This window comes from Stomatobaculum longum (genome assembly GCA_000242235.1).
In the GTDB taxonomy this organism is placed as follows: Bacteria; Bacillota; Clostridia; order Lachnospirales; family Lachnospiraceae; genus Moryella; species Moryella longum.
This window is the reverse complement of the sequence record JH590861.1, coordinates 372,381-430,051: the sequence shown is the minus strand read 5'-3', so window position 1 is coordinate 430,051 and position 57,671 is coordinate 372,381. Positions and strand designations below refer to the sequence as shown.

At 58.1% G+C, this 57,671-nt stretch carries 46 protein-coding genes and 1 pseudogene (2 of these 47 cut by a window edge); 44 read left to right on the top strand and 3 right to left on the bottom strand.

Annotated features, from left to right (window positions below; translation table 11 throughout):
- The 5 genes in view from HMPREF9623_RS01890 to HMPREF9623_RS01870 are tightly spaced (at most 3 nt apart) and all read left to right on the top strand, a layout consistent with a single transcriptional unit that may run on beyond the window.
- Nucleotides 1-9, top strand: the end of a protein-coding gene (locus HMPREF9623_RS01890) for an ABC transporter permease (RefSeq protein ID WP_009532198.1). Its footprint begins 960 nt before the window's first position; the window shows 9 of its 969 coding nt (coding positions 961-969); the start codon falls outside the window, past its left edge; the stop codon is at nt 7-9.
- A 3-nt stretch (nt 10-12) separates the two neighbouring features.
- Nucleotides 13-903, top strand: a complete 891-nt coding sequence (gene cdaA, locus HMPREF9623_RS01885) for a diadenylate cyclase CdaA (RefSeq protein ID WP_009532197.1) — start codon at nt 13-15, stop codon at nt 901-903.
- Nucleotides 881-2,317 carry a CdaR family protein gene (locus tag HMPREF9623_RS01880; protein ID WP_009532196.1) on the top strand — a complete coding sequence of 479 codons (1,437 nt, stop codon included), beginning with the start codon at nt 881-883 and terminating at the stop codon, nt 2,315-2,317. The genes cdaA and HMPREF9623_RS01880 overlap by 23 nt, the downstream gene beginning before the upstream one ends.
- Nucleotides 2,314-3,597, top strand: a complete 1,284-nt coding sequence (locus HMPREF9623_RS01875; RefSeq protein WP_009532195.1) for an O-antigen polymerase — start codon at nt 2,314-2,316, stop codon at nt 3,595-3,597. Before HMPREF9623_RS01880 ends, HMPREF9623_RS01875 begins: the two co-directional genes overlap by 4 nt.
- On the top strand, nt 3,594-4,793 hold the full coding sequence (locus tag HMPREF9623_RS01870) for a pyridoxal phosphate-dependent aminotransferase (protein WP_040799354.1): 1,200 nt from the start codon (nt 3,594-3,596) through the stop codon (nt 4,791-4,793). The genes HMPREF9623_RS01875 and HMPREF9623_RS01870 overlap by 4 nt, the downstream gene beginning before the upstream one ends.
- A 5-nt stretch (nt 4,794-4,798) precedes the next feature.
- On the opposite strand, the gene HMPREF9623_RS01865 is transcribed toward HMPREF9623_RS01870, so the two are convergent.
- Nucleotides 4,799-5,854, bottom strand: a complete 1,056-nt coding sequence (locus HMPREF9623_RS01865) for a DUF4349 domain-containing protein (RefSeq protein ID WP_009532193.1) — start codon at nt 5,852-5,854, stop codon at nt 4,799-4,801.
- A gap of 110 nt (nt 5,855-5,964) precedes the next feature.
- Here HMPREF9623_RS01865 and dapF point away from each other — a divergent pair, with 110 nt between their 5' ends.
- The 7 genes from dapF (at nt 5,965) to HMPREF9623_RS01830 (ending at nt 15,846) form a co-directional block, all read left to right on the top strand.
- The gene (dapF, locus tag HMPREF9623_RS01860) at nt 5,965-6,759 is read left to right on the top strand and encodes a diaminopimelate epimerase (RefSeq protein WP_009532192.1); all 795 of its coding nucleotides are present in this window, start codon (nt 5,965-5,967) and stop codon (nt 6,757-6,759) included.
- Between the two features lie 75 nt (nt 6,760-6,834).
- A complete protein-coding gene (locus HMPREF9623_RS01855; protein ID WP_009532191.1) occupies nt 6,835-7,911 on the top strand; it encodes a carbamoyl phosphate synthase small subunit in 1,077 nt (358 codons plus the stop codon).
- A complete protein-coding gene (gene carB / locus HMPREF9623_RS01850; protein WP_009532190.1) occupies nt 7,904-11,098 on the top strand; it encodes a carbamoyl-phosphate synthase large subunit in 3,195 nt (1,064 codons plus the stop codon). The genes HMPREF9623_RS01855 and carB overlap by 8 nt, the downstream gene beginning before the upstream one ends.
- Before the next feature lie 53 nt (nt 11,099-11,151).
- Nucleotides 11,152-11,853 (top strand): metallophosphoesterase, encoded by a 702-nt coding sequence (locus HMPREF9623_RS01845; RefSeq protein ID WP_009532189.1) that lies wholly within the window; start codon nt 11,152-11,154, stop codon nt 11,851-11,853.
- 51 nt (nt 11,854-11,904) lie between these two features.
- Nucleotides 11,905-13,131, top strand: coding sequence for a tyrosine--tRNA ligase (gene tyrS, locus HMPREF9623_RS01840; protein WP_009532188.1), 1,227 nt, complete (start codon nt 11,905-11,907; stop codon nt 13,129-13,131).
- A 113-nt stretch (nt 13,132-13,244) separates the two neighbouring features.
- Nucleotides 13,245-14,444 carry an iron-containing alcohol dehydrogenase gene (locus HMPREF9623_RS01835; protein ID WP_009532187.1) on the top strand — a complete coding sequence of 400 codons (1,200 nt, stop codon included), beginning with the start codon at nt 13,245-13,247 and terminating at the stop codon, nt 14,442-14,444.
- 76 nt (nt 14,445-14,520) lie between these two features.
- Nucleotides 14,521-15,846: a PLP-dependent aminotransferase family protein gene (locus tag HMPREF9623_RS01830; RefSeq protein ID WP_009532186.1), complete on the top strand. Its 1,326-nt coding sequence runs from the start codon at nt 14,521-14,523 to the stop codon at nt 15,844-15,846.
- Between the two features lie 129 nt (nt 15,847-15,975).
- Here HMPREF9623_RS01830 and HMPREF9623_RS01825 read toward each other — a convergent pair whose 3' ends face one another.
- Nucleotides 15,976-16,446 carry an RrF2 family transcriptional regulator gene (locus HMPREF9623_RS01825; RefSeq protein ID WP_009532185.1) on the bottom strand — a complete coding sequence of 157 codons (471 nt, stop codon included), beginning with the start codon at nt 16,444-16,446 and terminating at the stop codon, nt 15,976-15,978.
- A gap of 156 nt (nt 16,447-16,602) precedes the next feature.
- On the opposite strand from HMPREF9623_RS01825, the gene HMPREF9623_RS01820 reads away from it, so the two are divergent.
- The 7 genes from HMPREF9623_RS01820 to HMPREF9623_RS01790 all read left to right on the top strand — a co-directional run bounded on the left by HMPREF9623_RS01820 (nt 16,603) and on the right by HMPREF9623_RS01790 (nt 23,521).
- On the top strand, nt 16,603-17,556 hold the full coding sequence (locus HMPREF9623_RS01820) for an SPFH domain-containing protein (RefSeq protein WP_009532184.1): 954 nt from the start codon (nt 16,603-16,605) through the stop codon (nt 17,554-17,556).
- Nucleotides 17,553-19,466 (top strand): NAD(+) synthase, encoded by a 1,914-nt coding sequence (locus HMPREF9623_RS01815; RefSeq protein ID WP_009532183.1) that lies wholly within the window; start codon nt 17,553-17,555, stop codon nt 19,464-19,466. The genes HMPREF9623_RS01820 and HMPREF9623_RS01815 overlap by 4 nt, the downstream gene beginning before the upstream one ends.
- A complete protein-coding gene (locus HMPREF9623_RS01810; RefSeq protein WP_009532182.1) occupies nt 19,463-20,254 on the top strand; it encodes a TrmH family RNA methyltransferase in 792 nt (263 codons plus the stop codon). The genes HMPREF9623_RS01815 and HMPREF9623_RS01810 overlap by 4 nt, the downstream gene beginning before the upstream one ends.
- Nucleotides 20,251-20,541: a DUF6637 family protein gene (locus tag HMPREF9623_RS01805; protein ID WP_009532181.1), complete on the top strand. Its 291-nt coding sequence runs from the start codon at nt 20,251-20,253 to the stop codon at nt 20,539-20,541. Before HMPREF9623_RS01810 ends, HMPREF9623_RS01805 begins: the two co-directional genes overlap by 4 nt.
- A 13-nt stretch (nt 20,542-20,554) precedes the next feature.
- Entirely contained in the window at nt 20,555-21,535 is a 981-nt protein-coding gene (locus HMPREF9623_RS01800) for a biotin--[acetyl-CoA-carboxylase] ligase (RefSeq protein WP_040799343.1), read from the top strand.
- A 145-nt stretch (nt 21,536-21,680) separates the two neighbouring features.
- A complete protein-coding gene (gene rpoD, locus HMPREF9623_RS01795) occupies nt 21,681-22,820 on the top strand; it encodes an RNA polymerase sigma factor RpoD (RefSeq protein WP_408640633.1) in 1,140 nt (379 codons plus the stop codon).
- The gene (locus tag HMPREF9623_RS01790; RefSeq protein ID WP_009532178.1) at nt 22,817-23,521 is read left to right on the top strand and encodes an epoxyqueuosine reductase QueH; all 705 of its coding nucleotides are present in this window, start codon (nt 22,817-22,819) and stop codon (nt 23,519-23,521) included. The genes rpoD and HMPREF9623_RS01790 overlap by 4 nt, the downstream gene beginning before the upstream one ends.
- On the opposite strand, the gene HMPREF9623_RS01785 is transcribed toward HMPREF9623_RS01790, so the two are convergent.
- A complete protein-coding gene (locus HMPREF9623_RS01785) occupies nt 23,443-24,669 on the bottom strand; it encodes an FprA family A-type flavoprotein (protein WP_009532177.1) in 1,227 nt (408 codons plus the stop codon). The two genes, HMPREF9623_RS01790 and HMPREF9623_RS01785, sit on opposite strands and share 79 nt — an antisense overlap.
- A gap of 194 nt (nt 24,670-24,863) precedes the next feature.
- On the opposite strand from HMPREF9623_RS01785, the gene HMPREF9623_RS01780 reads away from it, so the two are divergent.
- The 25 genes and pseudogenes from HMPREF9623_RS01780 to HMPREF9623_RS01660 all read left to right on the top strand — a co-directional run.
- Nucleotides 24,864-25,691, top strand: a complete 828-nt coding sequence (locus HMPREF9623_RS01780; RefSeq protein ID WP_009532176.1) for an Mrp/NBP35 family ATP-binding protein — start codon at nt 24,864-24,866, stop codon at nt 25,689-25,691.
- Complete coding sequence (locus HMPREF9623_RS01775) at nt 25,688-26,392, top strand: GTP pyrophosphokinase (protein WP_009532175.1); 705 nt, start codon at nt 25,688-25,690, stop codon at nt 26,390-26,392. Before HMPREF9623_RS01780 ends, HMPREF9623_RS01775 begins: the two co-directional genes overlap by 4 nt.
- Nucleotides 26,393-26,640: 248 nt before the next feature.
- Nucleotides 26,641-32,706, top strand: coding sequence for an InlB B-repeat-containing protein (locus tag HMPREF9623_RS01770; protein ID WP_009532174.1), 6,066 nt, complete (start codon nt 26,641-26,643; stop codon nt 32,704-32,706).
- A 414-nt stretch (nt 32,707-33,120) separates the two neighbouring features.
- Nucleotides 33,121-34,803 (top strand): sensor histidine kinase, encoded by a 1,683-nt coding sequence (locus HMPREF9623_RS01765; RefSeq protein ID WP_195891202.1) that lies wholly within the window; start codon nt 33,121-33,123, stop codon nt 34,801-34,803.
- Nucleotides 34,784-35,413: a LuxR C-terminal-related transcriptional regulator gene (locus HMPREF9623_RS01760; protein WP_009532172.1), complete on the top strand. Its 630-nt coding sequence runs from the start codon at nt 34,784-34,786 to the stop codon at nt 35,411-35,413. Before HMPREF9623_RS01765 ends, HMPREF9623_RS01760 begins: the two co-directional genes overlap by 20 nt.
- A 25-nt stretch (nt 35,414-35,438) precedes the next feature.
- Nucleotides 35,439-36,356 carry a hypothetical protein gene (locus tag HMPREF9623_RS01755; protein WP_009532171.1) on the top strand — a complete coding sequence of 306 codons (918 nt, stop codon included), beginning with the start codon at nt 35,439-35,441 and terminating at the stop codon, nt 36,354-36,356.
- Nucleotides 36,353-37,612 carry a signal peptidase I gene (locus HMPREF9623_RS01750; protein ID WP_009532170.1) on the top strand — a complete coding sequence of 420 codons (1,260 nt, stop codon included), beginning with the start codon at nt 36,353-36,355 and terminating at the stop codon, nt 37,610-37,612. The genes HMPREF9623_RS01755 and HMPREF9623_RS01750 overlap by 4 nt, the downstream gene beginning before the upstream one ends.
- On the top strand, nt 37,575-38,675 hold the full coding sequence (locus HMPREF9623_RS01745) for a DUF5305 family protein (RefSeq protein ID WP_009532169.1): 1,101 nt from the start codon (nt 37,575-37,577) through the stop codon (nt 38,673-38,675). Before HMPREF9623_RS01750 ends, HMPREF9623_RS01745 begins: the two co-directional genes overlap by 38 nt.
- 132 nt (nt 38,676-38,807) lie before the next feature.
- The gene (locus HMPREF9623_RS01740; protein WP_009532168.1) at nt 38,808-39,812 is read left to right on the top strand and encodes a protein kinase family protein; all 1,005 of its coding nucleotides are present in this window, start codon (nt 38,808-38,810) and stop codon (nt 39,810-39,812) included.
- Nucleotides 39,813-40,006: 194 nt separating this feature from the next.
- A complete protein-coding gene (rpsU, locus tag HMPREF9623_RS01735; RefSeq protein WP_005539624.1) occupies nt 40,007-40,183 on the top strand; it encodes a 30S ribosomal protein S21 in 177 nt (58 codons plus the stop codon).
- A gap of 60 nt (nt 40,184-40,243) precedes the next feature.
- The gene (locus HMPREF9623_RS01730) at nt 40,244-41,275 is read left to right on the top strand and encodes a PhoH family protein (protein WP_009532167.1); all 1,032 of its coding nucleotides are present in this window, start codon (nt 40,244-40,246) and stop codon (nt 41,273-41,275) included.
- Complete coding sequence (gene ybeY, locus HMPREF9623_RS01725) at nt 41,272-41,760, top strand: rRNA maturation RNase YbeY (RefSeq protein ID WP_009532166.1); 489 nt, start codon at nt 41,272-41,274, stop codon at nt 41,758-41,760. Before HMPREF9623_RS01730 ends, ybeY begins: the two co-directional genes overlap by 4 nt.
- Before the next feature lie 8 nt (nt 41,761-41,768).
- Nucleotides 41,769-43,433, top strand: coding sequence for a putative polysaccharide biosynthesis protein (locus tag HMPREF9623_RS01720; RefSeq protein ID WP_009532165.1), 1,665 nt, complete (start codon nt 41,769-41,771; stop codon nt 43,431-43,433).
- Nucleotides 43,434-43,451: 18 nt separating this feature from the next.
- Nucleotides 43,452-44,690 carry a BaiN/RdsA family NAD(P)/FAD-dependent oxidoreductase gene (locus tag HMPREF9623_RS01715; RefSeq protein WP_009532164.1) on the top strand — a complete coding sequence of 413 codons (1,239 nt, stop codon included), beginning with the start codon at nt 43,452-43,454 and terminating at the stop codon, nt 44,688-44,690.
- Nucleotides 44,687-45,112, top strand: coding sequence for a DUF3783 domain-containing protein (locus HMPREF9623_RS01710; protein ID WP_009532163.1), 426 nt, complete (start codon nt 44,687-44,689; stop codon nt 45,110-45,112). The genes HMPREF9623_RS01715 and HMPREF9623_RS01710 overlap by 4 nt, the downstream gene beginning before the upstream one ends.
- Complete coding sequence (locus HMPREF9623_RS01705; protein WP_009532162.1) at nt 45,112-46,716, top strand: NAD(P)/FAD-dependent oxidoreductase; 1,605 nt, start codon at nt 45,112-45,114, stop codon at nt 46,714-46,716. Before HMPREF9623_RS01710 ends, HMPREF9623_RS01705 begins: the two co-directional genes overlap by 1 nt.
- A 72-nt stretch (nt 46,717-46,788) precedes the next feature.
- A complete protein-coding gene (miaB, locus tag HMPREF9623_RS01700) occupies nt 46,789-48,186 on the top strand; it encodes a tRNA (N6-isopentenyl adenosine(37)-C2)-methylthiotransferase MiaB (RefSeq protein ID WP_009532161.1) in 1,398 nt (465 codons plus the stop codon).
- A gap of 16 nt (nt 48,187-48,202) precedes the next feature.
- Nucleotides 48,203-50,791, top strand: a complete 2,589-nt coding sequence (mutS, locus tag HMPREF9623_RS01695) for a DNA mismatch repair protein MutS (RefSeq protein WP_040799333.1) — start codon at nt 48,203-48,205, stop codon at nt 50,789-50,791.
- Nucleotides 50,788-52,743, top strand: coding sequence for a DNA mismatch repair endonuclease MutL (mutL, locus tag HMPREF9623_RS01690; protein WP_009532159.1), 1,956 nt, complete (start codon nt 50,788-50,790; stop codon nt 52,741-52,743). Before mutS ends, mutL begins: the two co-directional genes overlap by 4 nt.
- The gene (miaA, locus tag HMPREF9623_RS01685) at nt 52,736-53,689 is read left to right on the top strand and encodes a tRNA (adenosine(37)-N6)-dimethylallyltransferase MiaA (protein WP_009532158.1); all 954 of its coding nucleotides are present in this window, start codon (nt 52,736-52,738) and stop codon (nt 53,687-53,689) included. The genes mutL and miaA overlap by 8 nt, the downstream gene beginning before the upstream one ends.
- Nucleotides 53,686-54,978: a methionine gamma-lyase family protein gene (locus HMPREF9623_RS01680; protein WP_009532157.1), complete on the top strand. Its 1,293-nt coding sequence runs from the start codon at nt 53,686-53,688 to the stop codon at nt 54,976-54,978. Before miaA ends, HMPREF9623_RS01680 begins: the two co-directional genes overlap by 4 nt.
- A 60-nt stretch (nt 54,979-55,038) precedes the next feature.
- The gene (gene radC / locus HMPREF9623_RS01675; RefSeq protein WP_009532156.1) at nt 55,039-55,731 is read left to right on the top strand and encodes a RadC family protein; all 693 of its coding nucleotides are present in this window, start codon (nt 55,039-55,041) and stop codon (nt 55,729-55,731) included.
- Nucleotides 55,728-56,546 (top strand): annotated as a pseudogene (mreC, locus tag HMPREF9623_RS12135) (rod shape-determining protein MreC); the annotation flags it as partial. The gene radC and the pseudogene mreC, both read left to right, overlap by 4 nt.
- A gap of 499 nt (nt 56,547-57,045) precedes the next feature.
- Nucleotides 57,046-57,558 carry a rod shape-determining protein MreD gene (mreD, locus tag HMPREF9623_RS01665; RefSeq protein WP_009532154.1) on the top strand — a complete coding sequence of 171 codons (513 nt, stop codon included), beginning with the start codon at nt 57,046-57,048 and terminating at the stop codon, nt 57,556-57,558.
- Between the two features lie 10 nt (nt 57,559-57,568).
- A protein-coding gene (locus HMPREF9623_RS01660) for a penicillin-binding transpeptidase domain-containing protein (protein ID WP_009532153.1) crosses the window boundary here: on the top strand, nt 57,569-57,671 show its 5' portion. Its footprint extends 2,789 nt past the window's final position; the window shows 103 of its 2,892 coding nt (coding positions 1-103); it begins with the start codon at nt 57,569-57,571; the stop codon falls past the right edge of the window.

Below are 57,671 nucleotides of genomic sequence, written 5' to 3'. Positions count from 1 at the left end.
AAGAGGTAAGCCATGCAGCTCTTCTTTCACAATCTGGGAGCCGGAATGGAATTTATTCCGCGGCTCACGCTCACCGGCATCATCGAGATTCTGATTATTTCCTGGATGACCTATGCTTTTCTCACCTGGGTCATGGACACTAAGGCGTGGATTCTGCTGCGCGGTCTGTTGTTGATTGTCGCCTTTGTGGGCTTCTGCACTCTGTTCCACCTGAACACGATACTCTGGCTCATGGGGCAGGTCGCAACCATTGCGGTGACGGCGCTGATTATCATTTTTCAGCCGGAGCTCCGCTCGGCGCTCGAGCAGCTGGGCAACCGGAACTTCCTGGTCTTTTTAAACAGTCTGCTCGGCGACACGAAGCAGGAGAGCCTGTTTAGCGCGCACACGGTCAATGAGCTGGTCAAGGCCTCGTTTGAGATGGGCAAGGTGAAGACCGGCGCGCTGATGGTCATTGAGCAGAAGATTTCGCTGAATGATATAGTCCGCACCGGCATCGACATCGACGGCATTGTCTCGAACCAGTTGCTCATCAACATCTTTGAGCACAATACGCCGCTGCACGACGGCGCTGTCGTGATTCGCGGCAATACGATTGTCTCGGCGACCTGCTATTTGCCGCTCTCCGAGAGTATGCGGATTTCGAAGGATCTCGGTACCAGACACCGCGCAGCCATCGGCGTCAGCGAGGCTACCGATGCCGTGACCATTGTGGTTTCCGAGGAGACCGGGCGTGTCAGTGTCGCGCGGAGCGGTCAGCTCCGCGTCATGCAGACGCCGGAAGAACTGCGCGCGCTGCTCTTGTCGCTCAGTGACGCAGAAGTGCCGACGAAGCATTTTACGTTTAACGGCTGGGATTTCCTGAAGGGAAAAGAGAAGCATGAAAGAGAAAATACTCAGTAATTGGCGCTTTAAGCTGATTTCCTTGCTGGTGGGCTATGTGGTCTGGATGTTGCTGGTCAATATCTCGAACCCCGAGGTGATACGGACCAAGACAGTGCCGCTCAATGTACTGAACGGCAGCGTGCTGACCCGCGCCGGCAAGACCTACAGCCTGCAGAATGCGGAGACCGTCACAATCAGCTATCAGGTCCGGACACGGGATGCCTATAAAATTCAGGCGGATGATTTTCATGCGAGCGTGGATCTCGAGAACCTCTACGATATTACGGGCGCCGTGCCGGTCACGGTCGAAGTGGTGGGCAATCGCGATCTGATCAGCGGTACGCCGACGGCGCGCCCGGGCGTGGTGCGCGTTGCGACCGAGAATGTGCAGAATAAGACATTTGCGCTCGACACGCACGAGGACGGCGAGCCGCGCGAAGGCTACGAAGTCGGGTCAATTACCCTGAGCGCCGACGCGGTCAAGGTAAGCGGTCCCGAGTCCGAAGTGGGCCGCATCTCTTCGGTCGGCATCAGCATTCCGACTTCGGACGCGACCGAGAGCTTCTCGGGCAAGGCTTCCGTGATGTATTACGATGCGAACGGCAATGCGATTTCTCTGAGCGACGAGCGGCTGACCGTCGAGCCGAAGGAAGTGAATTACGAAGTCGAAATGCTGCGGGGCAAGAGCCTGACGCTTCGCTTTCAGACTTCCGGCGAGCCGGCGTCCGGCTTCAATCTGACGGGAATCGAGAGCACAGTGCGCGCGATTCCGGTGACTTCTTCCGACAGCGCACTGCTCAACAAGACGACCGAACTCAGTATCCCGGCCTCCGCGCTGAACATTGAGGGCGCGAAAGAGGATAAGACTTTCCAGCTGGATCTCTCGAGTTATCTGCCGAGCGGTATCTCGGCGACCGGCAACACCAATATCAGCGTGACGGTCAAAATTACGGCGACGACAGAGCGAAACTTCCCGCTCAGCGCGAACAACGGCATTGCGCTCCGGGGGGCGAAGGCGCAGTACCGCTACACGCTGACACCGGAGACGGTCGCTGTCGCCGTGCGGGGGCTCTCGACGGATTTACAGACTATGAATGCAGCGTCCCTCGGCGCGTATCTCGAGGTCGGAAGCCTCGGCGAAGGCGCGCATCTGGTACCGCTCCATCTGACATTGCCGAAGGGCATCACAGCGACCGCCGTGCCGGAAGTTACGGTGACGGTGAGTCTGCCGGAAGCGGAGACCAAGCAGAGCAGCGAGAGCAGCAGCGAGAGTGCGACGGCGGGGACTACGGTCGAGAGTAGCAGCGCAGAGCCTCGGAGCACGGAGCGACAGAGCGGCGAGAGCGGCAGTACGGCGGCGACGACCGCAGCCGCGACCGAGCGAAGCACCGGCGAGAGCAGCAGTAACAGCACGGAGGAAGCAAACCCGTGATCGTATACCTTCTCTGCTATCTTGCGGCAGTGCTCTTTGCGAGAACACAATATTATTTGCTCTCCGGAACAGCGCTGCTCTTTGCAGCGCTTGTTCTCTTTTGGCGGGAAAAGCGGCGAAACGGCGGGAGAGTCAACCTCCTCGCGCTTCTCTCGCTGTTCTTTGTCGGTGGCGAGGGAATTTCCTGTCTGAAACTTTCGCGCCTGCAGGGTCCCTGGGAGTTGCAGACATTTGCAGCCTTTTTCCTCGCCTACGGCGCGTTTCGCCTAGCCTTCCTCTTTAGCGGCGGCAGAGAGCAGGACAGTCGGAGAGTGCGGGAGGGGCGCCTCACCGAAATTCGCGCGGGACGACTCTTTGTCGCCGTCGCCGGTCTCACGGCTCTCTCGGCCGCGGCTTTTCTGGCGGAAGTGCGCATCCTCGGCTTTGTGCCCTTTCTGGTCCGGCACATGCCGCATGCCTACTCCTACTTTCATGTGAGCGGTCTGCACTATCTCACGGTTTCCTGCGTGCTGGTGCCTTCGCTCGCACTTCTGTATGTCAATGTCGTGCACCACAGGAGCACAGTTACAAATCTCGGCCTTCTGGCTGCGGTCGCGGTATCGTTGCTGATTCCGGTGCTCTGTGTGTCCCGCTTTCAGCTACTCCTCGCAGTGCTGATGGCGGCCTTTACCTGGCTTAACTTCCGGCGGGAGCCCATACCGGCGCCGCTTGCCGGGCTTGGGCTTGTCTGTCTGCTCGGCGTCTACGGCATTCTCAGCATGGCGCGGGGGCACAGCGTCTCTTACTTAAACGGCATTTTCGAGATGAAGCGGAATTTCCCGATTTTTGTGAGTCAACCCTACATTTACATTGCGAATAACTATGACAATGTGAACTGTCTGATTCGCGAGCTTCCGTCGCACAGCTTCGGGCTCAAAATGCTCTTCCCGTTCTTTGCGCTGACCGGACTCAAATTCCTGCGGCCGGAGCTTGTGAATTTCCCGATCTATGTGACCAAGACCGAGCTCACGACCGTCACCTTGATTTACGACGCCTGGTATGATTTCGGTATCCTCGGCGTGGTCCTCTTTATGGCACTGCTGGGCTTTATCGCCGCGCGCTTTGAGAAAAAACTGCGCTCGGTGCACAGTCCGGTCTTCTGTATGCTCTATGCGCAGCTCGCCATTTATCTCATGTTATCGTTTTTCACGACCTGGTTCTCGAATCCCGCGACCTGGGTGTACTTCGGGGAGACAGCGTTCGTGCTTTGGTTTGTCGGAGGAAAACAACAATGGAAATGATTTCAAAGTCGATGCAGGCACTGCTCTCGCAAAATTCCGTGATTCGTGCAATGTTTGAGGAGGGGGAGCGCCTCAGGGGAGAGTACGGCAGCGATAAGGTCTATGACTTCAGTCTCGGCAATCCGAATGTGCCGGCACCGGCGGAAGTGGAGCAGGCCATTCGCGAGGTGCTCGCGGAGGAGCCGAGCGTCTCTGTCCACGGCTACATGAACAATGCGGGTTTTGCGGATCTCCGCACGGCGATTGCGGACTCCCTGCAAGAGCGCTTTGGCTTAGCCTATCGCGCGGATCAGCTGATTATGACGACCGGCGCGGCGGCGGCGCTGAACATTCTCCTTAAGACGGTGCTGAATCCGGGAGATGAAGTTCTGACCTTTGCGCCCTACTTTTCGGAGTACAAAAACTATGTGCAGAATTACGGCGGTGTGCTCCGTCTTGTCGCGACCGATCCCGAGACATTTTTGCCGGATCTCGATGCGCTCCGCAAAGCAATAGGTGAAAAGACGCGCGCGCTCATTCTGAATACGCCGAACAATCCGAGCGGAGTGGTCTATTCGGAGGAAGTGCTCCGCGGCATTCAGGGGGTGCTTGCGGAAAAGGAGCGGGAATTCGGAAGCTGTATTCTCGTCATTTCGGATGAGCCCTACCGCGAGCTCGTCTACGACGGCGCGATGGTCCCGTGGATTCCGGCGCTGATGCCGCACGCGGCGGTGGTCTATTCCTATTCCAAGACACTGTCACTTCCGGGCGAGCGCATCGGCTGGCTGCTCCTGCCGGACAGCATTCCGGAGGCGCGCGAGCTGTATGCCGCAGCGGTCATTGCGAATCGAATCTCCGGTTTTGTCAATGCACCTTCGCTGATACAGCGCGTGCTGAAGCGGACGCTCGGTTGCCGCGCGGACTTCTCGGTCTACGAGCATAATCGGGCCCTGCTGCTTCGGGAGCTCCCTAAGATGGGGTATCGGCTGGTAAAGCCGGAGGGCGCTTTTTATCTTTTGATTCAGGCGCCGGAGGGCGATGACGCCGCCTTTGCCGCGACATTAAAAGAGGAGCGCATCCTCACCGTGCCCTGCAAGAGCTTTGCCTGCCCGGGCTATGTGCGTCTCGCGTACTGTGTCGCAGAGACGACGGTTCGGAATGCGCTCCCCGGTTTCCGGAGAACGGCGGAATCTTATAAGGCGAAAGGTTTACTGTAAGGCACTCACTTTGCGTCGGCATCCGGCGTGTCGCCCGATGCGGCGGACTCGGTTGCGGCAGTGCTCTTAGCGGCTTCGGCGTCACGCTTTGCGCGGCGTTCCGCCTCGCGCGCGTCTGCCGCCGCCTGTCGCGCTGCCTCTGCCTTGGCGCGGTGCTTTTTCCGGAAGTGAAGCAGCACGAGAATCAGGATGAGCACCGGAATCCAGATCGGCGAGAGGCCGAGCAGCAGAACCAGGAGCGTGGTGCAGACGGAAAAGCCGAAATAGAGACTGTTCTTAAAGCCGGTTTTGACGCGCGACAGGAAGCTGTCGGTTTCGGCGACGCGGTACTCGCGCACTTCGCTGAGCGAGAGATTCACAGTCGCATAGCTGACAGAATTGTCATAGCGGCGCAGCTGGGACTCATAGGAGTCAAGCTGGGAGTCAATTTCGCCGATGCGCTGCTGAATCGAGATGATGGCGTCGGTGGAGTTTGCCTGTGCGAGCAGTTCATAGAGACGATCTCGCTCGGCGGTCAGCGCATGTTTCCGGCTCTCGGTATCGGTGTAGTCGAGTGTCACATCCTGAACATAACTATTTTCTGAGAGCACGTTGGAATTTTTCTTGAGGCGCTCTACATAGGCGGAGAGCTTGTCCTCAGGAATGCGGGCGGTGAAATTCGCCGAGCGGGCGGTATCAATGGAATCATAGGAAGAACCATTGATCGAAGAATTCTCAAAATAGCCGCCAGCGTCTGCAGTCGCCGCATTCAGCTCCTTGAGAAAGCTGTCTAGGTCGCGGGTCTCCAGGTCAAGGCTCTCCGTTGTGATGAGCTTCTGCCCCTCTTTTGCGCTTTGTGCAAGTGCCGCGAGAGAGTCACTGGATGAGGATTCACTGGCATTGCCCGCTTCAGCGGCAGCATTTGTTTCAGCGGCAATATCTGCAGCGTAGGATTTCTGTGCAGAAGCACTGCTTTTTGCGCGATAGGATGAATCCTCATCAACGGAACTCTGCTGCATTCCACAGGAAGCGAGAGAAAGTGAAAGAAGTGTGAGAGGAAGAAGCAGAAAATGTCGTTTCATAGTCTGTCCTTTCTGCCTGCCGCGACAGGCATCTTATAGGGTAAGGCTCACCAGATAATGTCATTGTACTGAAAACAGCGCAAAAATGCCATATGAGAGGAAATATTCACATGAAATTCACAAAAATGCAGGGACTTGGCAACGACTATGTCTATATCGACTGCTTTTCGGAGCAGGTTGCGAAGCCCGAAGAACTTGCAATCCGCATTGCCGACCGTCACTTTGGCGTGGGCGGTGACGGCCTCATCTTAATCTGCCCCTCGGAGATTGCGCCGGTCCGCATGCGCATGTTCAACGCGGACGGCTCCGAGGGAAAAATGTGCGGTAACGGCGCGCGCTGTGTGGCGCGCTATGCCTATGATCACGGCCTTGTCACGAGCAGAAGCTTTGACATCGAGACGGGGGCCGGGATTCGCCACGCGGAAGTCGGTGAATCGCTGGTGACCATTGACATGGGAGAAGCGGTGCTGGACGGCGAACTCGAAGAAGCCATTACGGTGGACGGCAAGGCGACCCGTATGACACCGGTCAATGTGGGTAATCCGCACGCCGTATATCTGGTCGACAGTCTTGAAACCCTGCGGGGACTCGACCTCGACAAAATCGGTCCGGCCTATGAGCACCACCCGCGCTTTCCGGAGGGCGTGAATTCGGAATTTCTCTATATCGAGAGTCCGACCGAACTCCACATGCGGGTCTATGAGCGCGGCAGCGGAGAGACTCTCGCCTGCGGTACCGGCGCGACTGCGGTCGCCTTTGCAGCGATGCGGCTCGGGCGCGCAAACGAGAAAGTCACGGTACACCTTCTCGGCGGCGATCTGATGCTAGAGCAACTTTCCGACGGACATTTCCGGATGACGGGGCCGGCGGTCGAAGTCTTTTCGGGGAGCTATTTCTCAGAGTGACAGCGGGCTCCTTTTTTGCTATAGTAGGTCGGAAGAAAATGGTGTGATAGGCGCAGTATAAAGAAAGGAATGCAGATGAAAGCGTATCTCTTACTGGAAGACGGCACTCTGTTTACCGGGAGAAGCATAGGCGCAGTCAAGGAAGTGGTGAGCGAAATCGTATTCAACACTTCGATGACGGGCTACCTCGAAGTGCTGACAGACCCGAGTTATGCGGGACAGGCGGTCGTGATGACATATCCGCTGATCGGTAATTACGGCATATGCCGCGAGGACATGGAGTCGGGACGCGCGTGGCCGGATGCCTTTATTGTCCGCGAACTCGCAGAGCTCGCATCGAATTTCCGTAGCCGCGAGACCCTGCAGCAGTTTTTGCTGGAGGAGGATGTGCCCGGCATCGAGGGCATTGATACGCGGGCGCTGACCAAGATACTCCGGGAGCGCGGCACCATGAACGGCTTTTTGACCACGAATCCGGACTTTGACCGCGAAGAGGCAATGCGGCGGATGAAGGCGTATCAGGTGCTCGGCGCCGTGGCCCGTGTGAGCTGCAAGGAAAAGTATGTGATTCCGGGCAAGGGCAAGAAGGTCTCGATTATCGACTGCGGCATTAAGCGCAACATGCTCCGGGAGCTCAGTAAGCGCGGTCTGGAACTCACGGTCTGGCCGCAGGATGCGCGCGCGGAGGATATCCTCGCGGAGAAGCCGGACGGCATTTTCCTGACGAACGGCCCCGGCGATCCCGCGGAAAATGTGGGACTGATTCGGGAAATCAAGAAGCTCTACGACTCGGAAGTGCCGATTTTTGCAATCTGTCTCGGGCATCAGCTCATGGCGCTCGCGACCGGCGGCAAGACCTATAAGATGAAGTACGGCCACCGCGGCGGCAACCATCCGGTGCGGGATCTGGAGAGCGGAAGAGCGTATATTTCCGCGCAGAACCACGGCTACGCGGTCGATGATAAGAGCCTTGACCCGAAGGTCGCGGAGACGCGCTTTGTGAACGTCAACGACGGCACGAACGAGGGCCTCGCTTACTGCGGCAAGAACATTCTGACCGTGCAGTTCCACCCCGAGGCCTGCCCCGGACCGCACGACACTTCGTATCTCTTTGATCACTTTCTCGACATGATGGAGGTGCAGCATGCCTAAGAATCCGGAAATCAAAAAAGTACTGGTGATCGGCTCCGGCCCCATCATCATCGGACAGGCGGCGGAGTTTGACTATGCGGGCACCCAGGCCTGCCGTGCGCTCCGCGAAGAGGGCATCGAGGTCGTGCTCTTAAACTCGAACCCGGCGACCATCATGACAGACAAGGACATTGCGGACCATGTCTACATCGAGCCGCTGACCGTCGAGGTGTTGGAGCGCTTAATTCTGAAGGAAAAGCCGGACTCCGTGCTCCCGACCCTCGGCGGTCAGGCGGGCCTCAATCTCGCGATGGAGCTCGAGGAGAGAGGCTTTTTTGCGGAGCACAACGTACGCCTGATCGGCACCACGGCGCTGACCATCAAGAAGGCGGAGGACAGAGAGCTCTTTAAGGAGACCATGGAGAAGATCGGCGAGCCGGTCGCGGCATCTAAGGTCGTCGAGAATGTCGAGGACGGCATCGCGTTTGCAGAGGAGATCGGCTATCCGGTCGTGCTGCGCCCGGCGTACACGCTCGGCGGCAGCGGCGGCGGCATCGCGGAAGACCGCCGTGCCCTCGTCGAGATTCTGCAGAACGGTCTTCGCCTCTCCCGCGTGGGACAGGTGCTCGTGGAGCGCTGCATTGCGGGCTGGAAGGAGATTGAGTACGAGGTCATGCGCGACGGCGCGGGTAATGTGATCACGGTCTGCAACATGGAGAACCTGGATCCGGTCGGCGTGCACACGGGCGACTCGATCGTGGTTGCGCCCTCCCAGACCCTCGGCGACAAGGAGTACCAGATGCTCCGCAGCTCCGCGCTCAACATTATCACCGAGCTCGGCATCACCGGCGGCTGCAACGTGCAGTACGCGCTGAATCCGAACAGCTTTGAGTACTGTGTCATTGAGGTGAACCCGCGCGTCAGCCGTTCCTCTGCGCTCGCTTCGAAGGCGACCGGTTATCCGATCGCAAAGGTTGCGGCGAAGATTGCGCTCGGCTACACCCTGGATGAGATTAAGAACGCGGTGACCAAGAAGACCTACGCGTCGTTTGAGCCCATGCTCGACTACTGCGTGGTCAAGATGCCGCGCCTGCCCTTCGATAAATTCATCACGGCAAAGCACACGCTCGGCACGCAGATGAAGGCGACCGGTGAGGTCATGGCCATCTGCACGAACTTTGAGGGCGCGCTCATGAAGGCGATTCGCTCGCTCGAGCAGCATGTGGACAGCCTGATGAGCTATGATTACACCGCGCTTGACGATGACGAGCTCCAGAGAGAGCTTCACGTGGTCGACGATCGCCGCATCTGGGTCATCGCCGAGGCGCTGCGCCGCGGCTTCTCCTACGACGAAATTTTTGCCGAGACAAAGATTGACCGCTGGTTTATCCATAAGCTGGACCGCCTCGTCCACATGGAGGCAGAACTCCGCAGAAGACCGCTGACCGAGGAACTGCTCCGCGAGGCGAAGCGCTTTGAGTTCCCGGATCATGTGATTGCGGCGCTCAGCGGCAAGACCGAGGCCGAGGTCAAGGAAAAGCGCGATGAATTCGGCGTTCACCCCGGCTTTAAGATGGTCGATACCTGCGCCGCGGAGTTTGCGGCGGAGACCCCGTACTACTACAGCGTCTACGACGGCGAGAACGAGGCGGAGGAGACGAAGCCGAAGAAGAAGGTACTCGTGCTCGGCTCGGGCCCGATTCGTATCGGCCAGGGCATCGAGTTCGACTTCTGCTCGGTGCACTGCACCTTTACCTTCCGGAAGGAAGGCTACGAGACCATCATCATCAACAACAACCCGGAGACGGTTTCGACCGACTTTGACATTGCGGATAAGCTCTACTTTGAGCCGCTGACCCCGGAGGATGTCGAAGCGATTGTGAACTTTGAGAAACCGGACGGCGCGGTTGTGCAGTTCGGTGGCCAGACTGCCATCAAGCTGACCGAAGCACTCATGAAGATGGGCGTTCCGATTCTCGGCACGGCGGCCGCCGATGTCGACGCGGCGGAGGACAGAGAGCTCTTCGACGAGATCTTACAGCAGACCGGCATTCCGCGCGCGGCGGGCGGCACGGTCTTTACGGCGGAGGAGGCAAAGGAGATTGCCCACCGCCTCGGCTACCCGGTGCTGGTGCGCCCCTCCTATGTGCTCGGCGGCGCAGGTATGCGCATCGCGATTTCGGACCACGATATCGACGAGTACATCGGCGTCATCAACCGCTATGCGCAGGAGCACCCGATTCTGGTCGACAAGTACATTCAGGGTATCGAGGTTGAGGTCGATGCGGTCTGCGACGGCAAGGATATCCTGATTCCGGGCATTATGCAGCACATCGAGCGCACCGGCATTCACTCCGGCGACTCGATTTCGGTCTACCCGGCGCAGTCGCTTTCTAAGACCGTGAAAGAGAAGATTGTCGACTACTCCGAGAAGCTCGCGCGCGCGCTGCACGTGAAGGGCATGATTAACATTCAGTTCATCGCGAAGGGCGATGATGTCTATGTGATCGAGGTGAACCCCCGCTCGTCCCGGACTGTCCCGTATATCTCCAAGGTCACGGGTATCCCGATTATTCCGCTTGCGACCCGCGTGATCTGCGGTCACACAATCCGCGAGCTCGGTTACGAGCCCGGTCTCCAGAAGGAGGCGGATTATATTGCGGTCAAGATGCCTGTCTTCTCGTTTGAGAAGATTCGCGGCGCCGACATCAGCCTCGGACCGGAGATGAAGTCGACCGGCGAGTGCCTCGGCATTGCGAAGACCTTTAACGAAGCGCTCTACAAGGCTTTCCAGGGCGCAGGTGTAAAGCTTCCGAAGTACAAGAATATGATTATTACCGTCCGCGATGAGGACAAGGCGGAGATTGCGCCGATCGCAAAGCGTTTTGAGGCGCTCGGCTACCGCATCTTCTCGACCCGCGGCACGGCGAAGGTCTTAAAGGAGGCCGGCATCAAGACGCTCGAAGTCAGAAAGCTCGAGCAGGAGCATCCGAATATTCTGGATCTCATCCTCGGCCATGAGATGGACCTCGTGATTGACACGCCGCCGGAAGGCGCAGACCACGAGAAGGACGGCTTCGAGATTCGCAGAAACGCAGTCGAGACCGGCGTCAATGTGCTGACGGCGCTCGACACGGCGGAGGCTCTCGCAACTGCACTCGAGCAGAAGGCAGAGGAGCTCACGCTGATTGATATCGCGACACTTTGACGTATGAACTTGCCCCGCCGCTTGGCGGGGCAAGTTGTCTATGAGGAGAAAGCATGCGAACAGTCATACTATCGGATTTGCACGGCGAGGCGGAGACGCTCGGCTGTATGCTGGAGGAATTAAACTTTGACCCGGCGACGGAAGAACTGGTGGTGCTCGGTGATGCCCTGAACTACGGAACTTCCCCGGCGGAGACCTACATCGCCCTCCGGAATCTCGCGGAGCAGATGGAAAAACGCTTTGTCTACATCCGCGGTGAGCACGAGCAGATGCTCCTCGACGCCCTGCTCTTAACAAGGGGGCAGATTGCAAACGGTCTCCTTTGGAAGCAGAACGGTGGCAAGGAGACTCTCGCGTCGTTGCAGGAGAGAAGACTTCCGCCCGGCAAGACAGCGCTCTGGCTAAAGGATCACACCCGGACCTGGTACGAGTGCCAGGATTTCATTGCCGTGCACGCGGACATTGCGGATGAGGTCATCTGGAACAACGAGCCCGAGACCTTTCTCTGGGGCAATCGCTGCATCGAAGAGAACAACTACGCGGGCAAGCTCACGGTTTTCGGGCATCACCGCGTCGAGTTTCCGACCTATTTGGACGGGAGCGGCGTCGAGAGCCGTTTTCACCCGAATTACGGCACCTGGTTTCAGCTGCCGCGCACGGGCGCGATTGCGTTGGACACAGGTTGCGGCGAGGAAAACGGCTACCTCACGGCAATGATTGTTGAAAACGGCATGATGCGCTTTGAGAGAATTTAAGTGCCGTGGTATACTGAAAAAAATCAGATTTCGGAAAGAGGAGAAGAAGAGATGAATTGCTACGATGAGCTCAAGGCCCGCGGGCTGATTGCACAGGTGACCAACGAGGAAGAGGTGAGCCGCCTCGTGAACGAGGGCAAGGCGACCTTCTATATCGGCTTCGACCCGACCGCGGACAGTCTGCATGTGGGGCACTTTATGGCGCTCTGCCTGATGAAGCGCCTGCAGGACGCGGGCAACAAGCCGATTGCCCTGGTTGGCGGCGGCACGGGTATGATCGGAGACCCCTCCGGCAGAACCGATATGCGCAGCATGATGACGGTCGATCAGATTGACAAGAACTGCGAGAGCTTTAAGCGCCAGATGTCCCGTTTCATCGAGTTCGGCGAGGGCAAGGCGAGAATGGTGAACAATGCCGACTGGCTCCGGAACTTGAATTACATTGAGTTTATCCGCGACATCGGCCCCCACTTCTCGGTCAACAACATGCTCCGCGCGGAGTGCTATAAGAACCGCATGGAGAAGGGACTCTCTTTCCTCGAGTTTAACTACATGCTCATGCAGGCCTTTGACTTCTATGAGCTCTTCCAGCGCTACGACTGCAACATGCAGTTCGGCGGCGACGACCAGTGGTCCAACATGCTCGCGGGCACGGAGCTCATCCGCCGCAAGCTCGGTGAGGACGCGCACGCGATGACCATCACCCTCCTCTTAAACTCCGAGGGCAAGAAGATGGGTAAGACCGTCGGCGGAGCGGTCTGGTTGGATCCGAACAAGACTTCGCCCTTTGCCTTCTACCAGTACTGGAGAAATGTCGGCGATCAGGATGTCTTAAAGTGCCTCCGCATGCTGACCTTCCTGCCGCTCTTGCAGATTGACGAGATGGATCGCTGGGAGGGCGCTAAGCTGAACGAAGCAAAGGATATTCTCGCTTATGAGCTCACGACGCTTGTGCACGGCGAAGAGGAAGCGAAGAAGGCACGCGAGGGCGCACAGGCACTCTTTGCGGGCGGCGGTGCCTCGGCACACGTCCCGACCGCGGAACTCACGGATGAGGACTTTAGCGAGGGCAAGGCGGACATTTTGACTCTGCTCGTGAAGTCAGGGCTTGCGGCCTCCCGCTCCGAGGCGAGACGCAATGTCCAGCAGGGCGGTGTCAGCCTGGACGGCGAGAGCGTAAAGGATATCGCGGCGAGCTATGACGCGGACTTCTTTGTCGGCGAGGGCAAGCTCTTAAAGCGCGGCAAGAAGAATTTCGTGAAGCTCGTCAAGGCATAAGACGAATCAAGACAGAAAACGGTCCGGACAGGACAAACGGATTGCGGTCTTCGAAGCGGAGATGTGAAAACCGTCAAACATCAGAGACGAGATCACGGAAAAGGAGGATTCTTATGCAGAAATTTGTATATTATGCGCCGACGGAAATTGTGTTCGGCCGCGGCGAAGAGGCGAGAGCGGCGGAACTCGTGAAACATTACGGCGGAAGTCGTGTATTCGTTGTCTACGGCGGCGGCTCTGCGGCCAAGAGCGGTTTACTCGGCCGCGTGGAGGAGATACTTCGCGCGGCGGGGATTGCCTTTTCGGCGAGCGGCGGCGTGGTGCCGAACCCGCTGGTCTCGACCGCGCGCCGTATGGTCGAGGAGGCGAGAGCCTTCCGTGCGGACTTTATTCTGGCCATCGGCGGCGGCTCGGTGATTGACACGGCCAAGGCGGTCGCCGACACCGTAGCTGCGCCGGGGAGCGATGTCTGGGAGTTCTGGACCGGGCGAAAGGTCGAGACAGCGCTGCCGATCGGTGTGATTCTCACGATTTCGGCGGCGGGCTCCGAGACCAGCAATTCCGCGGTGCTCACAAACGACACCCTGCCGCAGCACACCAAGCGCGGTATCAATACCGACCTGAACCGCCCGAAGTTTGCGATTCTGAACCCGGAACTCACCATGACCTTGCCGAAGTGGCAGATTGGCGCGGGTGCCGCGGATATTTTCATGCACACGGCAGAGCGCTACTTTGCGCCGATTCTCGGCAACCACCTGACCGATGAGATTGCGGAGGGCTTGTTCCGGGATGTCATTCACTTCGGGCCGCTCGCGGTGCAGAATCCGAAGGACTATGAGGCGATGAGCGAGCTCATGTGGTGCGGCTCCGTGTCCCATGTCGGTCTGACCGGCGTCGGTGCCAAGGGGGATACGGCGCGCGAGGGCGACTGGGCCTGCCACCAGCTCGGCATGGCGCTCTCGGCCATCGGCGACTATACGCACGGCGCAACGCTGACTGCTGTGTTCCCGGCCTGGGCGCGCTATGTAAAGGACGCGAATCCGTCCCGTTTTGTCCGCTTTGCGGAGAAGGTATACGGCATCAAAGAGGGCACGGAGGAAGTGCGCATCGAAGCCGGGATTCAGGCGACGGAGCACTACTTTCGGTCGCTCGGTATGCCGATCACGCTGACGGAACTGCTCGGTCATACGCCGGAGAAGAAAGAACTCGAAGCCTTTGCTTTGGAGTGCAGCTATCAGAAGACTCGCAGCATCGGCGGCTTCAAGGTGCTCGGGTATGAGGATATTCTGAATATTTATGAGAATGCAATCTGAGAACGGTCTTGCGAAGCAGCGGAAACAGTGCTAGAATTCTGTGAATTCATTCACCAGGTCCTGAAAGGAGTAGCTAATGAAACCATACGCAGAGATGACGCGGGAAGAGCTTTTGGAATTGAAGAAGGAGTTGAAGGGCAAGTATAAGGATATGCAGGCACTTGCATTAAAACTCGACATGAGCCGCGGTAAGCCCTGCACAGCCCAGCTCGACCTCTCGATGGGGATGATGGCGGTGCTGAACGAGGACACCGAGCTCCGCTCCGAAGACGGCACGGACTGCCGCAACTACGGCGTGCTGACCGGCATCCCGGAGGCGCTCGAGCTCATGGGCGATATGATGGAAGTGCCTTACGACCACATCATCCTCTACGGAAACTCGAGTTTGAATGTCATGTACGATACCATTTCGAGATCCTACACGCATGGCGTCATGGGCTCGACGCCCTGGTGTAAGCTCGACAAGGTGAAGTTCCTCTGCGTCGTGCCGGGCTACGACCGCCACTTTGCAATCACCGAGTACTTCGGCATCGAGAACATCCCGGTGCCGATGCTGCCGACCGGTCCGGACATGAACATTGTCGAAAAGCTGGTCGCGGAAGATGAGGCCATCAAGGGCATCTGGTGCGTCCCGAAGTACTCGAACCCGACCGGCAACTCCTATTCGGACGAGACCGTGCGCCGCATGGCGCGCTTAAAGCCGGCGGCCAAGGATTTCCGCATTTACTGGGACAATGCGTATACGATTCATCATCTCTATGACCACGACCAGGATACGATTATCGAGATTCTTGCGGAGTGCAAGCGCGCGGGCAATCCGGATCTTGTCTACAAGTTCGCTTCGACCTCGAAGGTCAGCTTCCCGGGCTCCGGCATTGCGGCGCTCGCCTCGTCCCTCAATAACCTCGAGGACATCAAGAAGCAGCTGAAAGTCCAGACCATCGGCCACGACAAGGTGAACCAGCTGCGCCATGTCCGTTTCTTTGAGGACATCCACGGCATGGTCGAGCACATGAGAAAGCACGCGGACATCCTGCGCCCGAAGTTTGAGATGGTCGAGGAAATTCTGGACAGAGAACTCGGCGGCCTCGGCATCGGTACCTGGACCAAGCCGAAGGGCGGCTACTTTATCTCTTTCGATACCCTCGAGGGTTGCGCGAAGAAAGTTGTGTCCCGCTGCGCGAAGGCCGGTGTGATTATGACGAGCGCCGGTGCGACCTGGCCGGGCGGCAAGGATCCGCACGACTCGAACATCCGCATTGCACCCTCCTTCCCGCCCCTGAACGATTTGCGCATCGCGGCGGAACTCTTTACGCTCTGCGTGAAGTATGTGAGCGTCGAGAAGCTGCTCGCGAATATGGACGCGGCAGAGGGAAAGGCTGCGGAAAAGGCAGAGGCATAAAATAACGGCAGCAAATCCGTCCTGTCGCAGCGAAAAGCGAGGGAAAGGCAGTTCGGCCGAATAAGAAAAGAGGCTGTGCAAAAGCACAACCTCTTTTTTGGCGTCTTATCCTGCCGCCTGCGGACGCTGTCAGTGTCCGCCCTGACAGCGGCGGTGGGCATCCTCGGGGATGGGGGCTGCCGTAGTGGCGAGCGTCTGTTCCTCCTGCAGTAAGTCCGCGAGTGTGATATGGTCAATGACTTCGTTGACCGCCGATTCAATGCGCGAAAAGACGGAGCGGGACACGCAGCGCTCCGCGAGGTCGCAGGCGACGGAATCCTGTCCGAGACAGACCACAGGTGCCATATTGCCCTCGGTCAGACGGAGAATATCGCCGACCGAGTAGTCCTTCGGCGCGCGGGTCAGGAGATAGCCGCCCTGGGCGCCGCGTATGCTCTTCACAAAGCCGGCCTTACTCAGCACGGCCACAATTTGCTCGAGGTATTTCTCGGAGAGTTCCTGCTTTGCAGCGGCATCCTTCAGACGTGTGACTTGCTCCGGCTGTCTCGCAAATTCCATCATCAGGCGAAGTGCGTAGCGCCCTTTTGTGGATATTTTCATGACAACTCCTTCCAGTTTTTCTTTGCCAGTATTTCCTAGCAATTCACTCGGGATTTAGGATAACAGGAAAAAAGCGCTTTGGCAAGCCAAACCTTGCGAAGTATGCTATACTGAAATGAAAACAATTGGAGTATTGTCGCCAAAAAGGAGGAAGCCATGCAGTTTATTCCGGGAGTTATTTTGTTTGTCATAGTCGTCGGCATTCTTGCGAACGGTATCAGCATTGTGCCGCAGGCACAGGCTCTCATCATCGAGCGTCTGGGCCGCTACCATGCGACCTGGGATGCGGGCGTGCATCTCATGATTCCGTTTGTGGATCGCATCGCAAAGCGCGTCAACCTGAAGGAACAGGTCGCGGATTTCCCGCCGCAGCCCGTGATCACGAAGGACAATGTCACGATGCGCATTGACTCGGTTGTCTTCTTCGTGATTACCGAGCCGAAGCTCTATGCGTACGGTGTCGAGAACCCGATTTCCGCAATCGAGAACCTGACGGCAACCACACTCCGCAACATCATCGGTTCCATGGATCTCGACACGACGCTGACTTCCCGCGAGACCATCAACACCGAGATGCGCTCGCAGCTGGATGTCGCGACCGACCCCTGGGGTATCAAGGTAAACCGCGTCGAGTTAAAGAACATTCTCCCGCCGGACGCGATTCGCGAGGCCATGGAGAAGCAGATGAAGGCAGAGCGAGAGAAGCGTGAGCTCATCACCCTGGCACAGGGTAAAAAAGAGTCCGCGGTCCTGAACGCACAGGGTAATAAGGAAGCGGCTATCCTGAATGCGGAGGCGGAAAAGCAGACTGCGATTCTCCGCGCGGAGGCAGAGAAGGAGAGAAAGATTCAGGAGGCGGAAGGTCAGGCAAAGGCAATCCGCGCCGTCAAAGAAGCGGAGGCCGATGGTATTCGCCTGATTCGCGAGGCGGGTGCCGATGAGGCGGTTCTGAAGCTGCGCAGTCTCGATGCATTGACTCGCGTCGCGGACGGCAGAGCCACCAAGATTGTGATTCCGTCCGACATTCAGAATATGGCGGGACTGGTGACCGCATTAAAGGAGACCGCTTCGGTGGCAACGCCGGGCGACGGGAGTGAGAAGAAGGCATGAGAGACGGATTTATCCGCGTCGCCGCCGCGACGCCGGAGGTGAGGGTCGCGGACCCCGCTTATAACCGGGAGCGGATGGCGGAGATAATCCGCGGGGAAGCAGAGCAGGGAACCAAATTACTTGTCTTTCCGGAACTCGCGCTGAGCGCCTATACCTGCGGCGATCTTTTTTTACAGGATACGTTGCAGGAGGCGGTGCGCCGGGAACTGAAAAATCTGCTGGATCAGACAGCGGACACCGAAGTGCTCTGCTTTGTCGGTTTGCCCTTTGCCTTTGAGAACCAGCTCTACAATGCGGTCGCGGTCTTTCAAAAGGGGCAGCTGCTCGGCCTCGTGCCGAAGCTGCACATTCCGAATTACGGCGAGTTCTACGAGCGCCGTTACTTTGCGCCGGGCTTCCGGGCTCCGGTTCTCGTGCCGCTCTTCGGCGAGCAGGTGCCTTTCGGCGCGAGACTGCTCTTTTCCTGCGGGAGCTTGCCGGAACTCAAAATCGGCGTCGAAATTTGTGAGGATCTCTGGGTGCCGAATGCACCTTCGATCGATCTCTGCGCGGCAGGGGCTACGCTCATCGTGAACTGCTCGGCTTCGAATGCGCTCGCCGGAAAACGGAAGGCGCGGCGGGAGCTTGTCAAGGCGCAGAGCAGCAAGCTCCTCGCAGGCTATATCTATGCGAGTGCGGGCGAAGGCGAGTCGACGCAGGACCTTGTGTTCAGCGCCCACAACCTGATTGCGGAGGCGGGAGAGGTACTCGCCGAGTCTCCGCTACTCACGAACGCGGTCATCGCATCGGAGCTGGATTTGAAAAAGCTGCTCTTCTTAAGAAGACGGCAGAACAGCTATCCGCAGAGAGACAGCGAGTCGAATCTGTACTGCGGCGTCGATTTTGACCTTCGTCTCACGGAGACCGAGCTCACGCGGACGGTCAATCCGGCACCTTTTGTGCCGGCGGATGCGGCAGCGCGCCGCGAGAGATGCGAGGAAGTGCTGCAGATTCAGGCGCTCGGTTTAAAGAAGCGCCTCGCCCATATCAACGGCAAGCGGGCGGTGCTCGGCCTTTCGGGCGGACTTGATTCGACGCTTGCGCTTCTGGTCGCGGTCCGGAGTTTTGATGCGCTCGGCCTTCCGCGGAGCGGTATTGAGGCGATAACCATGCCGGCCTTCGGCACGACGGACAGAACCTACCGGAATGCCTGTGCGCTCGCCGAAGCCATCGGCGCTTCGCTCGAGGAAATCTCGATTCGCGAAGCGGTGTTGCAGCACTTTCGGGACATCAAGCAGGATCCCGAGAAGCACGATATCACCTATGAGAATTCACAGGCGCGCGAGCGCACGCAGGTACTCATGGACATCGCAAACCGGGACAATGCGCTTGTCATCGGAACCGGTGACCTCTCGGAACTCGCGCTCGGCTGGGCCACCTATAACGGCGACCACATGTCGATGTATGCGGTCAATGTCTCGGTGCCGAAGACCCTGGTGCGCGTCCTTGTCGAGCATGAGGCGAGCCTTGCGGGCGGAAAACTCCGCGAAGTCTTGCTCGATATTCTCGACACGCCGGTGAGCCCCGAACTCCTGCCGCCGAAGGACGGTGTGATCAGCCAGAAGACCGAAGATCTCGTGGGACCCTACGAGCTCCATGATTTCTTTTTGTTTCAGATGCTCCGCTACGGCAGCAGCCCGCGGAAGATTTATCGCCTTGCGTTGCGTGCCTTTGTGGGTGTCTATGACGGAGCGACTGTCAAAAAGTGGCTGATCACCTTCCTCCGCCGTTTCTTCACGCAACAGTTCAAGCGCTCCTGTCTGCCGGACGGCCCGAAGACCGGAAGTGTGGCAGTGTCGCCGCGCGGCGATCTCCGCATGCCTTCGGACGCGGTGAGCCGTATCTGGTTTGAGGAGGCAGAGTCGCTATGATTACATCGCCCGCGAACAAAAAAGTAAAAGAAGTGCGCGCACTCTTTGAGAAAGCGTCTCTTCGCGCGGAGCGGGGATTATTTCCGGTCGAGGGCGTCCGCATGTTTCTGGAAGCACCCGCGGCGGAAATCGAGGAGCTCTATGTGAGCGAGAGTTTTGCGGCGCGCGCCGAGGGAGAAGTTCGGGAAAAGATAGAGGCACTCGGGGCAGAGACAGTCGCCGACAATATTTTTGCAAAGATGTCGGACACAAAGACGCCGCAGGGCGTGCTCGCGCTGCTTCGCATGCAGAGAAAGAGTCTTGCCGAAGTATTGGCGAAAGGCGCAAGCTGCTTCCTCGCGGTCGAAAGCCTGCAGGATCCCGGAAACCTCGGGACCATGCTCCGGGCGGGTGAGGGAGCCGGTCTCTCGGCCATCCTCGCAAACCGCGGCACCGTGGACATTTATAATCCCAAGGTGATACGCGCGACGATGGGCAGCATTTTCCGCATTCCGGTGGTCTATGCGGACGACTGGCTTGCGGCACTGCGAGAGCTCTCCGCAAATCATTTTTCACTCTATGCGGCGGCTCTTCAGGCCTCCGTGCCCTATGACAGCATAGATTACCCGGAGAAGACTGCCTTTTTGATCGGCAATGAGGCAGCCGGCCTCACGACTGAGACAATAACTATGGCGGATCAAAGCATCCATATTCCCATGCTCGGGCAGGTGGAATCGCTGAATGCGGCTGTTGCGGCGTCCGTTCTGCTCTATGAGCGCGCAAGACAGCGGAGAAGGGGGACAAGATGAAGGGAAGTCTGATCAGTCAGAATCATTTCTGGCTCGATGTCCTGCATGTCTTTGTGGGCATTGCGGTCACCGTGCTTGCGGTCTTTGCCTTTTTGTCACCGGAAGAGTATCCGTTCTTTTTCTCTCTGATTTTCGGCCTGGCGGGGCTTCTGACCCTGGTCAACGGTCAGGTCCGTTTTACCGCTCTTCGGCGCGCACACCGGAAAAAGGGCAGTGCCGTCGTTGTGATGCTGCTCGGCGCGATACTCTTAGGTCTCTGCGCGGTCAGCGCAGTCGTGATGCTCTGAGGGGGTTCCTTTGCTGAAGGATGATATTTTAAAAGCGCTGCTCGAAGCGGGTGATTACTGTTCCGGGCAGGCGCTCTGCGAGCGCTTTCACGTGACCAGAACAGCGGTCTGGAAAGCGGTTGCCAGGTTGCGTGACGAGGGCTATACCATAGAAGCGAGACAGAATCGAGGCTATCGTTTGCAGAACACAGAATATTTACTGAGTCAGGCGTCACTCGACGAGGCATTCGCGGCGCAAAATTTCTTGAAACGCTGGGTCTTTTTGCAGCAGACCGACTCGACGAATCTGGAGGTGAAGCGAGCTGCCGCTGCCGGAGACTGGGGGCCGACTCTCTTTGTCGCGGAGGAACAGACCGCCGGCAGAGGGCGGCGGGGGCGCAACTGGAGTTCTCCGCCGGGGAGCGGCATCTGGATGTCTCTCTTACTGCGGCCAAAGCTCAGGCCGGAGCGCGCATCTGTGCTTACTTTGGTCACGGCACTGGCTGTGACGGACGGCATACGCGAGGCAACGGGACTCGAGGCGGCCATTAAGTGGCCCAACGATGTGGTCGTAAAGGGGAAAAAAGTCGCGGGGATTCTGACCGAGATGAGCACGGACATGGATCGCATCGAATTTGTCGTGATCGGCATCGGCATCAATGTGAATACCGAGAGCTTTCCGGAGGAAATTCAGAGCGTTGCGACTTCGCTCGCGATCGAACAAGGCAAGCGGGCCGCGCGGACGCCGATTATTGCGGCAATCTGGAAGCACTTTGCGGCCTATGAGCGTCTTTTTGAGGCGACAGGCTCTTTTGCGGCGCTGAAAGAGCGCTATGAGACCTTACTTGCCAATCGCAACCGGGAAGTGCGGGTGCTGGATCCGGACGGAGAGTACACGGGCACGGCGATCGGCATCACGGAAGAAGGCGAATTACTGGTGCTCCGGGACGATCAAAGTCTAACGGCAGTGCGAAGCGGCGAAGTCAGCGTGCGCGGAATTTACGGCTATGTGTAATTTCGTGTCTTCAGGATATCGAGAACAGGAGGAATGAATCCAAATGGCGGAAGCGAAGAAGAAAACGGAAAAGAAGAGCGCGAAGAGCAAGAAGGCTGAGTCCGAGAAGCGGGAAATTCAGGAGCAGGAGCTCCTGCACGGACTCATGCAGCTGGTCGAGCAGGCCAAGAACAAGGACTCCAAGCTGGATGTCGATGAGATCAATGATTACTTCCAGGACTATAATCTGAGTCCCGAGGGCATTGAGCATATTTACAGCTATCTCGAGGGCAATAATATCGAAGTCCAGCACCACCAAGAGGAGGAGCCGCCGGAGGATCTCGAGACCAGCGGCAAGGGCGATGCGATGCTCGATCTCGACCTGGATCTCGACGATGACCTCGACGCAGAGGATGAAAACGGAGAGAAGATTGAGGGAGAGGAAATCAATCTGAACCCGGTGGATCTCCTCGAAGGCGTCGGCACCGAAGATCCGGTCCGGATGTACTTAAAAGAAATCGGCACCGTGCCGCTGCTCACCGCCGAGGAGGAGATGGAACTCGCGCGCAGAAAGCAGGCCGGCGATGAGAAGGCGAAGAAGAAGCTGATCGAAGCAAACCTTCGCCTCGTGGTCAGTATCGCAAAGCGCTACACAGGTCGCGGCATGAGTTTCCTGGATCTCGTACAGGAGGGAAACCTTGGGCTCATCAAGGGCGTCGAAAAGTTTGACCCCGAGAAAGGATTCAAGCTCTCGACATACGCGACCTGGTGGATTCGTCAGTCCGTGACGCGTGCGCTCGCGGATCAGGCGAGAACCATACGCGTGCCGGTGCACATGGTCGAGACCATCAATAAGATGAGCAAGATGCAGCGCAAGCTCACGCTGGAGCTCGGCTACGAGCCGAGCGTCGCGGAACTCGCAAAGGCGCTCGACATGACCGAGGAAAAGGTCATGGAGATCATGCAGATTGCGCGCGAGCCTGCTTCGCTCGAGACGCCGATCGGTGAGGAAGACGACTCGAACCTCGGCGATTTTGTCGCGGACAACAATGTGCTGACGCCCGAGGACAATGTGGAGTCGGTCATGCTGCGCGAGCACATCGAGGCGCTGCTCGGCGACCTCAAGGAGAGAGAGCGCCAGGTCATCGTGCTCCGCTTCGGCCTCGAGGACGGCCATCCGAGAACTCTCGAGGAAGTCGGCAGAGAGTTCAAGGTGACCAGAGAGCGCATCCGCCAGATTGAGGCAAAGGCGCTTCGGAAACTCAGAAACCCGGTGAGATCCAAGAGAATCAGAGACTTTTTATGAATCAGAGAAATTATCAGCGTGAGCTGGACAATTTGGTCAAACAAAACGAAGCTTCGGGCAAAGTCCCGAAGCTTCTTCTTCATGTCTGTTGTGCGCCCTGCTCCTCCTTCTGTCTGGAGAGTCTGGCGCCGCATTTTGATGTGACTGTCTTTTTTTGTAACCCGAACATCGATGATCCGGAAGAGTATCATCGCAGGGCAGAGGAGGAGAAACGCTTACTCCGGGAAATGAATTTGCCGCGTCCGGTCGGCTTCCTCGAAGGGGAATACAACCCCGAACGCTTTCACGAAGCGGTGCGCGGACACGAAACGGACCCGGAGGGCGGGGAGCGCTGCGGCATCTGTTTTGAGCTCCGTCTCCGCGAGAGCGCAAAGGCTGCCAAGGCGGGGGGCTTTGACTACTTTACGACGAGTCTCACAATTTCCCCGATGAAAAGCGCTCCCCGACTGAATGCAATCGGGGAGCGCATCGGTGCGGAGGAGGGCGTTGCCTTCCTGCCGTCGGATTTTAAAAAGAAAAACGGATTTCTTCGTTCGACCGAGCTCTCGAGAGAGTACGGGCTCTACCGCCAGGATTACTGCGGTTGCTCCTACTCAAAGCGGGAGGCGGCGGCGCGAAAAGCTCAGTGCAGTTCTGCGGCAAAGACCGACTCGGCAATCGTGTCGGCGAGCGAGAGCAGCTGCAGGCGCTGTTCCTCGTGACCGCGGGACTTTAAGGTGACCGTGTCCTGCAGGAAGTTCATGTTCTTCATCGAGGAGAAGAGTTCGCTCATCTTCTTGCCGGAGACCGGCGCCCAGGAACCGTTTTCCACGAGGGCAATCGAGCGATTCTGCACATTGTGCGCCGCGAGGTCGCGAATCAGGTTCTCCATGTAGGGGAAGATTTCGTTGTTGTAGGTCGCGGAGGCAAAGACCAGGTGGCTTGCGCGGAAAGCCTCGGAGACCAGGTAGGAGACATCGGTCACGGAGACATCGTACATCTTGATGTTCTTGACCTTCTTGGCGCCGAGCGCATTGGCGAGCACTTCCGCCGCATTCTCGGTGCCGCCGTAAATCGAGGCATAGAAGATAACCACTTCGTTGTCCTCGGGGCGGTAGGTTGCCCAGCGGGAGTATTTCTCGATGAGCCACTGAATCTTGTTTGCGGCGCGCCACACGGGACCGTGCAGCGGGCAAATCATCTGAATGTCAAGCCCCGCGGCCTTGTTTAAGAGTGCCTGTACCTGCAAGCCGTATTTGCCCACGATGTTCGAGTAGTAGCGGCGCATCTCGGAGAGTTCAAAGTCGCCGAAATCCAGCTGGTCGGCATAGAGATTGCCGGAGAGCGCACCGAAGGTGCCGAAGGCATCGGCCGAGAAGAGAATCTTTTCGGTCTCATCGTAGGTCACGGTGACTTCCGGCCAGTGGACCATGGGAGCCAGAATGAAGCGGAAGTTGTGATGACCGGTCGAGAGCGTGTCGTTCTCCTTGACCTGCATGACCTTGCCCTGCAGATTGAGGTCTCCGAAGAACTGCTTAATCATCGCGTGGGTCTTTGCGCTGCCCACGACAGTCGCCTCCGGATAGCGGAGCAACACTTCGGCAAGCGTAGCGCAGTGATCCGGCTCCATGTGGTTCACGATGATATAGTCGAGCGGACGGCCGTTTAAGACGGACTTGATATTCTCGAGGAATACGCCGCAAATCGAATGATCTACCGTGTCGAGAAGAACGGTCTTCTCATCCATGACCAGATAGGAATTGTAGGAAATGCCGAGCGGAACCGGGTGGCAGTTCTCAAATTTCGCAAGTCTTCGGTCGCTGGACCCGAGATACCAGAGCGTATCGCTCATCTGAATTGCCTGGTGCATAAGTTCTCCTTTTCTGACAATTTGCGCAGACGAATCATTGCGCCACAATCTTTCTTCGGTTTCTTCGCCGACAGTATAGCACAAAGAGCGGCAGGCTTGCCACTGCTTGCGGAATGCTTTGGAATGTTGTAGACTGATTTTGTTTTGATTTTCACAAAAGAATGGGGAATTGTGTTCTCCTGCGAGGTAAATTTATGTCTGATACATGTAATTCTGCGCCCCAGGGCATGCCGGAGCCGCCGAAACCGAATTTTCAGGTTCCGAGCAACGAAAACAGCAATATCTGCCATGTCATCGCGATTATGAGCGGTAAGGGCGGTGTGGGTAAGTCGCTCATGACCAGTCTGCTCGCTTCCCGTGTCAGCGAGGCGGGCTATCGCGTCGGCATTCTGGATGCCGATATCACCGGACCTTCGATTCCAAAGGCCTTCGGGGTGGACGGTCAGAGCCTTCACTCCCGCGAGAATCTGATGGTGCCGGCCGAGACAAAGAGCGGCATCAAAATCGTGAGCTCGAACCTGTTGCTCGACGACGACACGGAGCCGCTCATCTGGCGCGGACCGATGATTGCGAGCGTCGTGAAGCAGTTCTGGAGCGATGTCTACTGGGGCGATGTCGACTATCTCTTTGTCGATATGCCGCCGGGTACCGGCGATGTGCCGCTCACGGTGTTCCAGTCGCTGCCGGTTGAGGGCATTGTCGTGGTGACGAGCCCGCAGGAACTGGTGTCGATGATTGTCGAGAAGGCTGTTAATATGGCCCGCCAGATGAACGTGCCGATTCTCGGCCTGGTTGAGAATCTGAGTTATTACGAGTGCCCGGACTGCGGCAAAGCACATTCGATTTTCGGCGAGAGCCATATCGATGAGATCGCAAAGACCTACGGGGTCAAGGTGCTCGCGAAAGCGCCGATAGACGCGAACATTGCCGCTGCGGTCGATGCGGGCAAGGTGGAGACCCTGACCGTTCCGTGGCTGGATGGCGCAGTCGCCGCGGTCACAGGAGACAAGACGGAAAAATGATGACAAACGGCGGCGATCCGAACAGCGAGCTGGAGCGCGCCGTACTCCGGGGACCCGGTGCTTTCCGGGTGCCCGAGAGTATGGTCGCCTGGGCGCAGCAGTTTCAGGACGCCATGATGATGTACAATTGTGCCATTCGGGAGGTCAAGACAAAACTGGAGGTCCTGAATGACGAACTCTCGGTCCGGAATCAGAGAAATCCGATTGAGATGATCAAGTACCGGATCAAGCAGCCGCATAGCATCATCGAAAAGCTGAAGCGGAAGGGCTTTCCGCTTACCTTACAGTCTATGACGGAAAATCTCGATGACATTGCGGGCGTGCGTGTCATCTGCTCCTTCGTGGACGATATTTACGCGCTCGCCGGTATGATGATGCGGCAGGACGATGTGCATGTCTTGCAGATTAAGGATTATATTCGGAATCCGAAGGATAACGGCTATCGCTCCTATCACATCATTGCGGAGGTGCCGGTCTACTTTTCGGATCAGAAGAGTTTTATCCGGGTCGAAATCCAAATTCGAACGATTGCGATGGATTTCTGGGCGAGCCTCGACCACGAACTCAAGTACAAAAAAGAGATTCCGGATGCCGAGGAAATCTCGGAGGAACTCCGCGCCTGCGCGGATATCATTGCGGATACCGACGAGAAGATGCTTGCGATTCGTCGCCGCATTGAGCAAAAAGAGAACGAACGCTGAGGTTTCGGCTAAAATCGTGAAGTATGCGGTATGCACCAAAAAGGCGCTGTGCGAAGGCACAGCGCCTTTTTGGTGCTCGGAGTTATTCACCACTACGCTAATAAAATGTTCATTAAAATTCACTTTGAACCTTGAATGAATAGTAACAAAATTAAAAAGTTCTTCATATAATCTTGTAAAGACTCACAAACACAGCTAAGATATTAAGGAAAGCTTATGGTAGGCTAGTGTAACAAGGAGGAAAGCATATGAGAAAACGAAGGAACTGGTCAAAGCGCCTGCTGGCCAGTGTGCTCAGTGCTGCGATGGTCGCACTGAACATTTCCACAGCGGCGCCTGCTCTCGCAGCGCCATCCGCGGAGGAGTATCGGGAAGATGCTGAGCTCATCAATGATCTCGCGCTTCCGAAGCCCCTGCAGCAGAAGCTAGAGGGGAAGGCGACTTCCTCGGATGCGGCGGCGAAGACAGAAGAAAAAGTCGATCTGCTTGCGGGCTCTGCGCGCTGGGGCACACCCTCGAATGCGGCGAAAGTGCTACACACGCAGCTCGACGGCGTCGAGATCTCGGTCAGCGCGCCGGCCGGCGTACTGCCGGAAGGTGCAACGCTCCGGGCGCGGAAGCTCACAGAAGAGGAAGAGAAGGAAGCGCTCGCAAAGATTGCAGATCATGCAGAGGCAACGGGCAAGACTGCGACGACCCAGTTTCTCTGCGACCTGACAGTCTTAAACGCTGCTGGCGAGGCAATTCAGCCGGACAATGCGAAGGGCGCATTAGCGGTCTCGTTCCGGAATGTCAGCATTGTCTCTGCTGATGCTTCCCAAATGGGAGAAGACAGTGAAAATCAGGATGCGTCCGGCGTATCGGTTCTCCACATTGACGAAGAGAAGGAGAAAGTCGACACGCTTCGCGAGGGCCTAGACGAGAATCTGCCGATCCTGCAGGCAAAGGCAGAACATTTCTCGCCGTTTGCCGTCGTGAACTACCAGACGACTGATCCCACGCTGGGTATCAGCTTCAAGCTTCTCGATTACGACGGAAATACAGCGCGCACGAGCTATAAGCTCGGCGATGTGACCATTAATGACTCAGCGGCTACTGGCGTCACATCTGTGAACTTTGAGGTGGACCAGGGCGGTATCAATACACTGCCTGCGACCGGAACTGCGGCGCCGGGAAAAACCTACCACGCGATCACAGATATTCTGACGCCGCACAAGTTCTACCAGATCATTTTCTCGGCGCCGCTCACCGCGGCCGAGACGAAGGCCTTTATCGAGAACAATCTGAAATTTACGCTCACGGCGGCGGGCGCGAGCCAGCAGTTAAAGATCAAGCTCGGCAACGGCGCGAACAATCTGCCGAGCGGCAACGTCACGATCACCAAGAAGACAATCCCAAATCCAGTCGCAGGCGACAGCGCCGAGCATTACTACATGTATGTAGATGCGCCCAGTATCAGCTGGGTGGACAGCTATAACAAGGCGAAGAGCTATAAACTCGACGGCATGACAGGCTATTTGGCAACTATCACATCGCATGACGAAGATGTGGGTCTGGATGCGATCACGGGCGTGGGCGCCTGGTCGGGCGGCGCACGTTTTGACGGAATCAATGATGCGGCGAGTATTCCTGCCTGGCACGACGGTTCGGCAGCCACTCGTCCGAGCGGCATCTACGACAATTACATGCATGCTGGCAACGTAGGCACTGGAACCTGGAACAGGTGGCGCTGGCAAGATGGACCAGAGACGGGACATGAGTACTTCAATGCCGTGACCGGTACCGCGATGAATGGCTCGTATCTTCGCTGGGGACCTTATCAGCCGGACTCTGCGTCGCAGGGTTCAGACGGGTATGAGGCTGTGATGCAGGTGCATTTCGGCGGAAACTGGAATGACCTGCCAAATGTCCACAGCATTGTTCAGGGCTACTTTGTCGAGTTCAGCGGCTACAATAAGGACCCGGGCAGTCACACGAGCAGTGAACAGCCTTCGCTGAGCACCGACCACAAGGTGAAGGCGACACTCGGCGGAAATGACTATTACTTTAATGACGCGGATGCCGCGATTGCCTGGTCGCAGCAGAACGGCAATGCGCCGATCACATTAATCGGCGATACGACGCTCACCCAGACCGTTCCGGCTGGCATCACGATTGACCTGAACGGTCACACGCTGACGGTGCCATCCGGCCACAATGTCACGAACAACGGCACGATCAATGCGACAAATCCGGCAAGTAATCTGGCTGTGCAGGGAAGCAACGGCACGATTACCAACGGAACGGGCGGACAGATTACGCGGAACATCACAATCAAGATGAATGACCGCACGGTGACGGCGACCGAGCCGCTCACCTGGGCACTGAGTGATGCGACGATTACAGGTGGTTTCATCGGCACTGACCGCGTAAGTGCACTGATGGTGAATTTTGACAACAGTTCGACGGCACAGGCACATCCGACGTTGCCGGTGACAGCTGAGAATCCGACGACCTTTGACAACGGCACGGTGGGCAGTGCGCCGCTCGGCACTTATACGATTACCTATTTGCCGGGTACCGTGACGAGAAACCCGCACCACTATACGGTTAAGTTTGTTGCGAATGCACCGGCGGGTCAGACCGCGACGGGTACGATGCCCGACCGCACCATTACCGGTAGCACGCCGGTAAATCTCACGAACCTGTTCGCGCTGAACGGCTATACTTTTAACGGCTGGACGGGTTCGGACGGCCAAACTTATGCGGACGGTGCGACACCGACGGATCTTGTGCTCACGAATAACGGCGTGATTACGATGACCGCGAACTGGACCGAAAACCAGTATGATATCCACTACCACATGAACGTCACGGCGGGTTCCCGCACGGCGAGCCTTGCAGTGAATCCGAACACGGCTGCGCACTACAAGGTCACAGATCCGAATATCACCCTTGCGGCGCCGACCTGGCCGGGCTACACCTTTGGCGGCTGGTATGATAACCCTGCTTTCACGGGCACAGCGCAGACCCAGCTCACAACGAGCGAGAATCCGGCGAGAAACCGCGACTACTATGCAAAGTGGACGCCGAAGACCTATTCGATTAGCTATGATCTGCACGACAGCACCCCGGCAGGACACCCGGCGACGAACCCGGATTCCGGCTTCACGACCTATACCGTGGAGACCCCGAATCACACCTTCGGCACCCCGATCCGCCCGGGTTACACCTTCCTCGGCTGGTATACGGATGCAGGCTATACGACACCGGCTCCGGCAACCCTCGACACGACGCAGGGCGATACGAACCCGACGCAGTTGCACGCAAAGTGGAGTGCGCCGCTGCCGTACACAATCACCTATGTGATGAACGACGCGGTACCGGCAGGCCACCCCGCGACCAATGCTGCGGCAAATCCGGGTGGCTTCCAGGTCACGGATCCGGTCATCATGCTCCGGCAGCCGACCCGCCCGGGTTACGATTTCCAGGGCTGGTATTCGGACGCAGCACTCACGACGCCGGTCGGAACGATTAACCCGGCGAGCGCAACGAACCACACCGTTTACGCAAAGTGGAGCGCCGCAAAGACCTATACCGTGCAGTGGACGCTGAATGACGGCACCCCGGCAGGTCACCCGGCTGCTAACCCGAATACGATTTCAAGTTACACGGTCGAGGACGCGGATGTCGCAATCGCGCCGGCAACCCGCACCGGTTACAACTTCCTCGGCTGGTTTACGGATGCCGCGCTCACAAACCCGGCACCGGCGACGCTCCACACGATGGACGCTGAGAATAAGCACTACTACGCAAAGTGGGACAGCACGCCGATCAGCTACCCGGTTAACTATGTGCTGAACGACACGCCGACAACCCCGGCGACCAACCCGGCGGTAAACCTCACTTCCTATACGGTTGAGACCCTGCCGTCGCCGATCACGGTTGCGCAGCCGCTCCGGAACGGCTACACTTTCCTCGGCTGGTACGATAACGCGGCGTTCACCGGTGCGCCGGTCACGCAGTTCTCTCCGATGGATGCGGCGCCGAAGACCTTCTACGCGAAGTGGAGCAATGCAAACAGTTATCCGGTGAACTTTCACCTGAACGATGCGGCTCCGGCGGGTCACCCGGCTTCGAACCCGAACACCGTGACGAGCTACACGGTTCTGGATTCCGATATCGCGATTGCACCGGCGACGAGAACCGGCTACGACTTTGAGGGCTGGTACGATAACCCTGGGTTCACCGGCACAGCGGTCACGACCCTTCACACGGCGGATGCCGCGGCGAAGGACTACTACGCAAAGTGGAGCGCGCCGAAGACCTATACCGTGCAGTGGGATCTGAATGACGGCACCCCGGCAGGCCATGCGGCTTCGAACCCGAACACGGTGACGAGCTACACAGTTCTGGACCACGACACAGCGATTGCCCCGGCGACCAGAACCGGCTATGACTTCCTCGGCTGGTACGATAACCCCGGCTTTACGGGCGCACCGGTCACGAACCTCCACACAATGGATGCCGAGAACAAGCACTACTACGCGAAGTGGAGTGCGGCAAAGAGCTATACGGTGCAGTGGGACATGAACGACAGCGTCCCGGCAGGCACGAGCGGCACAAATCCGAATACGGTGACGAGCTACACGGTTGAGGATCCGGACATCGCAATCGCAGCGCCGACAAGATCCGGTTATACCTTCCTGGGCTGGTTCGATAATCCGACCTTCATGGGAAGCCCGGTCACAAACCTCCACACGATGGATGCGGCCGACAAGCACTACTACGCGCGCTGGAGTAACCCGAACGACTATCAGATTTACTATCACGCGCATGACACGGCGGCACACCCGGCGACGAACCCGAACACCGTGACAAGTTACAATATCCTGAGTTCCGACTTTACGCTCGCTCCGGCGAGTAGAACCGGTTATAACTTCGAGGGCTGGTACGCGGATGCGGCGTACACGACCCCGGTGACCGGCCTCCGCGTGCAGGATCTCGAGGACAAGAACTTCCACATGAAGTGGAGCCCGGCGATTGTCTATCCGATCACCTATGTGATGAATGACAAGCCGACGAGCCCGGCAAGCGCAGTCACGCCGACCTCCTATACGGTCGAGGATGCAGACTTTGCGCTCGGTATTCCGACCCGTAACGGCGCGACCTTCCAGGGATGGTACGACAATGCCGCATTCAGCGGTTCGCCGGTTACGACCCTGCACACGATGGACGCGGCGCCGAAGACCTACTACGCAAAGTGGCAGCTCACGAACTACAATGTGAACTACAACTTGAACCCGGGCGGCGGCATCGGCACGCCGACCAACCCGACGAACAATGTTCCGACCTTCACGGTTGAGGATGATGTCCCGCTGGCTCCGCCGGTGCGCCGCGGTTACACCGGCAGCTGGACTTCGAACGGTCAGACGGTTACGAGCATTCCGGCCGGTACGGCGGGCAACCAGACGATTACGGCAAGCTGGACGCCGAACCACTATGCAATCAACTATGACCTCGGCGAGACGAGAAACAGCCCGATTCAGGGTCTTAATAACCTCCCGACCTCGTATACGATTGAGGATCAGACGATCACGCTGCCGACCCCGAGCCGCGTCGGTTACACCTTTGTCCGCTGGGAGAAGAGCTCCGCACCGGGTGTCGCAGACAATCAGATCACGGCGGAGAGCGACGGCGAGGTGAGCTTCAAGGCAGTCTGGGAGCCGATTCGCTACCACATCACCTACGATACGGCGGGCGGTGTCAACAACGCCGCAAACCCGACCACGTTCACGATCGAGGACGAGATTAACCCCTACGGTGCCGTGAAGCAGGGTGTTCGCTTCTGGACCTGGCAGGTGGTCGGCGGCAAGTTCCTGAACACGATTCCGGCCGGAACCACGCACGATGTGGCCCTCGTTGCGGTATACCAGAAAGATCAGGATACCGATAACGTCGGCGGCGGCGGCGGAGGCGGCGGTGCCGGTGGCGGCGGCGGAACCAGAAACGGCGGACACCGCGCGAACATCAGCCCGAACAATGTCGCGCCGCTTCCGGCGAACAACGCAAAGCCGTCCGAGCCGACTTCCGACAACAAGCCTGCCATGTCCGAGCCGACCCCGCAGAAGAACGCGGACCGGCAGGGCGACAGTAAGCTCGCGGATAAGAACGGCGGCAAGAAGCCGTCCGCAGCGCAGGGCAATGTACTGCAGGGCAGAAAGCGCCGTCTCCCGAAGACCGGTGAGGCGCCGCTCGCGCTGAACTACGCAGGTCTTGCGCTCGGCATGCTGCTCGCAGGCTTCGCGGTCGCGAAGAAGAAAGAAGAGCGGTAAAAGCCCGAGAGCCCAAAAAACCGGCACCTGCAGGCAGAAACAGGTAAGAAGAAAGGCGCTGTGCGAAAGCACAGCGCCTTTTTGCGTGCGCAAGGCAGGGTTTTAGCCCCGTCTTTTGTACACCTGATAAATGGTTCCAAAGATGTAAATTTGCGGGAAACGCCTGTATTTCGGTGAATAAAGCGACATAACAGCGCGATAGTGTACAGTAAGATACGCGAGGCAGCCTTCATTTATTTGTGATAATTTAAGATTTACGATATACTGAGGAAAATAGAGTAAACCGAATGTTTTGCCGAAAGAAAGCGCTTTTGTCTTTTTTGTATACATAAATGCAAAACACGGCGACAAACTACACTTAAGAAAATCGACAAAATGGAAGCCGAGGGGAAACCGGGGGACTTGTATGGGGATATGACAGAAAAACGGGATGAATATCTGGAGCTCTGTATACGCCTTCGACTGGCCTCGCTCTTACTCTCGACGGCGGTTTACCTCCGCGGTATGCAGACGCGCGGCATTAACAACCCGTCCGCCTGGGGTATCGTCATAGGAATGTTGTTGTCCTGTCTCATGGGAAATGCGCTCTATCTGCGGGCGGAGACTTTAAAAGAAGAGCGTAGCCGCCGCGCAATCGGCGCGATTCTGGGACTTGAACTCGCAGCCTACGGCATCTTTATTTATATGAGCGGCGGTCTCTCGAGCTCTTATCTCTGGTACGGTTTTTGCTGCATTCTGATCAGTCTGAGCGGCAATCTGGGCAGCCGCATTTCCCTCGTCGCCGTGCTCTGGTGTTTCGGCTGCGCACTCGCGGGCAAGAGCGACGGCAATCCGGTGCGTCTTGAGAGCAATATTCTGGTCGGTGTGCTCGTCATGTTCGGCGCTTTCTATGTGCTGCGAAGCTCCGAAAATTCCGTCCGCGCGCGGCGCGAAGAGCTGAAGGCGTTAAATCTCTGCCTGGTCGAGGAAAACCGGCGCACCGAGCGCGCACTGGCGCGCGTCGCCGACATGTACGAGGGGTTTTCCCTTATGGCGATGAACGATGCCGAGCGGGTGCTCAGCGAGCTTGCGACTCTGGTCGCGGGGAGTGTCTCGCCGCACGGCGCCGTGCTGCTCCGCTGGAGCGAGGAACAGACCATACAGGAAGTCATCATCCGCGGCATGCCGCAAAAGCAGGGGGAAGAGCTGGTGTCGCGCGTTGTCTCGCAGGAAGTCTGTCCGGCGACGCTTAGGGTCAGCGGACAGACCTATGAGGTGTTTTCGCTTGAGAGCAGCGGGGGCGGCGGCATTCTGATGATGGAAGTCGCAAATCCCGACGATCTCGAGGCGGAAGGGCCGATCATGGCCGAGCTGACGCGCCGGGAGCGAGAATTTTATGTGCGGCTCTGCGGCATCATTTTCCGCGGACTTGACATGCAGAGCCAGATGGAGGCCTATATCTCGGCGGAGGAGAAGAACCGGATTGCCGACGAAATCCATGACACGGTCATTCAGAAGCTGTTCGGCTTAAATTGCGGCCTGAAGGAGTTGGAGCTCTTTGTGAAGGGCGACGAGGCAAAGAGGCAGGACGCCTTGGCGCGTATCCTGACGCTCGAAACAACGGCGGCGCTCACGATGCGGGAACTGCGGGAGACGGTCTATGGGCGGAACTTTGCCGAGAGCGGCGAACAGAGTTTTACCGGACGCCTGAACAGCTACATGGCGGAGGCAGAGCGGCAGTACGAGGTCGAAATTCCGATTGAGGTAGATGCCGGTGCGGAGACTCTCTCGGCAGCCCAGAAGACGGTTCTGTACCGCGTGGCCTGCGAGGCGGTCAACAATGCGGCGCGCCACGGCGGCGCGACGGAAATTTCGGTCGAGGTACACGCCGAAGATGACGGCTATGTGCTGACGGTTCGGGATAACGGCAGTGGTTTTCGGGAAGGTCGCCCGGCAAGAACGGGGGGCAAGGGCATCCGGAGTATGAAGAAGGTTGCGGCACTGCTAGGTGGTATGATCGCGCTGAAGAGCGCGCCGGGCGAGGGGACGGAAATCAGGCTCACCTTGCCGGTGAGCATGGGAAAAAGGGGGAGAGCATATGTATCTGGTCGTGGATGACCATCCGGTTTCGCGCAAGGGGTTGGAGCAAATTATACACATGTATTATCCGGAGGAGGAGATTCTGGAGGCAGGCACGGTGCACGAGGCCATGTCCTGTCTTGACAAATCCGCGGTGAGCATCGCTTTTGTCGATCTCCGCCTCGGCGAAGAGAGCGGGTTTGATTTGTTGAAGTGGCTCAAGGAGAGCCGCCGCGAGGTGAGAACCATTTGTATCACGTCCTCGTCCCGGGAGAGTGACTTTTTCCGCGCGCGGGAGATGGGCGTGGACGCCTATATCTTGAAGGATGCGTTCATCGAAGAGATTATGTTCGGCCTCCGCGCCGTGCAGCGCGGCAGTAAGTTCTATTCGAGCGCGCTGATGGAGAAGCTGAATCTGGCGGCCGAAGAGGAGAAAAAGCTCGAGAGTCTGACCGAGCGCGAAGTCGAGGTGCTCTGCTTAATGAGCCAGGGTTGCTCCAATGCGGAGATCGGAAAGCGGCTCTTCATCACACTCGGCACCGTCAAAAAGCATGTGAGCAGCATACTTGGAAAGCTCGACTTAAAGAGCCGGGTCGAAGCGGCGGTCTTCGCCGGAAAATGTGGCGGCCTGCTCGCCCTGCAGGACTGAGGCCTGAGAGAGGAGGACCGGAGAGATGAGAAGACGGGGAGGACCGGAAAAACTGCTGCCCGGCGCAGTGCTCACGCTTTGCCTTGCGGTTGTCGGGACAGGCTATGCCTATTGGAACGGCAATCTGCGGGTCGAAGAGAAGCTCTCGACCGGCGAGTTTGACTGCACGTTTTCGGAGACCGGAAGTGTCACGGCGGAAATCCGCACGGCGGACGGGACAGAGACAGAGGAAGTGCCGGTACAGGTGAGCGTGGATGTCGACGGCAAGAGCACGGCGCTCACGTTTCCGGAGGGCGTGCCGGAGAGTTTTTTAAACGGCGAGAAAGAGCTCTGCATTCGCTGCCCGATTGCGGAAAAAGGCGTGAAGGTTAAGACCGGGGAGCCGGATTTTACGAAGGAAGGCGAGAAAGTCACGCTGACGCCGGAGGCCGTCTATCTTGCGTTGCCGGAGGGCATATACACGCTTGATATGCCGGATGCCCGCTTTATGACGGCGCGGACGGCGGAAATCTATCAGAGTGCGGAAGAGACAGACGGTACGCTCTATGCCTGCCTGTATCTCCGCGCGGCAAAAGAGGTTGAGCCGATTGAGCTGCCGGAGCAGCTCGCCGTGACAGAGGAACAGCTCACGGCTCTGCCGCTTGCGGACTGCGATTTTCCGGAGAACGGCATCTGGGTGTCCTATGCCTTTGAGACCGATCTAATGCTCGAGCAGGCGCAGGGCGGTCGGTCAGCGGAAACGATAGGCTTCGGCGCGCTCACGGTCTACGCGTACTGGACGGACAGACTGAAACTCACGGGCAAGGCAGCTGTACATTTTCCGGTGAATCTGCTGCTCTATGATGCGGCGGGCGAGGTGATACCGGACGGCGCGCTGTTCGATGATCGCGCGACCGCGGCAAATGCCCGGAAGTCACAGGGCACGGCGGAAGGCGCGCCATGAATGCCGCCTTTCTCTTGCTCCTCGCAATGCTCGCGGGGAGCCTGATCCCGGCAGTCAGGATCTTGACGGAGAGCAGCGCAGCTGCCTGTCTCTTGTATTACGGCGTGTCGGGGGGCGTGCTGTATGCGAGTGTACCGCGGGTTTCGGTACAGAGGCGCGAAACGCTTAGGCGGAGTATGCGGCTCTATGCGCTGTCCGGCGCGGCTGTGTTTCTGGCACTTCGCTTTCTGACAGGGGTCTGTCTGAAGTGTCTGTCTGCGACGCCGTATGACACTTCGTTGCCGGGTATCGGTAAAAATATGCTGTGGCTCTTTGCGCCGCTCCTCGCAAAGGAGTGGGTGCGGAGCTACGGACTCGGGCTCAGCAGGCGGCATATCCGCGGCCGCGCTTTGGCAGCGGTACTGCTGAGCCTCTTTTTGGCGCTGACGGAGCTGAATTATTCAAGGATGTTTCGTCTCGGGAGTGCGGAGGACCGCTTTATTTTTGTGGCGAGTACCGTGCTGCCGACACTGGCGGACAGCGCGGTTCGCAGTGCCCTTGTGCTCTTTGGCGGCATGGGCGCTTCGGTGTTATATGCGGGTGCCATCGGTGTGTTTCAGCATGTCTTTCCGTTTTTGCCGGATTTGCCCTGGCTCGCGAGCAGTGCGATCGGCCTTTGCTTTCCGATTTTTTTCCTTCTCTATCTGCGGGAACAGTACCGCGGGGAGGAATACGGCGCGCGGACGGAGCGGCATGGCGTATCGTTTGGCTGGTATGCAGAACTTTTATGCGCGGTCGCCTTTTACTGGTTTTGCATCGGCGTGTTTCCGGTCTATCCGACCGTCATCCTGACAGGGAGTATGGAGCCAGGCATTCATCCGGGTGATGTGATTCTGGTGCGGAAGTTAAGCTCGGAGGAAGAGCTGGATACGCTCTCGGCGGGCACTGTGATCAGCTATCACCGGGACCGGATCAGCATCACCCACCGGATTCAGGAAATCCGGGAGGATGAGGCCGGAAACCGGCAGTTCATCACCAAGGGCGACAACAATGCCTCGGCCGATGCGGCACCCGTCTCGCCGAATCAGATTGCAGGAAGAGTGATTCGTGTGGTGCCGCGGATCGGCATACCGGTGCTGCTCTTAAACAGCAGCCGGGAAGTGCCGGAGGAGATTCAGAGAGGACTGCGGGAGAAAAGACAGGAACTTGAGACAGGAAGCAGGAATCGTGGGGGACTACATGGAGAGAAAAGCGGGATGGCAGAGACCTGTATTTGACGGGCGGCGAAAATGCACGGCAGCGCTGCTCGGCGTGCTACTTTTGATGGCGGGCGTGCTGCTCTTTTTAAACGCGCTGCGGCGTCAGAGCAGCCTGGAAGAAAAAACACTCTATAACTATACGGTCGGCGCGACCGGAACACCGAGAGTGCATCTCCTCGAAAATTCGGTGTATCCGGGAGAGTGGCTTGAAAACAGCGAGGTCTATCCGGCGAGCCTCACCGACTATATCGAGTTTCAGCTGAGCGCAAAGCTCGCGGGAAGCGGTGATACACGCGCGGTGAGCAGCGGAACCTATACAATCGGCGTGGAGCTGTCCGGCTATTACAGCACCGAGGGCGGGAAAAAGACAATCTTTACTCGGCAGTTTCCGCTCGAAGAGGGCGAAATCCCGGCGGGAGAGGACGGCGTAGCGGAGATTCAAAAGACTGTGCAGGTCCGTCCGGCGGACTACAGCGAGAATCTCACGGAAATCGAAAAAGAGCTCGGCGGTAGCTTTGAGCGAAGCTGTAAACTGGTCTTTTCGGGGACCTTTTCGCTGCAGTGCGCGGATAAGACAGCGGAGCAGCCGTTTTCACTCGCGTTTTCGCTTCCGGTCGACAGCAAGAACACGTTTTATCAGCTGAATCCGGATGCGGATTGTTCCGAACAGGGCAGTATCACGACCAAAGAGCGGAAGACAGCGGCGCTGCCGTTCTTCCGTCTGCTTGTCGGCCTGATATTTGCGCTGTCCGGTCTCGTTCTTCTGCTCACAGCCTTTTTGATTGCGAGAAAGCCGACGGCGGAGGAGGTACAGGCGCTCTTCCTGCGTCGCCTCCTTCGGAAGTACGGGAGCCGTCTGGTCTTTACGGAAGCGGCGCTTCCGCTGCCGGACGACGCGGTCTCCGTGACGAGTCTCGAGAGTCTTCTGTTACTCGGGGAAGAGAGGCGGCAGCCCGTCATGTGTCGCTCGGACAAAGCGGGACTTCCGGCGGACGGCCTCTTCACGGTACAGGACGGAAGTCAGTGCTTCTTCTATCGGACAGAGGCACGGACAGACGCATCCATACCACTTTCGGCGTAGAAAAAGCCCCACCAAAGTTCCTAAAAGGCGGAACCTTCGCCGGATGCCCGGACAGCCGCTTTCCGCTAAACTAAGCTTGTAATCGGAAGCCGGAAGAACTACAGGCAACGGAAAGAAAGGATGGTAGTGGGTATGAGAAGAGCAGGTAAGAAATCGATCATCGGCGGTCTCCTTGCATTGTCCATGGTTCTCGCGGGAACCGGCTATGCGTATTGGACGGATACGCTGAATGTCACCACCAAGGCGACGACGGGCGACTTTGGCATGACATTCGCAGACCTCGGCCTCTATGCACAGTACGGCAACGAGATGACGCCGAACGGCTGGAGCATTGTCGACGGCATCGGCGATAAGGCCTATGTCAATGACACATTCTTCACGAGAGCGACCGCGGACTACAACAAGATTGCACGCGACTACAGCATTGACGCATACAAGGAGCGCCAGAAGGGCTACAACAGCGTCGAGTTCAGCGCAGAGTTTGAGAAGCCGGAAGCAATCGCAAAGAATGTCGGACCGTACAACACGATCAACACGAAGGGTAGCCACCAGATCAACATCACGATCAACCAGATGTATCCGGGCTACGCACAGGCATTCCGCACGGATGTCCTGAATGTCGGTAGCATCGCGACGAAGCTCAGCAGCCTGAAGTTCAACGTGAAGGGTCTCGAGGACAGCGGCAAGGCAGCGGATATGCTCGGCATCGCGCTCTACATGGACGGCGAGCAGTATCATCCGACGATTGACGAGGGCAAGCCGGTCTTCAAGCTCGTGAACTCGCTCGCAGGAGAGGGCGACTACTTCACGGTCGGCGGCGTGGACTTCATCAGACTGTCCGCACTGAAGAAGCTCTCCGATGAAGAGATTCGCAAGGTCATCACGAATGCGACGATTCTCTGCAGCCCGGCAACGGACAACAGAATGGATCTGTTCCTCGCGGTCGCAATGGATCCGGACGCCGAGGGTGTCTACACGACTGGTTCCACGACGGTTCTCGCGAAGAACGACGACAAAGCAAGCCAGAAGAAGGCTGTTGAAGTCAGCATCGACTTCCTCTGGGATCAGTTCAATGTCGGCAAGGATGCAGGCAACCCGAACTACCTTGTGAAGCAGAACAAGTCCGAGAAGAGATAAGTTCCGATCGGTCTGACAGTGACTTGATGATAAGAGCCCCGGTTTTTCCGGTTTTATCCGGCAAAACCGGGGCTTTGTTGCGGGCAGCGAAGAGGGCAGGCGAGAAGCCTGAAATACCCCTTGACGCTTTCCGGAATTGTGCTATACTAAACAGGATTTCAATTTCACAACCGGGAGGGAGGTTAGGCCGTTTCATGTCAAACGTGATTGTGAAAGAAAATGAAAGTCTGGACAGCGCACTGAGACGTTTCAAGAGAAACTGTGCGAAGGCAGGCATTCAGCAGGAAATTCGCAAGAGAGAGCATTACGAGAAGCCCAGCGTCAGACGCAAGAAGAAGTCCGAGGCTGCAAGAAAGCGTAAATTCAACTAATGCATATTTGACGCCCGGTCTCAACGAGACCGGGCGTCTTGCACTTATGAGGGAGAGAAGATGGGAAGCACAGAGCAGACGATTGATATTCCCGCAGAGCTTGAGAAGAATGTCTGCGGGCACATGGATGTGAACCTCCATAAAATTGAGCGCACCTTGCAGGTCACGATGATTGAGCGCGACGGCAGCGTCAAGGTGATGGGCGAAGAGAGCAAGGTTCAGAAAGCCATCTCCGTGTTTACGAACCTGGTCGCGCTCGCGCGGCGCGGTGAGACCATTTCGGAGCAGACGGTGAACTATGCGCTCTCCCTGTCCTTTGCCGAAGGCGAGGAGAAGATACTCGAGATTGACCGCGAGATGATATGCCGCACCGCTTCCGGGCGCCCAGTCAAACCGAAGACACTCGGACAGAAGGCGTATGTGGACAGCATCGCGCGGCGCATGATTACCTTCGGCATAGGTCCTGCGGGTACCGGCAAGACCTATCTCGCTATGGCCATGGCCATCCGCGCGTTCCGCGACGGCGACTGCGAGCGCATTATTTTAACGCGTCCCGCGATGGAGGCGGGCGAGAAGCTCGGTTTCCTCCCGGGCGACTTACAGAGTAAGATTGATCCCTATCTCCGGCCGCTCTACGATGCGCTCTACCAGATTATGGGCGCCGAGAGTTACCTCCACAACGCGGAAAAGGGACTGATCGAGGTCGCGCCGCTCGCCTATATGCGCGGCCGCACGCTCGATAACGCCTACATCATCCTCGATGAGGCGCAAAATACGACGCCCGCGCAGATGAAGATGTTTCTGACCCGCATCGGCTTCGGCTCGAAGGCGATTATCACGGGTGACCTCACCCAGAAGGATCTGCCGGCGGATGCCGTCTCGGGTCTCGACACGGCGTCCCGTGTGCTCTCGAACATCGAGGACATCGGCTTTTGCCGCCTCACAAGCCGCGATGTCGTGCGGCATCCGCTCGTACAGCAGATTGTCGATGCCTATGAGAAGTACGAGGAAAAGGAGAGCGCCGAAAAGAAACGCCGCGCGGTCTATCAGAGAGAAAAGCGGGATGTCCGCGCGCGGAGGGAAAAGAGATGAGCCTCGAGCTTTGCTATGAGACGGAAGAGACCTTAGATCTTCCCTACGAAGAGATTGCGGAGAAGGTGATTGCCGCTTGCCTCGCGGCCGAGCACTGCCCGTTTGCGGCGGAGGTATCGCTCAGTTTTGTGGACGATGCAGCCATCCGCAGCTTGAATCGGGAGTTTCGGAACATTGACCGCGAGACCGATGTACTCTCGTTCCCGATGCTCGAATTCGAAGCACCCGGCGTGTTTCCGGAGATCGGCGAAGAGGACAAAAATCCGGACACCGGCGAAGTGCCGCTCGGCGATATTGTGATCAATGTGGGGCGCGTGAAGTCGCAGGCGGCGGAGTACGGCCACAGTGAGACGCGGGAACTCGCCTTTTTACTGGCGCACAGCATGTTGCACCTGATGGGTTACGATCATATGGAGGAAGCGGAGCGCCTTTGCATGGAGTCCAGACAGAGAGACATTCTCGACGGACTCGGCTACCGGCGCTGAGGGACAGTATGGAAGAGAGAAGAACGGGCAGCGCGGCAGCGGGAAAACCGAAAAAATCCGGCGGATTTCTGGCACAGGGGTCCATCTACGCGGCCTCGGGTGTGATTTCGAGTTTGATCGGGCTCGTGTACCGCATGCCGCTGACCAGAATCATCGGCGACGAGGGCAACGGCTACTACGCGGCGGCGTTTAATATCTATGCGATTATTCTGCTGCTCTCGTCCTACAGCCTGCCGCTCGCGGTCTCCAAACTGATTTCCGCGCGGGTCGGCGCAAAAAACTACCGGAACGCCGAGCGCATCCTGCGCGCCTCTCTGCTCTATGCGACGGTGGTCGGCGGCATAGGCTGTGCGGCGATTTTCTTCGGCGCGGACTGGCTGGCAGGTTCGCTTCTCCGGATTCCGGAGGCGGCCTACCCGCTCCGCGCGCTCGCACCGACCGTCTGGATTGTGTCCTATCTCGGCGTGTGCCGCGGGTACTGGCAGGGACAGTCGACCATGGTGCCGACCGCACTCTCCCAGATTATCGAGCAGATTCTGAATGCCGTGTTCAGTGTCGGCGCAGCCTACCTTTTGATGAAGTGGGTGGTGGCGAAAGGCAATGAGGAGTCAATGGCGCGCGCGTTCGGCGCGACCGGCGGCACCATCGGCACCGGTGTCGGCGCGGCCTCCGCGCTGTTACTCTTTGTCGTTTTGTTCCTGCTTAGTGGCAGACACAGAGCGCGACGGGTGCGTCTCGACGTGCAGCACCGGGAGGAGAGCTACGAGGAGATCACACGCCTTCTCGTACTCACGGTCATTCCGGTGATCCTCTCGACCGCCATTTACAATGTGAGCGGCATCCTTGACAATGCGCTCTTCGGACAGGCCATGTACGATCTCGGGCGGCAGAGCGAGATTGCGAAGCAGTACGGTGTCTATACCGGCAAATATAAGCTCTTACTCAATGTCCCGATTATGATTGCCAATTCCTTAGGTTCGGCGCTCGTGCCGGCTTTAAGTCGCGCGGTCGGCGCAAGGCGGGGAGAAGAAGTCAAGCGGAACATTACACTTGCGATTCGTTTTTCGATGGTGGTTGCGATTCCGGCGGCGGTCGGCCTCGGCGTGATGGCAGATCCGCTGATTCCGCTGCTCTTCGGAAAGAGTGAGCTCGCCGTGCACATCATGCAGCTCGGCTGTCTGAGTGTGGTGCTCTATTCGCTCTCGACCGTCAGCAACGCCATTTTGCAGGGCACCAATCACATGCAGGTGCCTGTCATGCACGCGGCCCTGTCGCTCGGGATTCATGTGCTGACCCTTGAGGTGCTGCTTCGCATCTTTGAGCTCGGCATCGTCGGCGTCGTGATTGCGGACATGGTCTTTGCGCTCAGCATGTGCATTCTGAATGCAGCGAGCCTTCACTCGCTCCTTCACTACCGGCAGGAAATCCGCAGAAGTTTCTTCCTGCCCGCATTCTGCGCGGCGCTGATGGGCCTCGTGACGGCCGGCGCCAAGATATTCTTAAAGCGCTTTACGGGGCGCGTCGTGCTCTACACCCTGGTGCCGATTTTTCTCGCGGTCGCGGTCTACGGCGCGCTGCTGTTACTGACAGGTGCAATCCGTGAGAAAGAACTGCTGCGCTTCCCGAAAGGCGAGAGCCTCTGCCGCCTCGCGCGTAAGCTGCATCTCATCTGACTCGGATAGGAGAAAGCCATGAAGGTTCTGGTACTCGGCGGCGGCCCCGCGGGAATGACTGCCGCCCTCGCTGCGGCGAGAGCGGGCGCTGAGGTTTTGTTGCTCGAGCAAAACGAGCGCATCGGAAAAAAGTTATTGCTGACCGGCAACGGCAAATGCAATTATACGAATCTGGAACTCGATGTCGCGCGCTACGACACCGATAGTCCCGACTTTGTGCGGGAGCTAATCAAACGCTATCCGCCAAAGACCATCATCCGCTTTCTCGAAGAACTCGGTGTTCCGCCTCTCTCGCGGCACGGCGGCTGGATTTATCCGCACGCCGAGCAGGCGGCGGCCGTGTTGAACGCACTTCGCGCAGCGCTCGAACGGGAGAAGGTGGCAGTGCGGACCGGCATCCGCATTCTCGGCATACAGCGCGAAAAGAAGGGCGGGTTTCGAATTCGGACGGAAGAAAAGCCGCTGTATGCAGACCGCGTGATGCTGGCGCTCGGCGGCAGTGCGCTCGCAAAGACGGGATCCGACGGGAGCGGCTTCCGTTATGCCGAAGAACTCGGGCTTAAACTCGAGGCTCCCCGGCCGGCTCTCTGCCCGCTCCGCTCTACCGAGCGCGAAAACCCCTTTTTCCGCACGGCGCAAGGCGTGCGGGTACCGGCGGAACTGACCCTTCTGGTCGACAATGCCGTGCGGGGGAAAGAAAGCGGCGAATTGCAGCTCACCAAAGAAGGGTTCTCGGGCATCGCTGTATTTCAGCTCTCTCTGGTAGCGGGGCGCGCGCTCGCGGAAAAGAGAAAGACAGAGCTCTGCATTAACTTTCTAGCGGACTTTACGGCAGATACAGACTTCTTTGCAAGACGGCTTTCGATGCCGTTTGCGACCGATTTAGAGGCGGTCGGCAACGGTTTGGTGCCGAAAAATTTGTGGGGTGCATTGCTGCGGCGCGCAGCACTCACGCCGCAGCAGGCGGTGAAGCGGGGAGATTGGGAGCTCGCAAAAAAACTCTCTGAAGCGCTCACGGCTTCCCGCTTTACGCTGCAGGGGCTCGGTTCGCTTGAGAAAGCCCAGGTTTCGGCCGGGGGCATTGCCCTCTCGGAACTTTCGGGGCAGAGCCTCTCGTTCCGGCGTGTTCCGGGACTGTATGCGGCGGGCGAAATTCTGAATGTGACCGGCCCCTGCGGCGGCTATAATCTCCATTGGTGCTTTGCGAGCGGCCTCTCGGCCGGGCAGAGCGCCGCCAGTGACGAGGTAAGGATATGAATCGCATTTTTTCAAACCAAAAAGGCGGGACGCTGCTCTGCTATGTCCCGGATGACAAAGCGGCACCGGGTATCGGTGCCATTTGTGCGCTTTTAAAGATTAAATACCGGGAGGTCGGGAGCGAGGTGCTGGATGAGCGAATCGGCGCGCTGGTGAGCGGAAAGCCGCAGAGTGCCGAAGCACACCGCGCGGCGGAGGCGGTCCCCGACGAAGTGCGCTCGAGAGAGCACGCCGAGCCCTTTGTGCTCTTTTGCGGGTTCAGCGGTGCAACGCTCGACGCTTTTCTCGCACAGACCAGAAAGCAGAAACTTCGCCTGCCGCTAAAGGCAGCGCTCACCGAGACCAATGCAGGCTGGACACTCCGCGAGCTTTACGACGCAATCCGCGCCGAACATGAGACCATGACGGGGGAAGTGCTCTGATGGCCGTTCTGCTCAACAATGTGACGCTCCCGGTGCGGCATACGGAGGAAATGCTCCGGAAAAAGGTCGCGAAACTCTTACACCTTTCTTTGCGGGAGCTCGGCGAGATTGAAATTGTGCGGCGCTCCATAGATGCGCGAAAAAAGCCGGAGCTCTATTATGTCTATTTGCTGCGGCTTTGCCTCCCGAAAGAGGAGCGTTTCCGGAAGTTTCCGAATGTCACGCTCGACACGCGGCAGCCCTATGTGCTGCCGCCGCAGGGCGAGGCCCGTCTTATGTCGCGCCCTGTGATCATCGGCACGGGACCGGCCGGCCTCTTTGCGGGACTCATGCTCGCCGAGGCGGGGTATCAGCCCATCCTCCTGGAGCGCGGTCTGCCCGCCGCCGCGCGAAAGGAGGCAGTCGATGCGTTCTGGGCGGGCGCACCGTTAAATCCGGACTGCAATGTCTCCTTCGGCGAGGGCGGGGCCGGCACCTTTTCCGACGGAAAATTGAATACGCTCGTCAAGGACAATGCCGGGCGGAACCGGAAAGTGCTGGAGCTCTTTTGCCGCTTTGGCGCGGACAGCTCGATTCTCTATGAGCAGAAGCCGCATGTCGGCACCGACCGCCTGATTTCGATTGTGACAGCGATGCGGGAGGAGATTCTGCGCCTCGGCGGCGAGGTCCGCTTTTCTTCGCGCGCCGCGGATTTTTGTGTCGAAGCGGACAAGCTCAAGGCAGTGCTGGTTGAAACGGCGGACGGCACGCGCTACGAACTCAAAACGGAGGTGCTGATTGCCGCGACCGGCCACTCGGCGCGGGATACCTTTCGCGTGCTCGCGTCGCGCGGATTTTCGATGGAAGCCAAGGCTTTTGCGGTCGGCTTTCGCGTACAACACCGCCAAAGAGATATCTCGCTCTCGCAGTACGGAGAACGCGAGGCGGACTTTTTGCCGCCGGCACCGTATAAACTCGCGGCGAAAACTTCCGTCGGGCGCGGCGTCTACAGCTTTTGCATGTGCCCGGGCGGCTATGTGGTCAATGCCTCGAGCGAAGTAGGCGGCACGGTCGTAAACGGCATGAGCTATGCCGACCGCGGGTCGGAGAATGCCAATGCCGCCATCATAGTCTCGGTCACGCCCGAGGACTTTCGGCGCTACGGCACGGGCGCGCTAGCAGGCCTTGCCTTCCAGGAAGAACTGGAAAAACGCGCGTTTCTCGCAGGGCAGGGAAAAATTCCGGTGCAGCTCTACGGCGATTTTCTCTCCGGGAGAGAGAGTCAGAGCTTTGGCGGTATTCAGCCCTGTTTAGCGGGGCAGTACCGGTTTTCGCGCTTAAACGGCATTCTCGATGCGCCGCTCGAGACGGCCTTTGTCGAGGGAATGACGCGCTTCGGGCGGCAAATCAAAGGGTTTGATGCGCCGGATGTGATACTCGCCGGTGTCGAGAGCCGCACCTCCTCGCCGGTTCGGATTTTCCGGGATGCGGCGTTTCAGGCGAATGTGCGCGGTTTTTATCCCTGCGGCGAGGGTGCGGGGTATGCCGGCGGCATTACGAGCGCGGCAATGGACGGGCTCAAAGTCGCCGAAGCGGTGATCGCGCAGTACTGCCCGGCGTGGTAAAATACCGGGTTTGCGCAAATAAGTTTACATAATTATTTTATGTTTCGATTGTGGTAGAAAGGTCTCAGGTCTATGGAGGAAAGCAAAAAGCAGTCGCTCTTTGTGGCGCAGTTAAAGGATACGATAGAAGAAAAGAAGAAGCGGATCGGCCGTCCCGTGCGCTACCACATCACGACGATGGGGTGCCAGATGAATGCGCGCGACTCGGAGAAGCTCTCCGGCATTCTCGCGGAAATCGGCTGTGAGGAGATTCCGACCGAAGACGCCGACATTCTCCTCTTTAATACCTGCACGGTGCGGGAAAATGCCAACGAGAAGCTCTACGGGCATCTCGGTATCGTGAAGCATTTCAAAAAACTGAATCCGGATATGCTGATCGGGATTTGCGGCTGCATGATGCAGGAAAAGGACGAGGTGCTCCGGATTCAGAAGAAATATCGCTTTGTGGATCTTGTCTTCGGCACGCATAACATCTGGAAGTTTCCGGAGCTGCTCTACGCGGTCGAGGCCGAAAATCAGCGTGTCATTGACACGGCGGAGGAGCGGAACGGATTCCGGGATCACATGCCGGCGCGCCGCAAAATCTGGTTTAAGTCCGGCGTAAACATCATGTACGGCTGCAATAACTTCTGCACCTACTGCATTGTCCCCTATGTGCGCGGCAGAGAGCAGTCCCGCGCGGCAGAGGACATTGTGCGCGAGGTGAAGGCACTCGTCGAGGACGGCGTCAAAGAGGTGATGCTGCTCGGCCAGAATGTCAATTCCTACGGAAAGGGTCTTTCAAACGGCGAGACCTTTGCCTCTCTCCTCGAGCGGGTCTGCGCGGTCGAGGGCCTGGAGCGCGTCCGCTTTATGACGCCGCACCCGAAGGATTTGTCGGATGAGCTGATTCAGGTCATCAAGCGAAATCCGAAAATCTGCCGTCACATTCACCTGCCGCTCCAGTCGGGCAGCAGCAAGATTTTGCAGCGCATGAACCGCCGGTATACCAAGGAGTCCTATCTCTCCCTGGTCGATAAAATTCACCGGGAACTACCGGAGGTCGGCCTCACGACGGACATCATTGTCGGCTTTCCCGGCGAGACCGAGGAAGATTTTCAGGATACGCTCGAAGTCGTGTCCCGCGCGGGGTACCAGGCGGCGTTCACCTTCATCTATTCCAAGCGGAGCGGAACACCGGCCGCAGAGTTTGAAGATCAGGTGCCGGAAGATGTTGTCGCGGACCGCATGCAGCGGCTCATTGCGCTGGTGCAGCAGTTCGCCTCGAAGGCGGCCGACCGTGACGAGGGCAAGGTGGAACCGGTTCTGGTCGAAGAAGTGAATCCGCAGCGCGCGGGCTATGTGACCGGGCGGCTCTCAAATAACCTGATGGTTCATTTTCCGGGCGATGAGAGCTTAATCGGGCAGATGGTCCTGGTTCTGCTTAAGGAGTCCAAGGGTTTTTACTACATGGGAGAGAGGAGAGACTAAAGTGGCGCTTTCGCCGATGATGACGCATTATCTGGAGACCAAGAAGGCCTATCCGGACTGCCTTTTGTTCTATCGCCTCGGCGATTTTTACGAGATGTTTTTTGAAGACGCGCGTCTTGCGTCAAAGGAGCTTGAACTCACGCTGACGGGAAAAGAGTGCGGCCTCGAGGAGAGAGCGCCGATGTGCGGCGTCCCGTTTCATGCCGCCGACTCTTATATCAACCGCCTGGTGAAGAGGGGCTATAAGGTCGCGGTCGCCGAGCAGATGGAAGACCCGAAGCTCGCAAAGGGTCTTGTAAAGCGCGAAGTGATTCGCGTCGTGACGCCCGGCACCGTGACGGCGGCAGGCGCTCTCGAGGAGGAGAAGAATAACTATCTCGCCGCGGTTTTGGAGGACAACGGTCGCTACGGCCTTGCCTTTGCGGATATTTCGACGGGAAGTTTTTTCGTGACGGAAGCGGATGGCCGGAAGGAACTCGGGGACATTCTGGCGGAGTTTCATCCGGCGGAACTGCTAAAGAGAAAGAACCTCTCGCTCGATGGCTGCCTCCGGCATGAGGAGGCACTTGCAATCAGCGAGTTGCCGGACAGCGCCTTTCTCCGGGATAATGCGGTCTCGCTGCTCACCGAACATTTCCGCGCGGCGACCACGGAGGCGCTCGGCCTCTCCGATTATCCGCTCGGCATGCTCGCGGCGGGCGCGGCGCTTCGCTACCTCTACGACACGCAGAAAAGCCGCTGCGAACTGATTACCGAGCTGAAAGCTTACCGGGGCAACGCCTATCTCTTCATCGATGCCGCCTCCAGACGGAATCTGGAACTCACAGAGACCCTTCGCGACAAGAATAAGCACGGGTCTCTGCTTTGGGTGCTGGACCGCACGAAGACGGCGATGGGGGCGCGCTTTTTAAGAAATCTTCTGGAAAAACCGCTGCTCGGCATACCGGAAATTGAGGTGAGACAGGATGCGATTCAGGAATTCCTGTCCCGCTACATTGACCGCGAGGAGCTGAGAGAGTATCTCGCGCCGATTTACGATATGGAGCGGCTCATGGGGCGCATCACGCTCGGCAGCGCGAATGCGCGGGACATGCTGGCGTTCGGCAGTTCCATTGCGGCGCTTCCGCCGATTAAGGACTTGTTACAGAGTTTTTCGGCACCGCTTCTCCGGAGCTTTTCACAGTCGCTCGACGACTTAAGGGATCTCTCCGCGCTCCTTGCGCGCGCCATTGCGGACGATCCGCCGCTCACACTCCGCGAAGGGCACATTATCAAAGACGGGTACCACGAGGATGTGGACCGCTACCGCCGCGCGAGCACCGAGGGCAAGCAGTGGCTCGCCGAACTCGAGGAGCGGGAGCGGAATAAGACCGGGATCAAGAATCTCCGCATCAAATACAACAAGGTCTTCGGCTATTATTTCGAGGTCACAAAGTCGGCGCTCTCCCAGGTGCCGGACTATTTTCAGCGGCGGCAGACGCTCGCGAACGCCGAGCGCTATACGACCGAGGAGCTCGGAAAACTCGAGGAGAGCATACTCGGCGCAGAGGAGAAGCTCCTGACGCTCGAGTTTGATTTATTCCAGGAGGTAAGACAGAAGCTTTCCGCAGAGGTCGCGCGCATTCAGACGAGTGCCGGCATCATTGCCTATCTCGACGCCCTGCTTTCGCTTGCCGATGTCGCGGAGCGCTATCAATATGTGCGGCCGAAACTGACGGCGGACGGTCCGCTCCGCATTGTGGGCGGGCGGCATCCGGTGGTGGAGCGCATGATGGAGAGCGGCCGCTTTGTCGAAAACGATACCTTGCTCGACAGCGAGGAAAATCGCATTGCCGTAATCACGGGACCGAATATGGCCGGAAAGTCCACCTATATGCGCCAGACGGCCCTGATTGCCCTGCTCGCGCAGACAGGTTCCTTTGTCCCGGCAACCGAGGCGGAGATCGGTATCTCCGACCGCATCTTCACGCGCGTCGGCGCCTCGGATGATCTCGCGTCCGGGCAGTCTACCTTCATGGTCGAGATGACCGAGGTCGCCAACATTCTCCGCAATGCGACGAAGCGGAGTTTAATTATTCTCGATGAAATCGGCCGCGGCACTTCGACCTTCGACGGACTCTCGATTGCCTGGGCGGTGGTCGAATATCTCGCGACCGGGCGACTTGCCGGCGCAAAGACTCTGTTTGCGACCCACTACCACGAGCTGACCGAGCTCGAGGGGAGCATTCCGGGGGTTCACAACTACTGCATCGCCGTAAAAGAGCAGGGCGACACGATTGCCTTCCTCCGGAAAATCGTAAAAGGCGGTGCGGATCAGAGCTACGGTATTCAGGTCGCAAAGCTCGCGGGTGTGCCGGAGACGGTAACGGCGAGAGCGCGGGAGATTGCGGCGGAGCTCTCCGGGGCGGACATTGCGGCGCGCGCCAAGGAACTTGCGGCGCGGGGGCAGGAGACCGTAGCTTCTCCGGCTGAACATGCGCCCTGTGAGGCGCCCTTACAGCCCGCGGAGCGCGACATACTCGAGAGACTTAAGAAAGCTGACCTCTCGGAACTCACGCCGCGCGCGGCGATTGAGTTTCTCTATCAGCTGCAGGAGGCGCTATGAGCATTCAGCTTCTCGACGAGTCAACCATCAATAAAATCGCGGCGGGCGAAGTCATTGAGCGCCCGGCTTCGATTGTGAAAGAGCTCGCGGAAAATGCAATCGATGCCGATGCGAGTGTCATCACGATTGAAATTCGCGACGGCGGCATCGCGATGATACGGGTGACGGACAACGGGAGCGGTATTGCGGCCGATGAGGTGCCGACCGCCTTTCTTCGCCACGCGACTTCCAAAATCCGGACGGCGGAGGACATTTACCATGTACAGAGTCTCGGCTTTCGCGGCGAGGCCCTCGCAAGCATCGCGGCGGTCGCGCGAATCGAGCTCATCACGAAGCGGCGGGATGCATTGACCGGCGTCCGCTATACGGCGGAGGGCGGGCAGCAGACGGCGCTCGAGGAAATCGGCGCACCGGCCGGGACGACGGTGATTGCCCGCGACCTCTTTTTCAATACGCCCGTTCGTCGCGGCTTCTTAAAGGCAGCGGTCACGGAGACCGCCCATGTCGCGGCGCTCGCCGAGGAGCTTGCGCTCTCACACCCGGAGGTCTCGATTCGCTTTCTCGCAAACGGCCAGAGCCGTTTCCACACGAGCGGCAACCGGGAAGTGAAGGACATTATTTACCAGCTTTACGGGAGAGAGATTGCGACCAAACTCCTTCCCGTCGAGCGGGAGGAAAAGGGACTCTCGGTGCACGGCTTTATCGGACGGCCCGAGATTTCGAGGGGCAGTCGCGCGCTTGAACACTACTGCATCAACGGGCGCTATATCAAGAGCCCGCTGCTCTCGAAGGCCATTGAGGACGGCTACGGTGACCGTATGATGCAGCATAACTTCCCCTTTGCTGTCCTGTTTCTTACAACAAAGCCCGAGGTTGTCGATGTCAATGTGCATCCGACCAAGCGGGAGGTGCGCTTCTCGGACGGTCAGGCGCTGTATCTCTTTCTCCGGGCCGCAGTCGAGGAGGCACTGCAACGCGCGGAGTTGATTCGCCTCTCCGCACTCTCGGAAGAGCGGCATACCATACCGGAAGTATCCCGGAAAAAGGCGGAAAAGCCGCCGGAGCCTTTTGAGACGAAGCGCCTTCGGGCGGAGAGACAGCAGGAAGAAGCGGAGAAAGAACTCTCTCTTTCCTCCTTTCTCTCGGCCTACGGGCAGCGGCAGTTGAATCAGAGCGCGGAAACAGAGCGCAGTACAAATCGGCCGGAACAGACAGAGCAGCCCTTGCAGCGGGGCGCGGAAGAAGAAACGCGGGCGGGGCGCGAAGAACCGGCGACAGGCGGCAAGACAGAGAGGGCTGTCGCCGAAGAGATGCCGGCCTTTGAGACTGTGGAGCGCGGCGGACAGTATGCGCTGTTTCGCCCCGAGGAGCGGCAGCATCTCCGGCTGGTCGGTGCGGTCTTCGATACTTACTGGATTGCCGAGCGCGGCAATTCGATGTATCTCATCGACCAGCATGCGGCGCATGAGAAGGTGAACTATGAGAGGTTATTGCGGGACTACCGGCAGCAGGCTGTGAGCGCACAGCGCCTGGAGCCGCCGCTCCTCCTCACGCTAAGCGCGGAGGAGGCAGCGCTCCTTACGGAGCAGCATGAGTGCTTTGAAAAAATCGGCTTTTCCATCGAGCACTTCGGCGGCTCCAGCTATGCGGTCCGCGCCGTGCCCGACATTTTGCCCTCGGTCTTAAAAGAAGAGCTCCTGAAAACGATGTTTGCGAGCCTGCTCGCGGGGCAGCGCGCCGACGATGTGCCGCTCCTCATCATCGAAAAGACCGCGTCCATGTCCTGTAAGGCAGCGATTAAGGGCAATCAGCATATCTCACAGCGGGAGGCGGAGGCCTTGCTCGACGAGCTCTTTGCGCTCGAGAATCCTTACAACTGCCCGCACGGCAGGCCTACCATCATAGAACTCACGAAGACAGAGCTGGAACGGAGGTTTAAGCGCATTGTGTGAAAAACAGACGCTGGTAGCGCTCACGGGGCCCACGGCGGCCGGCAAAACCGCGCTCTCGCTGGCACTCGCAAAAGCGCTCGACGGAGAAATTATCTCCGCCGACTCCATGCAGGTGTATCGGCACATGGACATCGGAACCGCAAAAATCACGGCGGCGGAGATGCAGGGCGTGCCGCATCATCTGATCGATATTCTGGAGCCGGAGGAGAATTTCGACGCAATGCGCTTCCAGAAGCTCGCAAAGCAGGCCATCGAAGAGATACAGGCGCGCGGCAAGGTGCCGATTCTGGTCGGCGGCACCGGCTTTTATCTGCAGACCGTGCTCTATGAGGTTCCTTTTTCCGAGGAGAGCCGAGATGAGGCCGTACATGCGGCACTGACGGAGCGAAGAGCGCGCGAGGGGATTGCGTCGCTTTACGCGGAACTTTCGGCAGTCGATCCGGAGGCCGCGGCGCAAATTCATCCGAACAATGAGAAGAGAGTGCTCCGCGCCCTCGAATATTTCCTCAGCAGCGGCGAGCGGATTTCCCGCCACAATGCAGAGGCGAGAGAGCGGCAGTCCCCCTATGCGCTCTCTTACTTTGTGCTGAATATGGAGAGACAGAGTCTCTACCGGCGTATCGATGCGCGGGTAGAGGCCATGTTTCGGGCGGGACTGGTCGAGGAAGTGCGTTCGCTCGCGGCGCGCGGGGTGCCGCGGACGGCGACATCGATGCAGGGCATCGGCTACCATGAGTTATTTGACTATCTGGACGGTAAAGCGGATCTTTTGCGTTGCAAAGAGCTCGTCAAGCTGGATACCAGGCATTTTGCCAAGCGTCAGCTCACCTGGTTTCGCAGGGAGCGGGACGCGGAGTGGTTTCTCCGGGAAGACTATGCCTCGGAGCAGGCCATCGCAGCGGAGATGCTTCGCCGCGTGGAAAAGAGAAGGGAAGAGACGAGATGAGTGCAGGATTGGACGAGAGTTTACTGGATATGTACCGCGCGGCGGGGCTGTCCGAACGCGTGTTAGCGCTCGGAGAAGCGGCGGAGGCACAGTGCAAGGCGCGGTTTGCGGAAATTGATGCAATTGCGGAATACAACCAGATGAAAGTGCTGAACGCACTCCGCGAGCACCGCATCGGCGAAGCACACCTCTCGCCGAGTACGGGCTACGGCTACAACGACATCGGGCGGGATGCGCTGGAGGCGGTCTACGCCTCGGTCTTCGGGACGGAGGACGCCCTGGTCAGAGCGCAGCTTGTCAGCGGCACACATGCGCTGACGGTCGCACTCTTCGGAAATCTCCGCCCGGGCGATGAAATCCTTTCGCCGGTCGGTAAGCCCTACGATACGCTTGATGAAGTCATCGGCATACGCCCGCAGCGCGGAAGTCTCCGAGAGTACGGCGTGAGCTATCGTCAGGCGGACTTAAAAGAGGACGGAAGTTTTGACTTTGATGCGATTCGGGACAACATCAACGAGAAAACCAGACTGGTCGAGATTCAGCGCTCCAAGGGCTACGCGGCCAGAAAAACACTCTCGGTCGCGGAGATTGCGGAGTTAATCCGTTTTGTCAAGTCGGTGAAACCGGATGTAATCTGTATGGTCGACAACTGCTACGGCGAGTTTGTGGAGCGGCGAGAGCCCAGCGAATTCGGCGCGGATTTGCTGGTGGGCTCCCTCATCAAGAATCCGGGCGGCGGTCTCGCGCCGATCGGCGGCTATATCGCAGGCAAGCGGGAGCTGATTGAAAATGCGGCCTACCGCTTAACGGCGCCGGGACTCGGTAAGGAACTCGGGGCCTCGCTCGGCGTCACCAGACAGTTTTTCCAGGGGCTCTTTCTCGCTCCGACCGTGACGGCTTCTGCCGAAAAGGGAGCCATTTTTGCGGCGCAGCTTTATCAGAATCTCGGCTTCCCGGTCAATCCGCGCGCAGAGGAACTGCGGCATGACATCATCCAGTCGGTCGACTTAAAGTCCCCCGAAGCGCTCTCTGCCTTCTGTATCGGCATTCAGGCAGCGTCTCCGGTCGACAGTTTCGTGAAACCGGAGGCCTGGGACATGCCGGGCTATGAGGAACCGGTCATTATGGCGGCCGGAACTTTTGTCTCGGGCGCGTCGATCGAACTCTCGGCAGACGGCCCCATGCGTCCGCCGTATACCGCGTATTTCCAGGGCGGTCTCACCTATGCGCATGCGAAAATCGGCGTCCTGATGTCGCTCCAGAAGCTCGCGGACGCCGGACTCGTATAAACTGTGCTATAATAGACTAGTATTTCCTCGCTGTGCCTGGAGAGCTCGGGAGGAAAACGAATGAGAAAGTTGAGAGATATTCTGCCGGAGGAAAGACCTGCGGAGAAGGCGCGTCGTCTCGGCATTGCGAGCCTGGATGACCAGGAGCTTTTGGCACTGCTGCTCCGCAGCGGCTGCAGCGGACAGGATGTCACGGAACTCTCTGCGCTGGTGCTTGATTTAGAGCCACGCCGCGAGGGTTTGCTGGGACTCCTTCACAACAGCATGCAGGACTATATGCGGATTCGCGGCGTCGGCGAGGCAAAGGCGTTGCAGCTCGTCGCAATCGGCGAACTCTCGAAGCGCATCTGGCGGCGGGAAGCGGCGAAGAATCTGACTGCCGCGTTCGCCGACCCTTCGATTTGCGCGCGTTACTACATGGAGGCTCTCCGCCATCTCGAACAGGAGGAACTCCATGCCGCCTTTCTCGACACCAAATTGCGGCTGATCTGTGACCGTTTGTTAAGTCGCGGCTCGGTCGATTCCTCGGTGGTATCCGTGCGGGAGCTCATGATTGCGGCGCTCCGCGCACGCGCCGTTCGTATGATTCTGATTCACAACCATCCGAGCGGTGATCCGCGCCCGAGCAAGGACGATCAGAAGGTCACTGCCGAAATACAGGAAGCGGCGCGTCTCATCGGCATTCCGCTGGAAGACCATATTGTCATCGGAGATAATGCCTACTACAGTTTTAAGGAGTGGGGTCTATTGTGAAAATATCGAATAACCGCCTGGTTCTCATTGTGCTCAGCGTATCCTGCGTCGGCATGATAGGACTTACGACAATCAAAAACGAGCAGTTGCGTCCGCTCCGGACAGCGGTCGGCTACCTGCTCATGCCGGTGCAGACCGGTGTGAACCGCGTGGGCAGCGCGGTCTATACGAATTTCAAGAACCAGGAACGGATGCGGACGGCACTCTCGGACAACGAGTCCCTCCGCAAGCAGGTCGCTTCGCTCACGATGGAGAATACGCGCCTGCAGAGCGACAGCTATGAGCTGCGCCGTCTGCGCGCGCTCTATGAGCTGAATCAGACCTACGGGCAGTACCGCATGACGGGGGCCCGCGTCATAGCAAAGGACACCGGCAACTGGTTCCATGTGTTCCGCATTGACAAGGGCGCGCGCGACGGCATCAAGCCGGACATGAACGTGGTCGGAGACGGCGGACTCATCGGCATTGTGACGGATGTCGGCGACAACTACGCGACGGTGCGCTCCATCATTGACGATGTGAGCCGCGTCAGCGCCATGGCGATACAGTCAAACGACACTTGCATTGTCTCGGGCAGCCTGCAGCTCTATGCCTCGGGCAAGCTGAAACTCAGCGATATCACCGATACGGCGGATATCAAGGACGGCGATGCGATTGTGACGAGCACCGTGAGTTCCAAATTCCTGCCGGGCATTCTGATCGGCTATGTCGGCGACCTGAAGACAGACCCGGATCGTCTGACCCGGAGCGGCACCCTGGTACCGGTCGCGGATTTCGAGACCATTCAGGATGTGCTGGTCGTACTCGATTTGAAGTCGGAGATGCGGGAGGACGGCTCCTTTGAGACGCCGCGCACCACCTTGCCGGATGCGGACAGTCTGACTGCGCCGGAGACGACAGCTTCGGAGGAGAGCGGCGCTTCGGAGGCGGATACAACTGCCGGGGAGAGTACGGCAGAGAGCGCTGCCGCGGAGAGCAGTGCCATAGAGACCAGCGTGGCGGAGAGCAGTACCGCGGCACCCGAGACGAGCACAGCCGCCGCAGAGACTACGGCGCGCAGCACGACGGCAGCCGCCAGGACCACCGCAGCTACGCAGCGCGAGACGACGGCCGCCCGGCGACAGACCGAACGACAGACCGAAGCACGCGAGACCCGTCGGCGAGAGACCGAGGCTTCGACGGAGAGAAGGCGGCAGGAGACCGAAGCGCCGCGCCGGGAGACCCAGGCCACACAGCCGCCCGAAACTCAGGCCGCACAGACCGAGCCGGCGCAGACCGTAGAGAGTCTGCCGAAAAATCCGTGAGGAGGGTAGGATGAAACGCACACTTTTAAACCTCCTTGTGCTGATTGCGGCTTTTGCGCTGCAGAGTTGTATTTTTCCGTTCATCCCCTTTCTCTCGGCGACGCCCAATCTGATTTTGATCTTTACCTTTGCCTACGCCTTTATCTACGGGCAACGGGCAGGTATGTTCTACGGACTCGCGGCGGGACTGTTGGTGGATTTGTTCCATTCCGGTGCGTTCGGCTTTTTCACGCTTTTCTTTGTCTGGATCGGGTTTTTAAACGGCTCGCTCTCGAAGTATTACTATGAGAGCTATATCACCCTGCCGCTCCTGCTCTGTACCGTCAATGAGTTTCTGTATAATCTTTATATTTATGTCTTCCGTTTTGTAATTCGCGGCAAGCTTGATTTTCCGTTTTACTTTCGGACCATCATCTTCCCCGAGATTATCATTTCACTGTTGTTTACGCTGATCATCTACCGCTTCTTCCTCTGGTACAACCGGAAGTTGGAGTTCCTGGATCAGAGAAGAGCAACGACCTGAGGAGAAATCAGTGCTGAGAGATTTTCTGGAATTTTTGCGGGATCGTTTTGAGCGGCTGCAGCAGAACTTCAAGGCCTCGCGCCTTGTTCTGCTCGGCTTCGGCTACATGGGCT

Bases quoted from the DNA above. Each gene is read 5' to 3' on its own strand.
- cdaA (WP_009532197.1), top strand. From the start codon at position 13: ATGCAGCTCTTCTTTCACAATCTGGGAGCCGGAATGGAATTTATTCCG.
- HMPREF9623_RS01880 (WP_009532196.1), top strand. From the start codon at position 881: ATGAAAGAGAAAATACTCAGTAATTGGCGCTTTAAGCTGATTTCCTTG.
- HMPREF9623_RS01870 (WP_040799354.1), top strand. From the start codon at position 3,594: ATGATTTCAAAGTCGATGCAGGCACTGCTCTCGCAAAATTCCGTGATT.
- HMPREF9623_RS01865 (WP_009532193.1), bottom strand. From the start codon at position 5,854: ATGAAACGACATTTTCTGCTTCTTCCTCTCACACTTCTTTCACTTTCT.
- dapF (WP_009532192.1), top strand. From the start codon at position 5,965: ATGAAATTCACAAAAATGCAGGGACTTGGCAACGACTATGTCTATATC.
- HMPREF9623_RS01855 (WP_009532191.1), top strand. From the start codon at position 6,835: ATGAAAGCGTATCTCTTACTGGAAGACGGCACTCTGTTTACCGGGAGA.
- carB (WP_009532190.1), top strand. From the start codon at position 7,904: ATGCCTAAGAATCCGGAAATCAAAAAAGTACTGGTGATCGGCTCCGGC.
- HMPREF9623_RS01845 (WP_009532189.1), top strand. From the start codon at position 11,152: ATGCGAACAGTCATACTATCGGATTTGCACGGCGAGGCGGAGACGCTC.
- tyrS (WP_009532188.1), top strand. From the start codon at position 11,905: ATGAATTGCTACGATGAGCTCAAGGCCCGCGGGCTGATTGCACAGGTG.
- HMPREF9623_RS01835 (WP_009532187.1), top strand. From the start codon at position 13,245: ATGCAGAAATTTGTATATTATGCGCCGACGGAAATTGTGTTCGGCCGC.
- HMPREF9623_RS01830 (WP_009532186.1), top strand. From the start codon at position 14,521: ATGAAACCATACGCAGAGATGACGCGGGAAGAGCTTTTGGAATTGAAG.
- HMPREF9623_RS01825 (WP_009532185.1), bottom strand. From the start codon at position 16,446: ATGAAAATATCCACAAAAGGGCGCTACGCACTTCGCCTGATGATGGAA.
- HMPREF9623_RS01820 (WP_009532184.1), top strand. From the start codon at position 16,603: ATGCAGTTTATTCCGGGAGTTATTTTGTTTGTCATAGTCGTCGGCATT.
- HMPREF9623_RS01815 (WP_009532183.1), top strand. From the start codon at position 17,553: ATGAGAGACGGATTTATCCGCGTCGCCGCCGCGACGCCGGAGGTGAGG.
- HMPREF9623_RS01810 (WP_009532182.1), top strand. From the start codon at position 19,463: ATGATTACATCGCCCGCGAACAAAAAAGTAAAAGAAGTGCGCGCACTC.
- HMPREF9623_RS01805 (WP_009532181.1), top strand. From the start codon at position 20,251: ATGAAGGGAAGTCTGATCAGTCAGAATCATTTCTGGCTCGATGTCCTG.
- rpoD (WP_408640633.1), top strand. From the start codon at position 21,681: ATGCAGCTGGTCGAGCAGGCCAAGAACAAGGACTCCAAGCTGGATGTC.
- HMPREF9623_RS01790 (WP_009532178.1), top strand. From the start codon at position 22,817: ATGAATCAGAGAAATTATCAGCGTGAGCTGGACAATTTGGTCAAACAA.
- HMPREF9623_RS01785 (WP_009532177.1), bottom strand. From the start codon at position 24,669: ATGCACCAGGCAATTCAGATGAGCGATACGCTCTGGTATCTCGGGTCC.
- HMPREF9623_RS01780 (WP_009532176.1), top strand. From the start codon at position 24,864: ATGTCTGATACATGTAATTCTGCGCCCCAGGGCATGCCGGAGCCGCCG.
- HMPREF9623_RS01775 (WP_009532175.1), top strand. From the start codon at position 25,688: ATGATGACAAACGGCGGCGATCCGAACAGCGAGCTGGAGCGCGCCGTA.
- HMPREF9623_RS01770 (WP_009532174.1), top strand. From the start codon at position 26,641: ATGAGAAAACGAAGGAACTGGTCAAAGCGCCTGCTGGCCAGTGTGCTC.
- HMPREF9623_RS01765 (WP_195891202.1), top strand. From the start codon at position 33,121: ATGACAGAAAAACGGGATGAATATCTGGAGCTCTGTATACGCCTTCGA.
- HMPREF9623_RS01760 (WP_009532172.1), top strand. From the start codon at position 34,784: ATGTATCTGGTCGTGGATGACCATCCGGTTTCGCGCAAGGGGTTGGAG.
- HMPREF9623_RS01755 (WP_009532171.1), top strand. From the start codon at position 35,439: ATGAGAAGACGGGGAGGACCGGAAAAACTGCTGCCCGGCGCAGTGCTC.
- HMPREF9623_RS01750 (WP_009532170.1), top strand. From the start codon at position 36,353: ATGAATGCCGCCTTTCTCTTGCTCCTCGCAATGCTCGCGGGGAGCCTG.
- HMPREF9623_RS01745 (WP_009532169.1), top strand. From the start codon at position 37,575: ATGGAGAGAAAAGCGGGATGGCAGAGACCTGTATTTGACGGGCGGCGA.
- HMPREF9623_RS01740 (WP_009532168.1), top strand. From the start codon at position 38,808: ATGAGAAGAGCAGGTAAGAAATCGATCATCGGCGGTCTCCTTGCATTG.
- rpsU (WP_005539624.1), top strand. From the start codon at position 40,007: ATGTCAAACGTGATTGTGAAAGAAAATGAAAGTCTGGACAGCGCACTG.
- HMPREF9623_RS01730 (WP_009532167.1), top strand. From the start codon at position 40,244: ATGGGAAGCACAGAGCAGACGATTGATATTCCCGCAGAGCTTGAGAAG.
- ybeY (WP_009532166.1), top strand. From the start codon at position 41,272: ATGAGCCTCGAGCTTTGCTATGAGACGGAAGAGACCTTAGATCTTCCC.
- HMPREF9623_RS01720 (WP_009532165.1), top strand. From the start codon at position 41,769: ATGGAAGAGAGAAGAACGGGCAGCGCGGCAGCGGGAAAACCGAAAAAA.
- HMPREF9623_RS01715 (WP_009532164.1), top strand. From the start codon at position 43,452: ATGAAGGTTCTGGTACTCGGCGGCGGCCCCGCGGGAATGACTGCCGCC.
- HMPREF9623_RS01710 (WP_009532163.1), top strand. From the start codon at position 44,687: ATGAATCGCATTTTTTCAAACCAAAAAGGCGGGACGCTGCTCTGCTAT.
- HMPREF9623_RS01705 (WP_009532162.1), top strand. From the start codon at position 45,112: ATGGCCGTTCTGCTCAACAATGTGACGCTCCCGGTGCGGCATACGGAG.
- miaB (WP_009532161.1), top strand. From the start codon at position 46,789: ATGGAGGAAAGCAAAAAGCAGTCGCTCTTTGTGGCGCAGTTAAAGGAT.
- mutS (WP_040799333.1), top strand. From the start codon at position 48,203: ATGATGACGCATTATCTGGAGACCAAGAAGGCCTATCCGGACTGCCTT.
- mutL (WP_009532159.1), top strand. From the start codon at position 50,788: ATGAGCATTCAGCTTCTCGACGAGTCAACCATCAATAAAATCGCGGCG.
- HMPREF9623_RS01680 (WP_009532157.1), top strand. From the start codon at position 53,686: ATGAGTGCAGGATTGGACGAGAGTTTACTGGATATGTACCGCGCGGCG.
- radC (WP_009532156.1), top strand. From the start codon at position 55,039: ATGAGAAAGTTGAGAGATATTCTGCCGGAGGAAAGACCTGCGGAGAAG.
- mreD (WP_009532154.1), top strand. From the start codon at position 57,046: ATGAAACGCACACTTTTAAACCTCCTTGTGCTGATTGCGGCTTTTGCG.